The organism is Kribbella sp. CA-245084 (assembly GCF_050942355.1).
Taxonomy (GTDB): Bacteria; Actinomycetota; Actinomycetes; order Propionibacteriales; family Kribbellaceae; genus Kribbella.
The window spans coordinates 3,727,266-3,782,846 of the sequence record NZ_CP192053.1; the positions used below are offsets into that span (position 1 = coordinate 3,727,266).

At 69.1% G+C, this 55,581-nt stretch carries 59 protein-coding genes and 3 riboswitches (2 of these 62 running past the window's edge); of the genes, 47 read left to right on the forward strand and 12 right to left on the reverse strand.

Translation table 11 applies throughout. From position 1 onward, the window contains the following. A protein-coding gene (locus ACQPYH_RS17885) for a TerC family protein (RefSeq protein ID WP_432892659.1) crosses the window boundary here: on the forward strand, positions 1–719 show its 3' portion. 310 nt of this gene lie to the left of the window's left edge; only the last 719 of its 1,029 coding nucleotides appear in the window; the start codon falls outside the window, past its left edge; the stop codon is at positions 717–719. A gap of 52 nt (positions 720–771) precedes the next feature. Here ACQPYH_RS17885 and ACQPYH_RS17890 read toward each other — a convergent pair whose 3' ends face one another. From ACQPYH_RS17890 to ACQPYH_RS17900, 3 genes are read right to left on the reverse strand one after another with little or no spacing between them, the layout of a single operon-like run. Then, complete coding sequence (locus tag ACQPYH_RS17890) at positions 772–1,638, reverse strand: NlpC/P60 family protein (RefSeq protein ID WP_432892661.1); 867 nt, start codon at positions 1,636–1,638, stop codon at positions 772–774. Next, entirely contained in the window at positions 1,635–2,699 is a 1,065-nt protein-coding gene (locus tag ACQPYH_RS17895) for a mandelate racemase/muconate lactonizing enzyme family protein (RefSeq protein ID WP_432892662.1), read from the reverse strand. The genes ACQPYH_RS17890 and ACQPYH_RS17895 overlap by 4 nt, the downstream gene beginning before the upstream one ends. Then, complete coding sequence (locus tag ACQPYH_RS17900) at positions 2,696–3,523, reverse strand: serine hydrolase (RefSeq protein ID WP_432892664.1); 828 nt, start codon at positions 3,521–3,523, stop codon at positions 2,696–2,698. The genes ACQPYH_RS17895 and ACQPYH_RS17900 overlap by 4 nt, the downstream gene beginning before the upstream one ends. Positions 3,524–3,680: 157 nt before the next feature. Between ACQPYH_RS17900 and ACQPYH_RS17905 the strand changes: the two genes are divergently transcribed. Genes ACQPYH_RS17905 through ACQPYH_RS17915 form a run of 3 tightly spaced genes read left to right on the forward strand, consistent with a single transcriptional unit; the run spans position 3,681 to position 6,246 of the window. Continuing rightward, positions 3,681–4,616, forward strand: coding sequence for a cobalamin biosynthesis protein (locus ACQPYH_RS17905; RefSeq protein ID WP_432892666.1), 936 nt, complete (start codon positions 3,681–3,683; stop codon positions 4,614–4,616). Continuing rightward, a complete protein-coding gene (locus tag ACQPYH_RS17910) occupies positions 4,607–5,287 on the forward strand; it encodes a histidine phosphatase family protein (protein ID WP_432892668.1) in 681 nt (226 codons plus the stop codon). Before ACQPYH_RS17905 ends, ACQPYH_RS17910 begins: the two co-directional genes overlap by 10 nt. After that, complete coding sequence (locus ACQPYH_RS17915) at positions 5,278–6,246, forward strand: DUF3500 domain-containing protein (protein ID WP_432892670.1); 969 nt, start codon at positions 5,278–5,280, stop codon at positions 6,244–6,246. Before ACQPYH_RS17910 ends, ACQPYH_RS17915 begins: the two co-directional genes overlap by 10 nt. A 1-nt stretch (position 6,247) precedes the next feature. On the opposite strand, the gene ACQPYH_RS17920 is transcribed toward ACQPYH_RS17915, so the two are convergent. Next, positions 6,248–7,513, reverse strand: a complete 1,266-nt coding sequence (locus ACQPYH_RS17920; RefSeq protein WP_432892672.1) for a vanadium-dependent haloperoxidase — start codon at positions 7,511–7,513, stop codon at positions 6,248–6,250. Positions 7,514–7,704: 191 nt separating this feature from the next. Then, positions 7,705–7,828: riboswitch (cobalamin riboswitch) on the forward strand. A gap of 33 nt (positions 7,829–7,861) precedes the next feature. On the opposite strand from ACQPYH_RS17920, the gene cobN reads away from it, so the two are divergent. From cobN to ACQPYH_RS17985, 13 genes are all read left to right on the forward strand, one after another. Next, a complete protein-coding gene (cobN, locus tag ACQPYH_RS17925; protein ID WP_432892674.1) occupies positions 7,862–11,554 on the forward strand; it encodes a cobaltochelatase subunit CobN in 3,693 nt (1,230 codons plus the stop codon). Positions 11,555–11,566: 12 nt separating this feature from the next. Further along, complete coding sequence (gene surE, locus ACQPYH_RS17930) at positions 11,567–12,331, forward strand: 5'/3'-nucleotidase SurE (RefSeq protein WP_432892676.1); 765 nt, start codon at positions 11,567–11,569, stop codon at positions 12,329–12,331. Next, entirely contained in the window at positions 12,328–13,191 is an 864-nt protein-coding gene (locus ACQPYH_RS17935) for an alpha/beta fold hydrolase (RefSeq protein ID WP_432892678.1), read from the forward strand. The genes surE and ACQPYH_RS17935 overlap by 4 nt, the downstream gene beginning before the upstream one ends. 65 nt (positions 13,192–13,256) lie before the next feature. Then, entirely contained in the window at positions 13,257–14,624 is a 1,368-nt protein-coding gene (locus tag ACQPYH_RS17940; protein ID WP_432892680.1) for a hypothetical protein, read from the forward strand. 85 nt (positions 14,625–14,709) lie between these two features. Continuing rightward, positions 14,710–14,791, forward strand: a riboswitch (cobalamin riboswitch). Between the two features lie 88 nt (positions 14,792–14,879). Continuing rightward, entirely contained in the window at positions 14,880–17,033 is a 2,154-nt protein-coding gene (locus ACQPYH_RS17945) for a magnesium chelatase subunit D family protein (RefSeq protein ID WP_432892682.1), read from the forward strand. 1 nt (position 17,034) lies between these two features. Continuing rightward, positions 17,035–17,649 carry a cob(I)yrinic acid a,c-diamide adenosyltransferase gene (cobO, locus tag ACQPYH_RS17950; RefSeq protein ID WP_432892684.1) on the forward strand — a complete coding sequence of 205 codons (615 nt, stop codon included), beginning with the start codon at positions 17,035–17,037 and terminating at the stop codon, positions 17,647–17,649. After that, on the forward strand, positions 17,646–19,103 hold the full coding sequence (locus ACQPYH_RS17955; RefSeq protein ID WP_432892686.1) for a cobyrinate a,c-diamide synthase: 1,458 nt from the start codon (positions 17,646–17,648) through the stop codon (positions 19,101–19,103). The genes cobO and ACQPYH_RS17955 overlap by 4 nt, the downstream gene beginning before the upstream one ends. Continuing rightward, positions 19,100–20,452: a 5,6-dimethylbenzimidazole synthase gene (gene bluB, locus ACQPYH_RS17960; protein WP_432892688.1), complete on the forward strand. Its 1,353-nt coding sequence runs from the start codon at positions 19,100–19,102 to the stop codon at positions 20,450–20,452. The genes ACQPYH_RS17955 and bluB overlap by 4 nt, the downstream gene beginning before the upstream one ends. After that, positions 20,449–21,051: a hypothetical protein gene (locus ACQPYH_RS17965; RefSeq protein WP_432892690.1), complete on the forward strand. Its 603-nt coding sequence runs from the start codon at positions 20,449–20,451 to the stop codon at positions 21,049–21,051. The genes bluB and ACQPYH_RS17965 overlap by 4 nt, the downstream gene beginning before the upstream one ends. A 111-nt stretch (positions 21,052–21,162) precedes the next feature. Then, entirely contained in the window at positions 21,163–22,290 is a 1,128-nt protein-coding gene (locus ACQPYH_RS17970; RefSeq protein WP_432892692.1) for a LolA family protein, read from the forward strand. Positions 22,291–22,298: 8 nt separating this feature from the next. Further along, a complete protein-coding gene (locus ACQPYH_RS17975) occupies positions 22,299–23,234 on the forward strand; it encodes an ATP-binding cassette domain-containing protein (RefSeq protein WP_432892694.1) in 936 nt (311 codons plus the stop codon). After that, positions 23,221–24,090 carry an ABC transporter permease gene (locus ACQPYH_RS17980; RefSeq protein WP_432892696.1) on the forward strand — a complete coding sequence of 290 codons (870 nt, stop codon included), beginning with the start codon at positions 23,221–23,223 and terminating at the stop codon, positions 24,088–24,090. Before ACQPYH_RS17975 ends, ACQPYH_RS17980 begins: the two co-directional genes overlap by 14 nt. 5 nt (positions 24,091–24,095) lie before the next feature. Further along, a complete protein-coding gene (locus ACQPYH_RS17985; RefSeq protein WP_432892698.1) occupies positions 24,096–24,926 on the forward strand; it encodes a putative RNA methyltransferase in 831 nt (276 codons plus the stop codon). A gap of 42 nt (positions 24,927–24,968) precedes the next feature. On the opposite strand, the gene ACQPYH_RS17990 is transcribed toward ACQPYH_RS17985, so the two are convergent. Continuing rightward, complete coding sequence (locus tag ACQPYH_RS17990) at positions 24,969–25,637, reverse strand: FMN-dependent NADH-azoreductase (RefSeq protein WP_432892700.1); 669 nt, start codon at positions 25,635–25,637, stop codon at positions 24,969–24,971. Between the two features lie 125 nt (positions 25,638–25,762). On the opposite strand from ACQPYH_RS17990, the gene ACQPYH_RS17995 reads away from it, so the two are divergent. Next, positions 25,763–26,311, forward strand: coding sequence for a MarR family winged helix-turn-helix transcriptional regulator (locus ACQPYH_RS17995; RefSeq protein WP_432892702.1), 549 nt, complete (start codon positions 25,763–25,765; stop codon positions 26,309–26,311). Here the strand turns inward: ACQPYH_RS17995 and ACQPYH_RS18000 are convergent. Both ACQPYH_RS18000 and ACQPYH_RS18005 read right to left on the reverse strand, forming a co-directional pair. Further along, entirely contained in the window at positions 26,308–26,958 is a 651-nt protein-coding gene (locus ACQPYH_RS18000; protein WP_432892704.1) for a response regulator, read from the reverse strand. The genes ACQPYH_RS17995 and ACQPYH_RS18000 overlap by 4 nt on opposite strands. Position 26,959: 1 nt before the next feature. Beyond that, positions 26,960–28,240: a sensor histidine kinase gene (locus ACQPYH_RS18005; protein ID WP_432892706.1), complete on the reverse strand. Its 1,281-nt coding sequence runs from the start codon at positions 28,238–28,240 to the stop codon at positions 26,960–26,962. A gap of 373 nt (positions 28,241–28,613) precedes the next feature. Here ACQPYH_RS18005 and ACQPYH_RS18010 point away from each other — a divergent pair, with 373 nt between their 5' ends. From ACQPYH_RS18010 to ACQPYH_RS18070, 13 genes are all read left to right on the forward strand, one after another. Further along, positions 28,614–29,633, forward strand: coding sequence for an ABC transporter substrate-binding protein (locus tag ACQPYH_RS18010; RefSeq protein WP_432892708.1), 1,020 nt, complete (start codon positions 28,614–28,616; stop codon positions 29,631–29,633). Between the two features lie 15 nt (positions 29,634–29,648). Then, positions 29,649–30,428, forward strand: coding sequence for an ABC transporter ATP-binding protein (locus ACQPYH_RS18015; RefSeq protein WP_432892710.1), 780 nt, complete (start codon positions 29,649–29,651; stop codon positions 30,426–30,428). Beyond that, positions 30,425–31,204 carry an ABC transporter permease gene (locus ACQPYH_RS18020; protein WP_432892712.1) on the forward strand — a complete coding sequence of 260 codons (780 nt, stop codon included), beginning with the start codon at positions 30,425–30,427 and terminating at the stop codon, positions 31,202–31,204. The genes ACQPYH_RS18015 and ACQPYH_RS18020 overlap by 4 nt, the downstream gene beginning before the upstream one ends. 115 nt (positions 31,205–31,319) lie before the next feature. Further along, entirely contained in the window at positions 31,320–32,408 is a 1,089-nt protein-coding gene (locus ACQPYH_RS18025; RefSeq protein ID WP_432892714.1) for an Ldh family oxidoreductase, read from the forward strand. Then, a complete protein-coding gene (locus ACQPYH_RS18030) occupies positions 32,408–32,803 on the forward strand; it encodes a RidA family protein (protein WP_432892716.1) in 396 nt (131 codons plus the stop codon). The genes ACQPYH_RS18025 and ACQPYH_RS18030 overlap by 1 nt, the downstream gene beginning before the upstream one ends. Before the next feature lie 39 nt (positions 32,804–32,842). Next, positions 32,843–33,676 (forward strand): fumarylacetoacetate hydrolase family protein, encoded by an 834-nt coding sequence (locus ACQPYH_RS18035; protein WP_432892718.1) that lies wholly within the window; start codon positions 32,843–32,845, stop codon positions 33,674–33,676. Further along, positions 33,673–34,371 (forward strand): GntR family transcriptional regulator, encoded by a 699-nt coding sequence (locus ACQPYH_RS18040; RefSeq protein WP_432892720.1) that lies wholly within the window; start codon positions 33,673–33,675, stop codon positions 34,369–34,371. The genes ACQPYH_RS18035 and ACQPYH_RS18040 overlap by 4 nt, the downstream gene beginning before the upstream one ends. Further along, the gene (locus tag ACQPYH_RS18045; RefSeq protein WP_432892722.1) at positions 34,368–35,090 is read left to right on the forward strand and encodes an SDR family NAD(P)-dependent oxidoreductase; all 723 of its coding nucleotides are present in this window, start codon (positions 34,368–34,370) and stop codon (positions 35,088–35,090) included. Before ACQPYH_RS18040 ends, ACQPYH_RS18045 begins: the two co-directional genes overlap by 4 nt. A 16-nt stretch (positions 35,091–35,106) precedes the next feature. Then, positions 35,107–36,666: an FAD-dependent monooxygenase gene (locus tag ACQPYH_RS18050; RefSeq protein ID WP_432892723.1), complete on the forward strand. Its 1,560-nt coding sequence runs from the start codon at positions 35,107–35,109 to the stop codon at positions 36,664–36,666. Beyond that, positions 36,663–37,055 carry a cupin domain-containing protein gene (locus ACQPYH_RS18055; RefSeq protein WP_432892725.1) on the forward strand — a complete coding sequence of 131 codons (393 nt, stop codon included), beginning with the start codon at positions 36,663–36,665 and terminating at the stop codon, positions 37,053–37,055. The genes ACQPYH_RS18050 and ACQPYH_RS18055 overlap by 4 nt, the downstream gene beginning before the upstream one ends. A 1-nt stretch (position 37,056) precedes the next feature. Further along, the gene (locus tag ACQPYH_RS18060; protein WP_432892727.1) at positions 37,057–37,956 is read left to right on the forward strand and encodes an amidohydrolase family protein; all 900 of its coding nucleotides are present in this window, start codon (positions 37,057–37,059) and stop codon (positions 37,954–37,956) included. A gap of 61 nt (positions 37,957–38,017) precedes the next feature. Then, the gene (locus ACQPYH_RS18065) at positions 38,018–38,956 is read left to right on the forward strand and encodes a quinone oxidoreductase family protein (RefSeq protein ID WP_432892728.1); all 939 of its coding nucleotides are present in this window, start codon (positions 38,018–38,020) and stop codon (positions 38,954–38,956) included. Positions 38,957–39,091: 135 nt separating this feature from the next. After that, positions 39,092–39,784, forward strand: a complete 693-nt coding sequence (locus ACQPYH_RS18070; RefSeq protein WP_130450597.1) for a GntR family transcriptional regulator — start codon at positions 39,092–39,094, stop codon at positions 39,782–39,784. Here the strand turns inward: ACQPYH_RS18070 and ACQPYH_RS18075 are convergent. Both ACQPYH_RS18075 and ACQPYH_RS18080 read right to left on the reverse strand, forming a co-directional pair. Further along, a complete protein-coding gene (locus ACQPYH_RS18075) occupies positions 39,747–40,487 on the reverse strand; it encodes a PIG-L deacetylase family protein (RefSeq protein WP_432892729.1) in 741 nt (246 codons plus the stop codon). The genes ACQPYH_RS18070 and ACQPYH_RS18075 overlap by 38 nt on opposite strands. Before the next feature lie 7 nt (positions 40,488–40,494). Then, complete coding sequence (locus ACQPYH_RS18080) at positions 40,495–40,959, reverse strand: PPOX class F420-dependent oxidoreductase (protein WP_432892730.1); 465 nt, start codon at positions 40,957–40,959, stop codon at positions 40,495–40,497. Between the two features lie 89 nt (positions 40,960–41,048). Between ACQPYH_RS18080 and ACQPYH_RS18085 the strand changes: the two genes are divergently transcribed. Both ACQPYH_RS18085 and ACQPYH_RS18090 read left to right on the forward strand, forming a co-directional pair. Further along, positions 41,049–41,864, forward strand: coding sequence for a hypothetical protein (locus ACQPYH_RS18085; protein ID WP_432892732.1), 816 nt, complete (start codon positions 41,049–41,051; stop codon positions 41,862–41,864). Continuing rightward, complete coding sequence (locus ACQPYH_RS18090; RefSeq protein WP_432892734.1) at positions 41,864–43,468, forward strand: DNA polymerase Y family protein; 1,605 nt, start codon at positions 41,864–41,866, stop codon at positions 43,466–43,468. Before ACQPYH_RS18085 ends, ACQPYH_RS18090 begins: the two co-directional genes overlap by 1 nt. On the opposite strand, the gene ACQPYH_RS18095 is transcribed toward ACQPYH_RS18090, so the two are convergent. Beyond that, positions 43,469–44,077 carry an N-acetyltransferase family protein gene (locus ACQPYH_RS18095; RefSeq protein ID WP_432892735.1) on the reverse strand — a complete coding sequence of 203 codons (609 nt, stop codon included), beginning with the start codon at positions 44,075–44,077 and terminating at the stop codon, positions 43,469–43,471. A 56-nt stretch (positions 44,078–44,133) separates the two neighbouring features. Here ACQPYH_RS18095 and ACQPYH_RS18100 point away from each other — a divergent pair, with 56 nt between their 5' ends. Genes ACQPYH_RS18100 through ACQPYH_RS18110 form a run of 3 tightly spaced genes read left to right on the forward strand, consistent with a single transcriptional unit; the run spans position 44,134 to position 46,178 of the window. Beyond that, positions 44,134–44,520, forward strand: coding sequence for a VOC family protein (locus tag ACQPYH_RS18100; protein WP_432892736.1), 387 nt, complete (start codon positions 44,134–44,136; stop codon positions 44,518–44,520). Further along, positions 44,517–45,359 (forward strand): DUF2268 domain-containing putative Zn-dependent protease, encoded by an 843-nt coding sequence (locus ACQPYH_RS18105; RefSeq protein ID WP_432892738.1) that lies wholly within the window; start codon positions 44,517–44,519, stop codon positions 45,357–45,359. Before ACQPYH_RS18100 ends, ACQPYH_RS18105 begins: the two co-directional genes overlap by 4 nt. A 54-nt stretch (positions 45,360–45,413) precedes the next feature. After that, positions 45,414–46,178: a class I SAM-dependent methyltransferase gene (locus ACQPYH_RS18110; RefSeq protein WP_432892739.1), complete on the forward strand. Its 765-nt coding sequence runs from the start codon at positions 45,414–45,416 to the stop codon at positions 46,176–46,178. Here the strand turns inward: ACQPYH_RS18110 and ACQPYH_RS18115 are convergent. Both ACQPYH_RS18115 and ACQPYH_RS18120 read right to left on the reverse strand, forming a co-directional pair. Next, positions 46,153–47,349: an RNA polymerase sigma factor gene (locus tag ACQPYH_RS18115; RefSeq protein WP_432892740.1), complete on the reverse strand. Its 1,197-nt coding sequence runs from the start codon at positions 47,347–47,349 to the stop codon at positions 46,153–46,155. The two genes, ACQPYH_RS18110 and ACQPYH_RS18115, sit on opposite strands and share 26 nt — an antisense overlap. After that, on the reverse strand, positions 47,346–47,714 hold the full coding sequence (locus ACQPYH_RS18120) for a YciI family protein (protein ID WP_432892742.1): 369 nt from the start codon (positions 47,712–47,714) through the stop codon (positions 47,346–47,348). The genes ACQPYH_RS18115 and ACQPYH_RS18120 overlap by 4 nt, the downstream gene beginning before the upstream one ends. Positions 47,715–47,912: 198 nt before the next feature. Between ACQPYH_RS18120 and ACQPYH_RS18125 the strand changes: the two genes are divergently transcribed. The 11 genes from ACQPYH_RS18125 to gcvP form a co-directional block, all read left to right on the forward strand. Then, positions 47,913–48,509 (forward strand): CDP-alcohol phosphatidyltransferase family protein, encoded by a 597-nt coding sequence (locus ACQPYH_RS18125; RefSeq protein WP_130450578.1) that lies wholly within the window; start codon positions 47,913–47,915, stop codon positions 48,507–48,509. A gap of 4 nt (positions 48,510–48,513) precedes the next feature. Continuing rightward, complete coding sequence (locus ACQPYH_RS18130) at positions 48,514–49,362, forward strand: DUF881 domain-containing protein (RefSeq protein WP_432892743.1); 849 nt, start codon at positions 48,514–48,516, stop codon at positions 49,360–49,362. Beyond that, positions 49,359–49,691, forward strand: coding sequence for a small basic family protein (locus tag ACQPYH_RS18135; protein ID WP_012920789.1), 333 nt, complete (start codon positions 49,359–49,361; stop codon positions 49,689–49,691). The genes ACQPYH_RS18130 and ACQPYH_RS18135 overlap by 4 nt, the downstream gene beginning before the upstream one ends. 1 nt (position 49,692) lies before the next feature. After that, entirely contained in the window at positions 49,693–50,619 is a 927-nt protein-coding gene (locus ACQPYH_RS18140) for a DUF881 domain-containing protein (RefSeq protein ID WP_432892745.1), read from the forward strand. Between the two features lie 30 nt (positions 50,620–50,649). After that, positions 50,650–51,033, forward strand: coding sequence for a glycine cleavage system protein GcvH (gene gcvH, locus ACQPYH_RS18145; RefSeq protein WP_432892746.1), 384 nt, complete (start codon positions 50,650–50,652; stop codon positions 51,031–51,033). Between the two features lie 127 nt (positions 51,034–51,160). Beyond that, entirely contained in the window at positions 51,161–51,697 is a 537-nt protein-coding gene (locus tag ACQPYH_RS18150; protein WP_130450572.1) for an FHA domain-containing protein, read from the forward strand. After that, positions 51,684–52,397 (forward strand): transcriptional regulator FtsR, encoded by a 714-nt coding sequence (gene ftsR / locus ACQPYH_RS18155; RefSeq protein ID WP_130450570.1) that lies wholly within the window; start codon positions 51,684–51,686, stop codon positions 52,395–52,397. Before ACQPYH_RS18150 ends, ftsR begins: the two co-directional genes overlap by 14 nt. A gap of 214 nt (positions 52,398–52,611) precedes the next feature. After that, the gene (locus tag ACQPYH_RS18160) at positions 52,612–53,103 is read left to right on the forward strand and encodes a bifunctional nuclease family protein (protein WP_350863442.1); all 492 of its coding nucleotides are present in this window, start codon (positions 52,612–52,614) and stop codon (positions 53,101–53,103) included. Positions 53,104–53,422: 319 nt separating this feature from the next. Continuing rightward, positions 53,423–53,929, forward strand: coding sequence for a MerR family transcriptional regulator (locus ACQPYH_RS18165; RefSeq protein WP_233714804.1), 507 nt, complete (start codon positions 53,423–53,425; stop codon positions 53,927–53,929). Between the two features lie 14 nt (positions 53,930–53,943). After that, positions 53,944–54,837 (forward strand): dihydrodipicolinate synthase family protein, encoded by an 894-nt coding sequence (locus ACQPYH_RS18170; protein ID WP_432892749.1) that lies wholly within the window; start codon positions 53,944–53,946, stop codon positions 54,835–54,837. Between the two features lie 15 nt (positions 54,838–54,852). Beyond that, a riboswitch (glycine riboswitch) is annotated at positions 54,853–54,942 on the forward strand. Positions 54,943–55,012: 70 nt separating this feature from the next. Further along, positions 55,013–55,581, forward strand: partial view of an aminomethyl-transferring glycine dehydrogenase gene (gcvP, locus tag ACQPYH_RS18175; protein WP_432892751.1) — the start only. Its footprint extends 2,263 nt past the window's final position; only the first 569 of its 2,832 coding nucleotides appear in the window; its start codon is at positions 55,013–55,015; its stop codon lies off the right edge, out of view.

Here is a 55,581-nt window from a genome sequence, read left to right on the forward strand (position 1 = left end):
TGCTGGTCGGCATCATCCTGGCGCTGGTGTTCCGCGGCATCTTCATCGCGATCGGCGCGGCCGCGATCAACGAGTTCTCCTGGGTCTTCTATATCTTCGGCGCGTTCCTGGTCTACACCGCGATCCACCTGGCCAAGCAGGGTGAGAACGACGATGACGACTTCAAGGAGAACGCGGTCATCCGGTTCGCGAAGAAGCGGCTGAACGCCACCGACGAGTACAACGGCGTCAAGCTGACGCTGAAGAAGAATGGCAAGCGGCTCGTCACCCCGATGGCGATCGTGATCATTGCCCTCGGCACCACCGACCTGCTGTTCGCGCTCGACTCGATCCCGGCGATCTACGGCCTGACCCAGGAGCCGTTCCTGGTCTTCACCGCGAACGTCTTCGCGCTGATGGGTCTTCGGCAGCTGTACTTCCTGCTCGGCGACCTGCTGAAGCGCCTGGTGTACCTGTCGCTCGGTCTGTCGGTGGTGCTCGCGTTCATCGGCGTGAAGCTGGTCCTGCACGCGATGCACGTGAATGAGCTGCCGTTCATCAACGGCGGTCACCACATCGGCTGGGCCCCGGAGATCCCGATCTGGTTCTCCCTCGGCTTCATCATCGTGACGCTCGGCATCACCACAATCCTGAGCCTCCGCAAGTCCCGCACCCTCAAGACGGAGGAGCTGGCCGAGGAGCCCGCGGAGCAGCCGGAGCTGCACCACAAGGAGTCCTGACAACCCAACCTCGCTCCGAACCACCTAGGTGGTTCGGAGCGAGGTTTTGTGGTTAGAAGCGGGCTGCTGTGACCAGGGTTGCGCGGCGGTCGTCGGTTAGGGCGCCTTGTTCTAGGCGTTTGCCGGTTTCTGAGGCGTGGAGCATGCCGGTGGGGGAGACGAAGCCGACGTGGTGGATCTGTTTGCCGGGGCGGCCGAAGAAGTACAGGTCGCCGGGCTGGGCCTCGTCTATGGGGATGTTCGGCAGGGTGTCGGCCTGGTCGTGGGCGTCGCGGGGGGTCCGCATGCCGAGGACCCGGCTCACCGTGTGGATCAGGCCGGAGCAGTCGAGCCCATGCGCCGACGTACCGCCCCACAGGTACTCGAGGCCGAGGAACAGCTCACCCAGCCGCAGGCGGTCCTCAGGTCCCGACGGCTCCAGCACGGACCGCAGTGCGTCGTCCGCGATCCAGCCGGACCCACCGTCGGGCGTTGCCACCCGGGTGTATCCGTCGGCGTGCTCCACCGACGACAGCACGGTCGCGAACGACAGCTCCGCAAGCGGGCTACCACCAGGCTCGGCCAGCAGCGACGCGGTCGGTACGTCGATCGCCACCGGGTCGGTCGCGCTCTGCGGCAGTTCACCCAGGTGACTCGACGGGATCCAGCCCGGGTACCCCAGCTCGTCCTGGGAGGACGGCTGCCACGGTGCGAGGATCTCGGACCAGCCGTCGCGCTCCGTGCGCACCAGCACCGGTTCGGCGAACAACAGTTGGGTCAGAGTCCGGCCGTGCAGTCCCAGCCGGGTCTCGGTGTCCATCGACTTGGCCCAGCCGGCCACGTCGGGTTGTGCGGCGGTCGCCGGTGCGTCGATGTCACGCGGCGCGTCCGGCGCGGTCCAGACCGTGCTGATCGGGACCTTGGTAGCGGCTAACTTCATGCGGTCAAGCCTGTCACGCCGAGTCCAGGAGCAGAAGGCAGGTGGATCAGCGAGCCGTCGTACCGGATCCCGCCGGTCACCGGCGCCTCACGCAGCCACCAGGCGGCGTCCAGGTCGTTCACGGTCGTCGTCGGGTACGCCGAAACCAGCGCGGCCGCCGCACCGACGCCGACGTGGCTCTCCATCATGCAGCCGACGATCGCGCCCAGTCCGTGCTCCCGAGCCAACTCGAGCAGCGTCCGTGCCGGTGCCAGCCCGCCGCACTTCGCGAGCTTCACGTTCACCAGATCGGCCGCGCCCTGGCGGATCACGGCGACCAGATCGCGTACGCCGTACACGGACTCGTCGGCAAGGATCGGCGTACTGACCCTGTCGGTTACCCACGCCATCCCGTCGAGGTCCGCCGCGGCGACCGGCTGCTCGACCAGCTCGATCGCGCACCCGGCGTCCTCGAGCGCCCGGATCACCCTGACCGCGTCGCGGCGCGTCCAACCCTGGTTGGCGTCCAGCCGCAACCGCGGCTCCGGCCCGAGCGCTTCGCGGACGCGCTGGACCCGCTCGACGTCGCCGACCGCGTCCGTACCGACCTTGATCTTGAGTACGTCGAACCCGTCCGCGACCCGATCCCGCCCCGCGGTCGCCAACGCCGACGCATCGCCGACCGACAACGTCACATCGGTCCGTACGACGTCAACCGTCGACCCGAGGAATCCGTGCAGCGTCTGCCCGCGCCGCCGCGCCGCGAGGTCGTGCAGCGCGACATCGACCGCGTCCTTAGCGCCGAAGTTGCCGACGGCCGCACCCTGTACCCGACGCAGCGCCTCGGTCAGATCGTCCGGACCGAGCCCGTCCAGCGCGGTCGTGATCGGGCCTTCGATACATGCCTGCGACCCAGCGAGTGAGTCGCCTGTCACCTTCCACACCTGCGGCGCCTCGCCCCAGCCGCTCAGTTCGCCGTCGCTCACCTCGACCAGGAGCGACTCGACGTGCGTCGCCGTACGCAACGCGGTGATGAACGGCGTATGCAGTGGCGCAGACACCCGATGGGTCGTGATCTTCACCGCACCGCTCCGAGGTCGTGCCTGCTGTTCCAAGCTTCCAGCGCGATCGCGGCGATCAACTTCTGCGCGTCGGCATCCGGCAAGTCGGACGTAGTGCAGACCACCAGCACGAACGGATCTGCGTCGTCAGGCCGCACGATCCCGCCATCGTGCCGGATGCGCGTGTCCCAGCCGTTCTTGTGCTCGACCCGCGTACCGGTCGGCAGCAGCGCCGGGATCTCGCCGTTCCACTGGTTCCCCGCGAGCAGGTCGCGCAGGTAGTCGCCGGAGGCGCCTTTCTGGTTGCCGACCGCAACGAGTACGCCGGCGAGTCCGGCCGGGCTCATCAGGTTGCTGATGCCGGCGCGCTGGGCAGGACCGTCGTCGATGCCGCGCTGGATCTTCGACGCGGGGGAGGACGAGCCGGGCAGGGTCGCTTCGCTCAGTACGGCGTGGGCCGCGGGGATCCCGACCTGTTCGAGCACGAGGTCTGTCGCCAGGTTGCTCGAGCGGGTGATCATCTCGGTCGCGAGCCAGCCGAGCGGCACCTCGGTGCCCAGCTTCTCCCAGGTCGCGGGCGCCTCGTCCTCGTCCGCGTCGACCGCGAACCGGCCGCTGCCTGCCGACGCAAAGTCGTTGTGCACGGCGACCGGCTGGTCGAGCGCCAGCTCACCGGCCTCGACCTTGCGCATCATCGCCATCGCCACCGGCAGCTTCATCGTGCTGGCCGAGTAGTGCGCCCGCTCCGCCTCGTGTTCGAACACCGGCACGCCGTCCAGCCGGCCGAGCCACACCCCGAACTCCCCGCTCCCGTCGACCCCATGGAGCAGCTCCGCGATTCCCATGCCGTCACCCAATCACAAACCAAGACCTGGCAGACTGCTGAGGGTGCGCCCCACGAACACCGCCCCTCGCTCCGCTCGGGGCGGGGGAGGAGACGGAGCCCCGCGTCAGTCAAGGCGTGTCGCGCAGCGACGTGGTGCTCGGCGGACCGATCCGGGAGTGACGAGGGCGCTGGGGATCATTCTCGGCTTCGCCGCCGACCGGATGCTCGGCGATCCGCGCCGCCTCCACCCGGTCGCCGGCTTTGGCCAGACCGCGGCCCGCCTCGAGCGACAGCTGTACGCCGACTCGCGCGCGGCCGGCGCTGCGCACACCACGATCCTCGTCGGCACCACCACCGCGCTGGGCCTCGCAGTCGAGCGAGTGACCCGCAACCATCCGATCCTCCACGCAGCAGCCACCGCCGCCGCGACCTGGACCGTGCTGGGTGCGCGCAGCCTCGAACGCGAAGCGGAGACGATGGCTGCGCTTCTCGAGGACAAGGACATCCCGGCCGCCCGTGACCGCCTCGGCCATCTGTGTGCCCGCGACGCCACCGACCTGGAGGCGGACGAGCTGGCCCGCGCAACGGTGGAGTCGATCGCCGAGAACACCTCGGACGCCTGCGTCGCACCGCTCATCTGGGGCGGAGTCCTCGGTATCCCAGGCCTCCTCGGCTACCGAGCGGCGAACACCCTGGACGCGATGGTCGGCTACAGGTCGCCGAAGTACCAGAACTTCGGATGGGCGGCGGCGCGCTTGGACGACGTACTGAACCTGGTGCCGGCGCGGGTCTGCGCGCTCCTCACCGGGCTCGCCGCCGGGCGGCCGCGCGAGGCGACAGCTGTCTGGATGCGCGACGCCGCCAAGCATCCAAGTCCGAACGCCGGCCCCGTCGAGGCGGCCTTCGCCGGTGCGCTCGGCCTCACGCTCGGCGGAACCAACGACTACGGCAGCTACCAGGAAGACCGTGGCACGCTGGGCGACGGGCCCGCGCCGACGGTCGCTGACGTCCGGAGGACGGCCGCGCTGGCCCGCCGGGTCGGGGTGGCTGCGGCAGCCGTAGCCGCCATGACCGCCATGACCGCCATGCGGAAGGGAAAGCGATGGGGTTGAGTCATCGGCCGGCGCGGATTGTTCTGATCCGGCATGGCGAGTCCGAGGCGAATCTGGACAAGACGGTCTACGAGCGGATCCCAGATCACGCCGTACCGCTGACGCCGCACGGGCACGAGCAGGCGGTGAAGGCGGGCAAAGACCTGCGGGAGCTGTTCGAGAACGAGCCGGTTCGCGTGTACGTCTCGCCGTACCTGCGCGCCCGGCAGACCCTCGAGTCGCTCGGGCTGGATGACCTGATCGAGATGCCGCGCGAGGAGCCGCGGCTGCGCGAGCAGGACTGGGCCAACCTGCAGGACACCGCGGACATCGAGCGGCAGGAGAAGCTGCGGGACTCGTTCGGGCACTTCTTCTACCGGTTCACGCAGGGCGAGTCGGGTGCCGACGTGTACGACCGGGTGTCGACGTTCCTGGAGACGATGCACCGCGACTTCGAGAACCCGGACGCGCCGCGGAACGTGCTGCTGGTCTCGCACGGGCTGACGATGCGGTTGTTCTGCACACGCTGGTTCCACTGGTCGGTCCGGTTCTTCGAGTCGCTGCGCAATCCGGGCAACGCGGAAACACGCGTCCTGCTGCGGCAACCCGATTTCCGGTACAAGCTGGACCGGCCGTTCGAGCAGTGGACGCCTTACGAACCGACGGAACGGGAGCGATCGGCATGGTTGTAGCGCAGACGCGGGACACGGTCCTCGAACTGCTGGCGAGCCTCACGCCGGCCCAGCTCGAGAAGATCCGTGCTCCGTTCGACACACCGGACCACCAGCAATGGACGTATCTGCCGGGCGCGGTGCCCGGACTCGCCTTGACCGAGCTCACGCCGACCCAGCAGAAGCTGGTCGAGCGGCTGGTCGCGACCGGGTGCAGCGACCGGGGCGCGGCCGATATCTGGGCGGTCCTCGACGCGGAGGTCGTCGTACGCGGGCTGCCGGACCTGCCGGCGTCGGGGGAGTGGGAGGGCTCGATCGTCGGCGACCGGTACTTCCTCCGGGTGCTCGGCGACCCGAACGGGACCGACCCGTGGGCGTGGCGGCTCAACGGTCACCACCTCGCTCTGCACGTCACGCTCGTCGAAGGCGCGATCGCGTTCACCCCGCAGTTCATCGGGTCGAACCCGGCCGAGGTCCGCAGCGGTCCGAAGGCCGGGCGACGCTTCCTGGCCGCCGAGCAGGACCTGGGCTTCCAGCTCCTGCACGCGCTCGAGCCGGGCCAGCTGACCACAGCACTGGTCTCCGACGAAGCGCCGGACGACATCCTGACCCGCCACGACCCGGTCGCCGACGCGTCGCTGCTGCACCGCGGCCTGTCGTACGGCGACATGAACGAGGACCAGCGCCAGATCCTCAGCCTCCTCATCGGCCAGTACGTCGGACGCGCGGCCGGCCCGATCGGCCTGCAGACCTGGCAGGACATCACCGAGCACGGCATCGAGCAGCTGACGTTCGCGTGGGCCGGGGAGACCGAGCCGGGGATCGGGCACCGGCACTACTACTCGATCGCCGGCCCGAGCTTCCTGGCCGAGTACGACAACACCCAGGACAACGCCAACCACATCCACTCCGTCTGGCGCGACCTCCGCAACGACTGGGGCACCGACCTCCTGGCGGCCCACTACGGGATGCACCGCTGAATCAGGACCGAGGCAGGAACTCGTGGCTCGCGGTCCACGTGGCGACCCGGTGCCCGAGCTGGTTACCGTCGTTCATTGCGTGCCGGAAATGCAGCCCGAGCCAGATGCGGGCGTTCTTCGTCTCGGTGTCCAACGCGGTGGCTGTGGCATAGTGCCGGGTCGTCGAGGTCACCGGAGAAGAGACGTTCAGGTCGATCGAACGGGCACCGAAGAGACGGCTGAAGATCTCCGTCGAGGCCCCGGTGAGGCAGGCATGCCCGCTGGTGTACTCGGGATACGGCGGCGTGGCGACCAATGGTGTCCAGGCGGGATCAGGTGCGGTTGCGCGGTTACCGTCGGTGTCCGCCAACCGGATCGCGGTAATCGGCCGCCAGAACGCGTAGTCATACTTCGCCCGCCAGCAGGCGATCAATGCGTCGGCCTCACTGGTGCCGAGCAGAGCGAATGCCCGTGCGGTCCGGACGATGTCCATCCCACTCCGGGACACGCGCTCGCGAAGTGCCGCGTTGTACTGCCCCGACGCCGGCCCGTTCCAGAACAGGGCGGTCTCGGTCTGGGCTGCGGTCCGGGACGTCCCGTCCTTGGCGCCCATTGCCTTCACCTCGGCGAAGTCGCGGGCGTAGGCCTTCGAGGTGATCGGGTCGGGACCGCTGAGCCGGACCTGCTTGGGAGATCTGAGGGCGAGTGGCCGGACGAATCCCAGCCAGGGAGCGAGCATCGGCGCGAACGCGTCCGGGGTCGGGCGCCACACGCCCGGTGCCGGTGTGACGTCGAGGGTGATGTTGGCACCGCGCCCGTCATTTGCTCGTGCTGCGATCAGCGATGACGCTGCGGCCTCGCCAACGGCCTGCCCGCGATCCTTCGCCCTGCTGTCGGGGATGCTGCCCAGCGACGCTGCATAGTCGGCGGCGAGGTTCTGGGCCGAGGTGGGGAAGTAGTAGTTCAGCACGCGGTACGCCGCCGTCGCCGCTGCGGCCTCGGTCGACGCTCGGCCGCGAGCCCGAGGCTGCCGCAGGTACGGCTGGTAACGACCCTCGATCGTCACCACGGCGTCGTACACGGCGATCGAGACGAAGCCGAAATAGAGCGTGGACACGGGAACTGGGGTGGCGTTCTCGGTCAGAATGGTCCGGGCCGCGATCGCGTTCCAGGTGATGACGACAGCGGGATCAGCGGGCTGGGTCGCGGTGGCCGGCGGAACTGCGATGACCGAGGCGGCGAGTCCGGCAGCCACGACGGCCGAGAATGCCGGGAGTGTGATGCGCACTGGTATCTCCTTCAGTCGAAGTCGAGCGACTTGCGCTGAAGCAACGGGTGCGCTGCAGGAGGGCGCCAGCGGGTCCAAGCCCTTCCTTCCGTGCTAACACCGCCCCCTGGCCCGGTCAAGCATCAAACGTTGGTCTCGCTGCGGCGGGACCGGTGCCTGGCGTGGGAGGAACTCCACACCCGGTACGCCGCGACTGTCAGCTAGAGTCACGATCGTCATCGACGGCATCAGCAGGAACCCGGTGTGAGTCCGGGGCGGTCCCGCCACTGTGACCCGTAAGGGGAGTCAGGAACTGCCGCCGTCGTACCTCCGTTCGGGGCGTGGATACCCCGGGGAAGGAACGCCTTCGTGCTCCTTTTGCTCTCCACCGCCGACACCGACCTGCTCGCGGCCGCCGAGGCGGACGCCGGCTGGAAGGTCGCGAACCCTGCCCGCCTCGAGCTCGCCGAGCTCGGACCGCTGCTCGACACCGCCGAGATCGTCGTCGTCCGGCTCCTCGGCGGTCGCCGGGCGTGGGAAGAGGGGCTCGACGCGGTCCTCGCGTCCGGCAAGCCGGCTGTCGTGGTCAGCGGTGAGGCAGCGCCCGACGCCGAGCTGATGTCGTTGTCGACCGTGCCCGCCGGTGCGGTCACAGAGGCGCTCGCGTACCTGCGCGAGGGTGGCGCGGACAACCTCCGCAACCTGGCCGGCTTCCTGCGGGACACGCTGCTGCTGACCGGCGACGAGTTCGAGCCGCCGCGCGCACTCCCGGCGTACGGACTACGGGGTACGTACGTCGAGGACGAGCGACCCGTCGTCGGGATCGTGTACTACCGCGCGCACGAGATCTCGGGCAACACAGCGTTCGTCGACGCGCTCGCAGAGGCAGTCGTCGAGGCGGGAGCTCAACCTCTTCCGGTGTACTGCGGCACGCTGCGCGGGCTCGACCCGGCCGAGAACGTCGGGCTGTTCGAGCTGCTGCGTAAGTGCGACGTACTCGTGACGACGCTGCTCGCGGCGGGCGGGGCGGTGGCGGCGAACGCCAGTGCAGGTGGTGCGGACGATGCGTGGGACGCCGGCGCGCTGGCGTCGCTCGACATCCCGTTGATCCAAGGGCTCGCGCTGACGTCGACTCGCGAGCAGTGGGTGGAGAGTGACGCTGCGATCAGTCCGCTGGATGCGGCGACGCAGGTGGCGATCCCGGAGTTCGACGGGCGGCTGATCACAATCCCGTTCTCGTTCAAGTCGTACGACGCCGACGGGCTGGCGCGCTACGTGCCGGACGTCGAGCGGTGTGCGCGGCTGGCCGGGATCGCGGTGGCGCATGCCCGGCTGCGGCACGTGCCGGCGGCGGAGAAGCGGATCGCGCTGGTGTTGTCGTCGTACCCGACGAAGCATGCGCGGATCGGGAACGCGGTCGGTCTGGATACGCCTGCGTCGGCTGTTGTCCTGCTCGGTCAGCTGGAAGCGGCCGGGTACGACCTGGGCGGGCTCGACCTCAGTGAGTTGCAGGGCGCGGACGGGGCCGACGGGCTGATTCATCGCTTGATCGCGACCGGCGGGCACGACGTCGACTGGCTGACCGACGAGCAGCTGGCCAACGCTGTCGCCAAGGTCCCGCTGTCCACCTACGCCACCTGGTTCGGTCGCACTCCCGAGTCGTTGCAGGCGGCAATGATCGACGCCTGGGGCGAGGCGCCCGGCGAGTTGTACGTCGACACCTCGGGCGACGAGCCGGCGATCGCGCTGGCCGCCTTGCGGTTCGGGAATGTCGTGCTGATGATCCAGCCGCCACGGGGCTTCGGCGAGAACCCGGTCGCGATCTACCACGATCCCGACATGGCACCGTCGCACCATTACCTGGCGGCGTACCGCTGGCTGGAGGCGTCGCGGGATGAGGGCGGATTCGGCGCGCAGGCCGTCGTACATCTGGGGAAGCACGGGACGCTGGAATGGCTGCCGGGCAAGGGAATCGGGATGGCGGCCGACAGCGCGCCGGACGCGGTGCTCGGGAACTTGCCGATGGTCTATCCGTTCATCGTCAACGACCCGGGGGAGGGCACGCAGGCGAAGCGGCGGGCGCACGCGACGGTCGTCGACCACCTGGTGCCGCCGATGGCGCGGGCCGAGACGTACGGCGACATGGCGAAGCTGGAGTACTTGCTGGACGAGTACGCGACCGTGTCCGCGCTGGATCCGGAGAAGGTGCCGACGCTGCGCGCGCAGATCTGGACGTTGATCCAGGCGGCGCAGCTGCACCACGATCTGCACACTGACGAGCGTCCTCAGGACGACGACTTCGACGAGTTCGTGCTGCATCTCGACGGATATCTGTGCGAGATCAAGGACGTGCAGATCCGGGACGGGCTGCACATCCTTGGCGGGGCACCTGCGGGTGAGGCGCGGGTGAACTTGGTGCTCGCGATCCTGCGGGCGCGGCAGTTGTGGGGTGGTTCGTACTCGATCCCGGGGCTGCGGACCGCGCTGGGATCGGCCTTCGGGGTGGATGAAGCCGAGCTGCTGGCCAACCCGGGTGCGGCCGCTGACCTCGCCGATCTGGCGACGCTTGCCGACCTGCCGGCGGTGAGCGGCGCCGACGGTGTCGACCTGCTCGAGGCGGTGGCGCGGAAGCTTGTGGTCGGGATGGAGACGATGAGCTGGGATCCGACGAAGGTCCCGGTCGTGGTTGCCGAGGTGCTGGCCCGGGACTCTGCAGACGTGGCGCAGTCGTTGACGTTCGCCGCTGAGGAGGTTGTGCCGCGCCTTGCACGCACAGGTGATGAGGTGGCGAACGTGCTGCGGGCGCTCGACGGGCGGTTCGTGGAGGCAGGTCCGTCGGGGTCGCCGACTCGTGGGCTCGTCAACGTCCTGCCGACGGGACGCAACTTCTACGCCGTCGATCCGAAGGCGATCCCGAGCCGGAACGCTTGGGACGTCGGCGTCGCGCTCGCTGACTCGCTGCTCGCGAGGCACCAGGCCGAGACGGGGGAGTATCCGCGGTCGGTCGGGTTGACGATCTGGGGTACGTCGGCGATGCGTACGCAGGGTGATGACCTTGCCGAGGTGCTGTGGCTGCTCGGGTGCCGCCCGGTGTGGGACGAGGCGTCACGGCGGGTGACGAGCTTCGAGGTGGTCGGGCTGGAGGAGCTCGGCCGGCCGCGGATCGATGTGACGATCCGGATCTCCGGCTTCTTCCGGGACGCGTTCCCGCATGTGGTCACGCTGCTCGACGAGGCCGTGCGTACCGTCGCCGCCCTCGACGAGTCGCCCGAGGACAACTTCCTCAAGGCCCATGTCGACGCGGACGTTGCTGCGGGCAACGAAGTTAGGCAGTCGACCGCCCGCGTCTTCGGCTCCAAGCCCGGCTCGTACGGCGCCGGGCTGCTGCCGCTCGTCGACGCGCGCAACTGGCGCACCGATGCCGAGCTGGCCGAGGTGTACGCCGTCTGGGGCGGGTACGCGTACGGCAAGGACCTCGACGGCGCGGAGGCTCGCGGTTCGATGGAACGCGCGTACGCCCGGATCCAGGTCGCGGCGAAGAACGCGGACACCCGTGAGCACGACATCATGGACTCCGACGACTACTTCCAGTATCACGGCGGCATGATCGCGATGGTCCGCCACCTCACCGGCTCCAACCCGAAGGCGTACGTCGGCGACTCCGCCGTACCCGCGCAGGTGAAGACCCGGACGCTCGAGGAAGAAGCGAAGCGGGTCTTCCGGGCCCGGGTGGTGAACCCGCGGTGGATGTCCGCGATGCGGCGGCACGGGTACAAGGGCGCGTTCGAGATGGCGGCGACCGTCGACTACCTCTTCGGGTACGACGCGACCGCGGGCGTCGTCGACGACTGGATGTACGAGACGCTGACAACGGAGTACGTCAAGGACCCGGAGATGGCGGAGTTCTTCCGCAAGTCGAACCCGTGGGCGCGGCACGGCATCGCGGAACGCCTGCTGGAGGCGGCTCAGCGCGGGCTGTGGGCGGAGCCGTCGGCCGAGGCGCTGGAGACGCTGCGGAGCGCAGTACTTGAGACGGAGGGTGACATCGAGGATCGCGGCTGATTGGGTGGAGGCATGCCCGCTGAGCAGCTACGAGTCCTGATCACCAACGACGACGGCTATCTCGCACCGGGGATCCGGGCGCTCGCGCCGGCGATCGCCGAGCTCGGGTACGACGTGGTCGTGGTCGCGCCGTTGCTCGACGAGAGCGGTGTCGGCTCCGCACGGGCCGGGATGGTCGGACGGCCGATCCGGACCGAGTCCGACGTCGAGAACGGCGTCACGTTCACCGGGATCGAGGGGACGCCGGCGCTCGCGGTGACGCTGGCCAACGTCGGGGCGTTCGGGCGGGCTCCGGACCTGGTGCTGTCCGGGATCAATCGCGGGCACAACATCGGCGTACCGATCTTCCACTCCGGGACGGTGGCCGCGGCGCTGACGGCGGCCGGGCAGGGTACGTCGGCGGTTGCCGTGAGCATCGACTCCGAGGACCCGGGACACTGGCCGACCGCCGCGACGATCGCTGGCGAGGCCCTCGGCTGGATCGTCGACGAGCCGGCCGGGACGGTGCTGACCATCAACGTCCCCGACCGCCCGCTCGACCAGCTGTCCGGTGTACGGCACGCCTCCCTGGCCCCGATCAAGCGCTCCCGCATCGTCGGCGCGACCGCCCCGACCGGCGAGCCGATGATCGAACTCGAACCCCCACTCGCCAACCCGCTCCCCGACTCCGACGAGGCCCTCCTTGCAGCCGGCTTCGTCACCGTCACCCCGATCGTCGGCATCCGCGAAGTAAAAGACGACACCGCCGCCACAGCCCTGGCAAAGCGCCTGCGGTGAAGCTGTTCGTCGCCTCGTACGGCGAGGTCGACGCGCCGCCGCTGCTGTTCATCCACGGGCACGGTGGCGGCTACCACTACCAGCGGTGCCAGGCCGATCTCCTCGCCGAGGACCTGCGGCTGATCGCGCCGGACCAGCGCGGCGTCCTCCGGTCCGGCCCGTTGCCGCCCGGCGAGCCGGTCAACCTCGACGTACTCCTGGCAGATTTCGAGGAACTGCGTGCGGACCTCGGGATCGAGCGCTGGGCGATCCTCGGGCACTCGGCCGGCGGCAACTACGCCGTCGAGTACGCGATCCGGCACCCCGCGGCCGTGAGCGCGGTCATCTTCGACTGCCCCTGCTGGGACTTCGACGCCAACGACCGCCACCGGCTGCCGATCTTCGCTCGCCTCTTCGACGAGCTAGGTGATACCGAGCGTGCGGCCAGGTGCCGTGCCCTAGCCGCACTCCCGCGCCGGTTGACCGCGGACGACAAGACCTACGAGCTCGCGTTCGCCCTCGGCGACCGCTTCCAGGACCTGTCCTTCCACGAACCGTCCCGCCGCCCCGACTTCATCCGCCTGGGCGAAGAGGCCGGCTTCTCCGACGAGATGTGGGCCTACGGCAACAGCCACCTGACCACCCTCCCGGAGCTCTACTCGTCGAAGCTCGCCCGCCTCGCCGACATCACCCAGCCAACCCTCCTCATCGAGGGCATCAACGACCTGGCTACCGACCCCACCTCGGTCCAAGCCTACCGCCACAACGCCCCAAACCCCCGCGTCGCCACCTTCACGCACTCCGGCCACTTCCCCCACTTCGAAGAGCCTGCCCGGTACGCCGAGTTGGTCCGCTCCTTCGTCCTGGAGACAAGCGTTTGACCGTCTTCGGGGGATAACTTCGGGGGGTTTCGGCGCATCTCAGTTGGTGTCCTAAGGGGGCCACCATGGAAGCTGCCAGCTCGATCCCGAGGCCGATTCGAACTGTTCTCGCAGTGGTTGCTGTCGCTGCGGTTGTGGGGGGAGCCGTCAATGTCCCGGCGGCTGCGCAGCGGAGCGACTCCATCCAGTTGGTGTCGGTCACGCCGGCCGCGATTGGCGGGGACGGATCGTCGTACTCGGGGACCGAGAAAGGGCTGGGGGTGTCGGCTCATGGGCGGTATGTCGTGTTCTCGTCGTACGCCGATGATCTGGTGGCGGGTGACACGAATGGGCAGCGGGATGTGTTTGTGCGGGATGTGGTGACCCGGCGTACGACGCGGGTGTCAGTTGGCGCGGGTGGTGTGCAGGGGAACGGGGAGAGTCGGGAGGGGTCGATCTCGGCTGATGGGCGGTACGTCGTCTTCAACTCGTGCGCGACGAATCTGGTGCCGGGTGACACGAATGGCGGCGGCGATATCTTCCTGCGCGACCTGAGGACCGGGCGCACGACGCGGGTCTCCGTCGGGCTGAACGGGCAGGCGGATCTGGACTCGTGGGAGCCGGAGATCTCGGCTGACGGGCGGCATGTGGCGTTCACGTCGAGTGCTACCAATCTCGTCGTTGGTGACACCAACAACACGCAGGATGTCTTCGTTCGCGACCTCGTGACGCGGCGGACTGAACGGGTCTCGGTGACGGCTGACGGGCAGCAGCTCGACGTGTACTCGAGCTCACCGGCGATCTCCGGCGACGGACGCCGCGTGGCGTTCGTGACACCGGCCCAGCTGGAGCCGGTGCCTCCGCCGCCGCCTCACTCCGACACCCTGCTCTACGTCCGCGACCGCGCTGCGAAGACGACACGTGCGGAGTCGATCGGTGTGCCGTTCGACTCACGGGCCTTCAGCGTCGAGAGCATCTATCCCACCTTTTCCAGCGACGGCCGGTATCTGTCCTTCACCCTGGTCAGCTGGCTCGGGATCGGCATCGACTCGATCCCGAACGTCTGGCTGCGTGACCTGCGGACGAACAGGCTGGAGCTCATGTCGGCCGACGCGCAAGGCCGGCCGTCGACCGCGGTCGGGCCGGTCTTCCGCAGCGGCGTCTCCGCCGACGGAAGGTACGTGACCTTCGGAACACCCGGCCGTCTGACGGCCGCGGACACCGGCGACCTGAGCGACGTCTTCCGCCGCGACCGCAAGACCGGCGCACTGGTCTGGATCACCAAGGCGCAGGACCAGACCGACCCCTTCGGCGGCCGCTGGGGCAGCGTAGGCCCAGCCATCTCCACAGACGGCCAACACGTCGCCTTCGACTCCGACGACAAACAGTTGGCCCCTGGCGGCGGCACCTCCGGCCTCGACACCTACCTCTGGAACGCCGCGCGTCCCATGTAGTCAGCGCGGTCCCGCCGGCGGCGTGTGAGCCTGGTCGCTGGCGGGGCGGGCCGGGTGTGCCATGATCGGCGCGACGAGTGTGGAGGAACACCGGTGACCGGCTTCGGCCGGGAGTCCGGGGCGGTCCCGCCACTGTGACCGGGTGAAGTTGCCCGGAAGCCAGGACATCCGCGGTCGTCCGCCGGGTCGCGATGTGGGCCGGTGTACCAGGCGTGGCGGGCGTGGATACCCGCTCGACGAAGGGATCCACCGCCGATGCGGTCTGCTTCAGCTTCCACCGGGTTTCCGTTCACCGCTGTGGTCGGGATGGAGGACCTTCAGCTCGCGCTGATCCTGGCCGCGATCTCGCCCGCGATCGGCGGGGTGCTGATCCGGGGCGAGAAGGGTACGGCGAAGTCGACCGCGGTCCGGGCGCTGACCGAGATCCTGCCGCCGGTGGACGTCGTACCCGGGTGCCGCTTCTCGTGTGACCCCGATCGGCCGGATGCGGATTGTCCTGATGGGCCGCATACGGGTGAGGGGACTGTCCGGGCGGCGCGGTTGGTGGAGTTGCCGGTGGGGGCGACCGAGGATCGCGTGCTCGGGTCGCTGCACCTGGAGAAAGCGCTCGCGGAGGGTGTCACGGCGTACGAGCCTGGTCTGCTGGCTGCTGCACATCGGGGGCTGCTGTACGTCGATGAGGTCAACCTGCTGCACGACCACCTGGTCGACGTACTGCTTGATGCTGCCGCGATGGGGCGTGCGACGGTCGAGCGTGACGGGGTATCGGTGACGCACCCGGCCCGGTTTGTGCTCGTCGGGACGATGAACCCGGAAGAAGGCGAACTGCGGCCGCAGTTGCTCGACCGATTCGGTCTGACCGTGGATGTGGTTGCCAGCCGGGATCCTGCCGTGCGGGTCGAGGTGATGCGGGCGCGACTCGGGTACGAGGCGGATCCTCCTGCCTTCATCGCGCGGTACGACGGGCGCCAGCGCGAGCTTGCCGAGCGGATCGTGAAGGCGCGCGACCTGCTCACCGAGGTGATCTTGACCGACGCGGCGCTCCGGCAGATCGCGGAGATCTGCGCGTCGTTCGACGTCGACGGGATGCGCGCCGACCTGGTCACCGCGCGTACGGCGGTCGCCCACGCGGCCTGGTCCGGCCGCACCGTCGTCGAGGTGGAGGACGTTCGAGCGGCCGCCAAACTCGCCCTCCCACACCGCAAGCGCCGCAACCCGTTCGACGCCCCGGGCCTCGACGACCAGCAGCTCGAAGAAGCAATCAACAACAGCACCCCGCCTGAGGACCCGGACGACGACCCGCCCGGTCCTGGCGGACCGGGCGGGTCGGATGGGCCTGCACCCAGCGGTGCGGACGCCGCGAGCGGTACGGATGACGCGAGCGGCGCGGATGACGCCGGGCCGGCGGGCGAGCCGTCCGCCGGCGACTGGGGCGACTCGGCCTACCGGGGTCCGGCGGATGGTTGTCCCAACGACCGAGCTCCGTCGCCCGAGCGCGACGTCGCTGGATCGGCCGGCCGCAGGCCCGGCTCGGCGGGCGATGTGTCGGCGGATGCCGACTCTGACGGAGTGGCGCCGGTCGGCGAAGTAGTTGGGAGTTCGGCGCCTTATAAGGCTCGGTTGTTGAGTGTGCAGGGGGCGGGGGCTGGGGTTGCGGGGCGGCGATCTCGGGCGATTACTGAGGTTGGGCGAGTGGTGGGGGACCGGGCTCGGGTTGGGCGGGAGTCGGGGCGGGTGCACCTGTTGGGGACGATGCGCAGCGCCGCGCCGTACCAGCGTGCCCGTGGACGATCTGGTCCGGGGCTCGCAGTACGGCCGTCCGACGTGCGCCTCGCCGTACGGGAAGGGCGCGAAGGGAACCTCGTGCTGTTCTGCGTCGACGCGTCCGGATCGATGGGGACGAAGAAGCGGATGGGCGAGGTGAAGACCGCGATCGTCTCGCTGCTGCTCGACGCGTACCAGCGGCGCGACACCGTCGGCCTCGTCACGTTCGCCGGCGCCGCCGCGACGGTCGCGCTCCCGCCGACGGGAAGTGTCGAGACCGCCGTACGGCGACTTGAATCCCTCCCGACCGGTGGACGTACGCCGCTCGCCGAGGGCCTGCTGCAAGTGGCAGAGGTACTGCGCATCGCCGCGATCCGGGACCCGCGCCGCCGACCGCTCCTCGTACTCGTGACGGACGGCCGCGCCACCCACGGCGACAACGCATTCGCCCGCGCGCGACAGTCCGCCGGCTGGTTGGCCGAGCGCGGGATCGCCACCGTGGTCGTCGACTGCGAGCCCCACCGCGGCGTGCGGCTGGGTCTGGCGGGGGAGCTCGCGGCCGACCTCGGCGCGGAATACCTCGACCTCGGAGACGTTGCTGCTGGCAACCTTGTCCGGACGGTGACCGAGCGGAAGGTGGCCTGAGATGCCGAAGGGGCAGCCGGTCGCCGTACCCGAGGACGGCCTGACTACGCGCCAGCGCCGCAACCGTCCGCTGCTGATGGTGCACACCGGCGAGATGAAGGGCAAGTCGACCGCCGCGTTCGGGATGGCGTTGCGGGCGTGGAACCAGGGCTGGAACATCGGCGTGTTCCAGTTCGTCAAGAGCGCCAAGTGGAAGGTCGGCGAGGAGGGCGCGTTCAAGGCGCTCGGTCAGTTGCATGAGGCAACTGGCGAGGGTGGCCCGGTCGAGTGGCACAAGATGGGCGAGGGCTGGAGCTGGTCGCGCAAGGCCGGCAGCGAGGAGGACCACGCCGCCGACGCACTCGAAGGCTGGCGCGAGATCCAACGCAGGCTGGCCGCCGAGACGCATGACCTGTACGTCCTGGACGAGTTCACCTACCCGATGAAGTGGGGCTGGGTCGACGTGGACGAGGTCGTCGAGACGCTCGTCAACCGGCCCGGTCATCAGCACGTCGTGATCACCGGCCGCGACGCCCATCCGAATCTCCTCGAGGCCGCCGACCTCGCCGCCCAGATGACCAAGCTCAAGCACCCGATGGACGCCGGTCAGAAGGGTCAGAAGGGCATCGAGTGGTGAGCCTGATCCCGCGGGTGGTGGTCGCGGCTCCGTCCTCCGGCGCCGGCAAGACGACGGTCGCGGTCGGGCTGATGGCGGCGTTGCGGCAGGCCGGGCACGTCGTTGCCGGGTTCAAGGTCGGGCCGGACTACATCGACCCCGGGTTCCACGCCGTCGCGACCGGGCGGCCGGGGCGCAACCTTGACCCGATGCTGTCGGGGGAGGAGCGCGTCGAGCCGCTGTTCGCGCACGGGTCCGAAGGTGCGGACCTCGCCGTGGTCGAGGGCGTGATGGGCCTGTACGACGGTGCGCTGGGCACGGAAGGTTTCTCGTCGACGGCCCACGTCGCGAAGTTGCTGAAGGCACCGGTCGTCCTCGTGGTGGACGCATCCGCCGCGGGCCGGAGCGTCGGCGCCGTCGTCCAAGGTTTCGTTGCCTTCGACACCGAAGTACGGATCGTCGGGGTGATCCTCAACAAGGTCGGCTCGGACCGCCACGAGACCGAAGTACGCGCAGGCATCGCGCCGACCGGCGTACCCGTCCTGGGTGTCCTTCGCCGGGACCCTCGCCTGACCGTCCCCAGCCGGCACCTGGGCCTCGTGCCCGCCGCGGAACAACGCGAACAGGCCGAACAAGCAGTAGAAGCCGCCGCCGAGCTGGTCCACCAAGGCGTAGATCTAGAAGCCTTCGTAACCGCAGCCCGAGCCGCCACGCGCCACACGGCGACCCCTTGGGACCCGATCAACGAGCTCGCCAGCCTCAAGGCGCCGAGCGCCAGGTCGACCGGCCCCGGAGCTCCCGCTGAGCCCGCTGAGCCCGCTGAGCCCGGTGAGCCCGGTGAGCCCGGTGAGCCGGGCCAGCCCGGCCACCCGCCGCGGGTCCGGCGCCCAGTGGTTGCGGTTGCAGGTGGGCCTGTCTTCTCCTTCCGTTACACGGAGACCACGGAGCTCCTCACGGCCGCAGGCGCCGAGGTTGTGACCTTCGACCCACTGACCGACACGTTGCCGGAGGCAACCTCTGCCCTCTACCTCGGTGGTGGCTTCCCGGAGCTGCACGCAGAGGCGCTGTCGGCCAACACCAAGCTCCGCGAACAGGTCGCCGCCGAAGTAGCCGCCGGCCTTCCCGTGATCGCCGAGTGCGCCGGCCTCCTCTACCTCTGCCGCGAACTCGACGGCCACCCGATGACCGGCGTACTCCCGGCCACCGGCCGCATGACCAGCCGCCTCACGCTCGGCTACCGAACCGCCATCGCCGCGACCAGCACAGACTTCTTCGACGAAGGGCGACGCGTGCGCGGCCACGAGTTCCACCGCACCACGGTCGACCTCGACGCCGACGTACCCCCGGCCTGGCACCTCCCGACCGGCACAGAAGGCGTCGCACGCCCGCACGTCCACGCGTCGTACCTGCACCTCCACTGGACGGCCACCCCCGAGGTCGCAGCTCGTCTCGTGAAAGCCGCCCGGAAACGATGAACCTCGTCATAGGAGTAGGCCTCCGAGCAAACACGCCGTACGCCGAACTCCGCGCCCTGGTGGACAGCGCGCTGGAGGAAGCCGGCCCAGGCACGGTGCAACTGATCGTCACAGTCACCACCAAAGAAGCCCAACTGCACCGTCTCGCCGACGACCTGAACGCCGAACTCCGAGCCATCTCGCCCGCCGAGTTGGCCGAGCAGCCGGCGCCCAACCCGAGCCAGCACGTCGAACACCTGGCAGGTACGCCGAGCGTCGCCGAAGCCGCTGTCCTAGCCGCCGGCGCCGAACTCCTCGTCCCCAAACGCCGCTCCGCCAACGCGACCGCAGCCGTCGGCCGTCTCCCCGCACCCGGCTACCGACCGGCGGACCGCGACGTCGTCCGCCGCGTGATCGCCGAGCGCCGCGACGTACGACGAGGTTTCCTGAACCTCCCGATCGACAACGACCTCCTCACCAGAGTCCTCGAAGCAGCACACCGAGCGCCGAGTGTCGGACTGAGCCAGCCGTGGGACTTCCTGGTGATCCGAGACCGCGCGACCCGGCGGAAGGTGCACGACCTCGCCACCGCGCAGCGCGACGCGTTCGCCGCATCCCTCCCGGACGACCGCCGGGCGAAGTTCGACGGGCTGAAGATCGAGGCGATCCTCGACACCCCGGTCAACATCGCGGTGACTTGCGACCCCGGCCGCGGCGGACGGCACGTACTCGGGCGGCACGCGGATCCGCGGACGACCTGGTTCTCCGCCGCGATCGCGATCCAGAACCTCTGGCTGGCCGCCCGCGCCGAAGGACTGGGCGTCGGCTGGGTCTCGTTCTTCGAACCGGCCGAGGTCGCTAATGTCCTCGATCTGCCCGCACACATCGAGCTCGTCGGTTACCTCTGCATCGGGTACGTCGAGGAGTTCGCCGCCGCACCGGAGCTGGTGCGTTCGGGATGGGCGAAGCGCCGGCCGCTCGAGTGGGCGATCCACCACGAGGAATGGGGCCGCCGCGACGCGTCGATCGTCGACGACGCCATCTACGCCGGGCAGAACGCAGTACCGGCGACCGGACAACGCGTACGGGTGGTCGTGGGCGGTGACACCACAGATCTGCGTGAGGCAGATGCACTGGTCATTGACCTTCGAGACGAAAAGCCAAGAGCCGACTTCGGCGTGTTGTGGAGGCCCGCGCGGACGCCTGCAGAGGCCGTCGAGTTCGGTGTCGAGATCGCCCGCGACCTGGCCCTCCAAGGCATCGGCCAACTCGTCGTACAGATCGACGAATCCTCGGAGCGCGCCGAGGCATTGGCTCGCGGGCTGAAGGTCGGTGCGTCGGCCTGTGGTCTGACACACTCCTCCGCATGACAGCCGAACCGCCCATGTATGTGCCCGCGTTCTCGATGAAGCAGCGGGTGACGCTGATGGCGAACAAGTACGAGTTGATCGCCACCAACCCGGACGGAAGTGACGGCACGCTGCTGGCGTTCGCGCAGCAGAAGCGGATGGCGTTCAAGGAGCAGGTGACGTTCTACACCGACGACACCAAGACCCAGCCGGTGTTCTCGTTCAAGGCCCGCAAGACGATCGACCTGGGTTCCGGGTACGACGTGTTCGATGCGAACGGGCAGACGATCGGCTGGTTCAAGAAGGAGTTCGGCAAGAGCCTGCTCCGGTCCAGCTGGCAGCTGAGTGCTCCCGGCGTGGACTCGAGCGGCACCGAGCGGAACCCGACGATCGCGATCGTCCGCAGGGTGTGGGAGTTCGTGCCGTTCGTCGGCGAGATCCCGCTGCCGTTCATCTTCCACTTCGACTTCACCGCGGCCGGCTCCGGTCAGCCGGTGTTGTCGGTGGAGCGGAGGATCTCGGTTCGGGATCGCTACCGGATCACCGTCCAGGATCAGCGCCTGGACTTCCGCGTCGCGGCGGCGATGACGGTCGCCCTGGACGCGCTGCAGTCACGCTGAGTCGTCGGCGTACGACCTGGGTCGTACGCCGGACTCACTCTTTCGGGTGAACCTACCCTGAGACCACGGAGAGCACTTGGTTCCCATCGCACCGGATGCGAGGCTGTATTCATGGGCGTAGCACAGCGCAGTCGACGGTGGTTGGTTCCGGTGACGACGGTCGCGGTGGTGGCAGGTGTGGGGGCACTCGGGCCAGTGGTCGCGGATGCGTCTCCGAAGCTGCCGACCATCACCGCGCAGGATCTGCTGGCCAAGGTGCAGACCGCGAAGGTGGACGGCCTGAGCGGCACGGTCCGCTCGAACGCCGACCTCGGCCTGCCCTCGATCCCCGGAATGGCGCCCGGCAGCCGCGAGCTCACCGACCTGCTCGGCGGACAGCACACCGCGCGAGTCGCGTTCGCCAGCCCGGACAAGGCCAAGGTCTCACTGATCGACAACCAGGCCGAGCAGCTCTGGACCACCGACGGCAAGTCGGCGTGGGCGTATGACTCGTCCAAGCGTGAGGCCACGAAGCTGACACTGCCGGCGCACAAGACCACAAAGCCTGAGAAGGCCCTGCCGGAGTCCTACGACCCGCAGGCGGTCGCCAAGCAGTTCCTCGACGCGATCGACCCGACGACGGCTGTCCAGGTCAGCGGCACCGAGAAGGTCGCCGGCCGCGACGCCTACAAGCTTCGCCTGGTGCCGAAGACCGACAAGACCACCGTCGGTTCGGTGACCCTGGCGATCGACTCGAAGACCTGGGTCCCGCTGGACGTGACCGTGATGCCGCGGACCGGCAACGACCCGGCGGTCGAGCTCGGCTTCACCTCGGTGTCGTTCGACGTACCGTCGGCGAGTTCCTTCACCTTCACCCCGCCGAAGGGCGTGAAGGTCACCGACCAGAAGGCGCCGGCCACCCGCGAGCACCCGCGCAGCGTCCCGCCGGAGCTCGTCAAGCCGGTCAAGCCGGCCAAGCCCGGAGCGGCGCAGGCGGACAAGCCGACCATCATCGGCACAGGCTGGGACAGCGTCGCGATGATCCGCGGAGCCAACACCGCCGGCCTGGCGTCGAACCCGGCGGCCGGTCCGCTCGCCCAACTGCTGGGGAAGGCTCCGACCGTGCAGGGCTCGTGGGGCAAGGGCAAGGTGCTGACCACCAAGATGGTGAGTGCGCTGATCACCGACGACGGCAGGGTCTTCGTCGGCCTGGTCACCCCGGACACGCTGCAGGCCGCCGCAGCGAAGGCCCCCCGCTGAACACCGACATGGCGAGCGCTCCGGTCGTCACCCGCGGGCTGACCAAGCGTTTCCACGGCGGGCAGGTGGCGGTGGACGCGGTCGACCTCGAGGTGCCGGCCGGGAGTGTGTACGGCTTCCTCGGCCCGAACGGGTCGGGGAAGACGACGACGATCCGGATGCTGCTCGGCCTGATCGCGCCGACCTCCGGCGAGGTCGAGCTGCTCGGCGAGCCGATGCCGAAGGCACACCTGCGGGTCCTCCCGCGGGTCGGCGCGCTGGTCGAAGGGCCGGCGTTCTACCCGTTCTGGACCGGCCAGGCGAACCTGCTCCGCTTCGACGCAGCCGACCGCACCGCCGACCCGAAGACCCGCAAGGCCCGGGCCGGCGAGGCGCTGGAGCGCGTCGGTCTCTCGAACGCGGCCGGTAAGAAGGTCCGCGCGTACTCGTTGGGTATGCGCCAGCGGCTCGCGATCGCGGTCGCTCTGATGCAACGGCGCGAGCTGCTCGTGCTGGACGAGCCGACCAACGGTCTCGACCCGCAGGGCACCCGCGAGGTCCGGCATCTGATCCGCGACCTGGCCAGTGACGGGACGACGGTCTTCACGTCCACCCACCTGCTCGCCGAGGTCGAGCAGGTCTGCACGCACGCCGCGATCATGAATCGCGGCAAGCTGCTCAGGCAGTCCACGGTGGCAGATCTCCGTGCCGAGCTCCGCCCACGACTGGTCGTGCGTACGCCGGACCTCGGCGCCGCAGCCGACACGCTCCAAGGTCTGGGCGTGACCGAGCTGAAGACGACCGAGGAGACCGTCGAGGGCGATCCCGGCGAGCTGCCGATCGAGAAGTTCGCGGCTGCGCTGGTCGCGGCCGACGTACGCATCCACGGCTTCGGGCTGGAACGCCCGAGCCTGGAGGACACGTTCGTGGCACTCACCGGGGAGGGCTTCGATGTCGCCGAGTGAAGCGACCGCAGAGGTCACGGAGGTCACTGCCATCAGGCCGAGTGCCGGACGGCACGCTGTGGCGCTGTTCATCTCCGAGCTCAGGCTGGTCTTCGGCCGCGCCCGGACGCAGGTGGGTCTGGGGGTGCTGGCCGCGGTCCCGCTGCTCATCGGGATCGCGATCAAGCTCTCCGGGAACGACGGGGGCACCGAGGGGTTCATCGGCCAGGTCGCCGGCAACGGACTGTTCCTGATCGTCGCCAGCCTCGGCCTGTCGCTGCCGTTCTTCCTGCCGACTGCGGTGACTGTCATCTCGGGGGAGTCGCTGGCCGGCGAGGCCAGTCTCGGCACGCTGCGCAACCTGCTGACGGCACCGGCCGGCCGGTCCCGGCTGCTCGCTGCCAAGATGGTCGCGCTCACGGTCTTCTGCCTGGTCGCGACGATGACGATCTGGGTCTCCGGGCTGATCGTCGGCTTCATCCTGTTCCCGGTCGGCGACGTACTCCTGCTCTCCGGCTCGACCGTTTCCCTCGGCGAAGGGCTTCTCCGGGCACTCGCGATCGCACTGGTGATCTCGCTGTCATTGCTCGGGCTGGCCGCGATCGGCCTGTTCGTCTCGTCGCTGACCTCGACCCCGCTGGCGGCGATGGCGGCGACGTTCGGCACGTTCATCGTGCTCGGGATCATGACCGCGATCCCGCAGCTGCACGCGATCCACCCGTGGTTGCTGATGTACCGCTGGCAGTCGTTCGCCGACGTGCTCCGCGACCCGCCGTACTGGCACGACATCGGCCGCAACCTGCTCCTGCAGGCCGGGTACGTCGCCGTGTTCTACACCGCCGCCTGGGCACGGATCACGAGCCGCGACATAACCTAGGCCGAGTGAGAGCCGATCTCGTCACCGCGCTGCGCTGCCCGGTCTGTGCCGACGGGCTGCTGCTGGCCGACCGTACGGCGCGGTGTCCGCGCGGGCATTCGTACGACCTGGCGAAGCAGGGCTACCTGAATCTGTTGCCTGCGGCATCGAACGGCATCGAGGGCGATTCGGCCGCGATGGTCGGCGCCCGCACGGTCTTCCTCGGCACCGGGCATTACGCGGCAATCCGGGACGCGCTGATCCTGGCGTCCGGGCTCGGCGAGGAAGACCTGGTCGTGGAGGTCGGCGCAGGCACCGGCTACTACCTGGCCGGAGTCCTCGGCCTCGGTCCGCAACGTCGTGGGATCGCCCTGGACGTGTCGAAGTTCGCCGCCCGGCGCGCGGCGAAAGTGGATCCACGGATCGCGTCCGTGGTGTGCGACGCGTGGCAGGAACTGCCGCTCGTCGACGGGGCCGCCCAGCTGATGCTGAACGTGTTCGCGCCGCGCAACGCAGCGGAGATGGCCCGGGTCCTGGCGCCGGACGGCCGCCTGCTCGTCGTCACACCGAACCAGCAACATCTCGCCGAACTGGTCCACGTGCTCGGGATGGTCAGCGTGGACCAGGAGAAGGAACGGCGGCTGCAGGAGTCGCTGGCGGGGGAGTTCGACCGGGTCGGTAGTGAGGTCGTCGAGGAGACGATGCGGCTCGACAAGACGGCCGTGGAGCAGTTGGTGCTGATGACGCCGAGCGCGCGGCACGTGAACTACCGCGAGCTCCTGCAGCAGATCGCCGTACTGCGGGAGCCTGCGATCGCGACCTTGTCGGTCACGCTCTCGACCTGGCGGCCGCGGTGATGCCGGCTCGAGCTCGGCACCACTGACCGCATCAGCGGTTGATCAGGCCGCGTGGCCGATCAGTTCGCGGCCGACGACGGTGCCGTGGTTCTCGGCCTCGACGTGCGCCTCGGACTCCGAGACCTTGGAGGCGTCGATCAGCTCCTCCATCCCCGGGGTGACCGGGGCCAGGGTGAGCTCGGCGGCCGCGGTGCGGATGTTCATGCCGAACAGGTCGGCGAAGACGCGCTCGAGGTACGGCGTGGCGTGGTCCCAGCCGTGCTTCGGCGTACCCGGGGCGTAGCCGCCGCCACGGGCGATGGCGAAGATCGCGGGCCGGCCGGCGAGCGGCCGGGAGCCGAAGGCGAGGTCCCGGTCCATCAGCAGCAGGTCGATCCAGGTCTTCACGTTCTGCGCGATGCCGTAGTTGTAGAGCGGTACGGCGAGCAGGATCGCGTCGGCGTTCCGGGCCTCGGCCGCGAGGTCGGCGGCGATCGCCTGCGCCTCGGCGAGCGGCATCCGGTCGGAGTCGGCGACCGGCTCCTGACCCACCTGGGCGGCGGCCAGCGTCGGCCACACGGTCGCGGGCAGCGGGTGCTGTCCGAGGTCCCGCCGTACCACGACACCGTCCGGGTGCTCCGCCTTCCAGGCGGCCTCGGCGCTGTCCGCCAGCGCGCGGGACACCGAACCGTCCAGCCGGATGCTGGCGTCGACGCGTAGCAGGGTGCTCATAGGTTCTGTCTCCATCGAGTTGAGGGGGCGTGCTCGTGTTGAGCTGTATCGAAGATAATCTGTTGAGCAGAACATATTCAAGTCAGATCGTATTCCGGGTGGCGTACACCACGTACGATGGGGACATGTCCAGTACTTCGCCTGAGGTCGCGACCCGGGCAATCCGTGGGGTTGAGCCGTCGGGCGCCAGCGCCGCGCCGGTGGAGGCCGACCTCGGCTGGGCGCTGGGCGTCGTCTTCCGGCGGTACGCCAAGGCGTCCGCGGCAGCGCTCGAGGGTCTTCCCGGCGGCCCGCGCGGCTACCAGGTGCTCGCGACGACGAACTCCGAGGGCCCGAAGCGGCAGCTCGACCTGGCCGCCCAGCTCGGCGTCGACCGGACCGTGATGACCTATCTGCTCGACGACCTGGAGAAGGCGGGGCTCGTGCAGCGCCGGCCCGACCCGGCCGACCGTCGCGCGCGGCTGATCGCCCCGACCGACGAGGGCGTCGAGGCTCTGTGCGACCTGGAGCGCCGCCTGCGCAGCACCGAGGAGGAGGTGCTGGGCATCCTCGAGGAGTCGGAGCGCGCCAGCTTCCGGATGCTTCTACAGCGCGTGGCGATGAAGGCCAACGCGATCGACCCGCTGCACAACGCGTGCTCGCTGGCCGAAGCGGACGACCCCGCCAGCACCTAGTGCAGCGGCACGAAGCCTGACTCGTAGGCGCGGATGACCGCCTGGGTGCGGTCTCGCGCGTTGAGCTTCGACAGCACGTTGGCGACGTGGGTCTTGACCGTCTGCAGCCCGAGGATGAGCTCCGTGGCGATCTCGGCGTTCGACAGACCACGCGCCATCAACCGAAGCACCTCCTGCTCCCGCTCGGTCAGCTGGTACTCGTCCAGACCGCTCGGCGTCTGCGGTCCGACATGGGCCAGCGCCAACGCCCGGATCGCCTCCGGGAACAGCAGCGACTCGCTCCGCGCGACGGTCCGGATCGCCGCGATGATGTCGTCCGGGGGAGTGCGCTTCAGCAGGAACCCGGACGCGCCGGCGCGCAAAGCGTCGTACACGTAGTCGTCGTTCTCGAACGTGGTGACGACCAGTACGCGCGGCGCCGGGTCGAGGTTCTCCAGCAGCAGCCGGGTCGCCTGGATGCCGTCGACCGCAGGCATCCGGACATCCATCAGTACGACGTCGGCCCCGGTACGACGAACCAGCGGCAGGACCTCCGCGCCGTCACCGGCCTCGCCGACCACCGTGAGGTCGGGCTCGGCGTTGATGATCGCGCGCAGCCCGCTCCGGATCAGCGGCTCGTCGTCGACCACGACCACCGACAGGTTCATGTCATCCCTTCGTCATGCTGACCGGCAACCGGACCGCGAGGCGCCAGGTCTGCCCCTCGGTCTCCGCGACCGGGCCGGCGTCAACGGTGCCGCGCAGTACGGCGACTCTTTCACGGATGCCGGCCAGGCCGCGGCCGCCTCCGGACTGATCGGACTTGCCGTTCATCGGATTGGTGACCGCGAGCCGCAGTCCGGAAGTGTCCAACCGGATCGACAGGTCCACGGCCAGCTCACCGGCCGGACGACCGGCATGCCGGATCGCGTTCGTCAGGCCTTCCTGCACGATTCGGTACGCCTCTCGGGAGACCGCGGCCGGTAGCTGGTCCAGATCGCCTGACCGGTCGACCTCGATCGTGATGCCGCCGGCTCGGGTGGCCTCGACGAGACGGTCCAGACCGCCGAGCGTGGCCTGCGGCGTGGTCCGGGAGCCCTGCCGACGGTCGTCGCGCAGCAGGCCGAGCACGTGGTCGAGATCCGCGAGTGCTGCCCGGGCGGAGGTCTCCATCGCGGCCAGTGCGTTCTCGGCGAAGTCGGGGTCGCTGGCAAGCACTCGGCGCGCTGCTGCGGCCTGGATGGTGACGAGGCTGAGGGCGTGCCCGACGCTGTCGTGCAGTTCGCGGGCCAGACGGTTGCGCTCGGCAAGCGTTGCGGTCTGTTGCTCGAGCAGCTCGATCCGCTCCGCCGCGGTCGGTCCGAGGACGCGCGGCGCGAGGTACGCCAGCAGTGCGCCGACCGCGGCCGACAGCAGGAACAGTCCGGCGAGACTGCCGATCGCTGCCGCCGGCATCCAGAGGTCGGTCCAGTCGCCGCGGATGTCGTACGACCAGCCGGGCACGATGTCGCGCGATCCGGCCGAGCGGAACGGCGCGGCCAGCCAGATCGCGCCGACGCCGAACACGATCGTGCTGAGGATCCCGATCACTCCGCCGGCGACCAGGTGCAGGCAGAACCAGGCGACGGTCCGCCGGCGCTGCGGCCAGGTCCGGGCCGGACCGAGCGGCCGCTCGTCGAACCGCACCGCGAGCAGCGACTCGACCGCGATGCCCTCCACCTCGCGGACCGCGGGCAACAGGCCGAGCACGACCGGCGGCACCAGTCCCATCAGCACCCAGATGATGCCGGTGGCAACTTTCGGCAGGCCGAGGTCGGTGACCACCGCGCCGAGCGCGCTGTCGACCAGGATGAACGCCAGCACCAGCGCCGAGCCGAGCAGCAGGTACACCCAGCGCAGGTACGTCGACGTACGCCACAGGCTCCCGATCGCGTGTGCTACTGCTTTCACAGCTCCATCGTGTCAAAGCCGGGCCGGTGTCACCTCCCTCGGCGGAGTGAGTGCGGGGAAACCCCTGCGTCCCGTACCCGGAAGTGGCATGCCTCACCAAGAAGTTGAGGGTTTACGCAAATTTGACGCTGCACGGCCCGGTTGTGCCCTCGCGGGCGTCGCGATCTGCTGCTCAGGCAGGTACGGTCTGTGGTCGGGGCGGGTGCCCGTTCGGCTACGGACAGGTATGGGGAACGGCTCCAGGACGGGTGGCCAGCATGCTCTGCGAGGACCCGGCACGGCGGACGTTAAGTCCCCGTGAAGACCCCGCAGGCGGATTGACCACCTTTCCATATTTGATGTTTGATCAAATATCGGGACGAGAGAGGTCGATATGAGGTTGAGGCGTTCCGTCATCGCGCTGATGGCGGTCCTGGGGCTCGCCCTGGTCAGTGCATGTAATGGTGACGACAAAGGCAGTCAGGCCGACAACAGCCTGACGAAGGTCAACTACCTGACGTCGTTCAACACCTTCGGCCGTGAGGCGTACGCGTACGTCGCGCTGGACAAGGGGTACTTCAAGGACGCCGGCTTCGACGTCAAGATCACCCCGGGCAGCGGCACCGTCGACGTGATGAAGCTGGTGGCCGGTGGGCAGGCCGACTACGGCATCGGCGACTTCACCGCGATCGTGATCACCCTCGGCAAGCAGAAGCTGCCGGTCACCACGGTCGGCATGATCCACCAGCGGTCGCTGGCCGCCATCATGTCGCTCAAGGGTTACGGCATCGAGAAGCCGCAGGACCTGGTCGGCAAGACCATCGCCGACCAGCCGGGTTCCACCAACACGGTGATGTTCCCGGTCTACGCCAAGGCCGTGAACATCGACCCGAAGTCGGTCACGTTCCTCCCGTCGCCGCCGCCGGCGCTGCCGAAGCTGCTTGCCTCCGGCAAGGTCAAGGGCATCGGCCAGTTCGTGGTCGGCGAGCCGCTGATCAAGAAGGCCGACCCGAGCCACCGCGATCCCGTCACACTGGCCTACGGCGACGTGCTGCCGCAGCTGTACGGCAACGCGATCATCACCCGGTCGGACCTGGCCAAGGACCACCCGGACCAGGTGAAGAAGTTCACCGGCGCGCTGCTCAAGGGCCTGCAGGACACCGTCGACGACCCGGCCGGGTCCGCCGCGATCCTGAAGAAGTACGTGCCCGACACCGATCTCGCGGTTGCTACCAGCGAGCTGGAGATCATGAAGAAGTACACCAAGCCGGACACCTTCAAGGGTCCGCTCGGCGACGTCGACCTGGAGCGGGTCAAGACGATCATCAGCTTGCTGGAGCAGTCGAACGCGATGCCGAAGGGATCCGTCACCCCCGACGACGTCGTCACGATGAGCCTGGCTCCGAAGAGCTAGGGTGTCCGACCACTGATGATTCGCCTGGACGGCGTAGGGCAGGTCTTCGACGGACGCGAGGGCCGGGTGACAGCCCTCGAGAAGATCGACCTGCACGTCCGCGGCGGTGAGTTCGTCACGCTGATCGGCCGGTCCGGATGTGGCAAGTCCACTCTGCTCCGGCTGATCGCGGGACTGTTGCCGCCGACGTCCGGTTCGGTCCAGGTGGCGGAGGAACCCGTCACCGGACCGCGCCGGGACGTCTCGTTCATGTTCCAGCGTCCGGCCCTGCTGCCGTGGCGCTCGGTGCTGTCGAACGTGATGCTGCCGGTCGAGATCGACAAGGGCAGCGACCGCGGCAAGGCGGCGTACCGGGACCGGGCTCACCAACTGCTCGAGCTGGTCGGTCTGCAAGGTTTCGAACGGCGCCTGCCGCACGAGCTGTCCGGCGGCATGCAGCAGCGGGTGTCGCTGTGCCGGTCGTTGATCCGCGATCCGCAGGTGATGCTGATGGACGAGCCGTTCTCCGCACTCGACGCGCTCACCCGGACCGAGCTGTCCGAGGAGCTGCAGCGGATCAAGATGGAGCTGGCCACCACGATCGTGTTCGTCACGCACTCGATCGAGGAGGCCGTCGTCCTCGCGGACCGGGTCGTCGTACTGACGCCGCGGCCGGGGCGGATGCGCGAGATCGTCGACATCGACATCCCGCGGCCGCGCAGCCTCGCCCAGAACGCGTACGTCACCGAGGTGGCCACGATCAGCGCCCGCTTGCACGCGCTGCTCTCGGAGAAGGACAGCGAGGACCGGCGATGACCAAGCGTTCCTGGCTGACCGGTTCGCCGGCGGCCGCCGTCATCCTCCCGATCATCGGGCTGGCGGCGGCGATCGCGCTGTGGTGGCTCGCGACGGTCGTGTTCTCGATCGAGCCGTACCTGCTGCCGACGCCGTGGGACGTGGTGGTCAAGTTCTTCGACCAGCCCGGTGTCCTGCTGTCGGAGACCGGTACGTCGCTGCTCGAGACGATCGAGGGCTTCCTGCTCGCGATCGTCATCGGCGTACCGATCGCGCTGGTGATCGTCCGCTCGGTGGTCCTCGAGCGGCTGGTCTACCCGCTGCTGCTGATGGTGAACTCGATCCCCAAGGTCGCGATCGCGCCGCTGCTGGTGGTGTGGATGGGCTTCGGTCAGTGGCCGAAGATCGTGATGGTGCTGCTGATGTGCTTCTTCCCGATCGTGATCTCGACCGCGCAGGGGATGAAGTCGACGCCGACCGAGCTGGTCGAGCTGATGCGGTCGCTGGACGCGACGCGGGCGCAGGAGTTCTTCAAGCTCCGGCTGCGGTACGCGATGCCGCAGATCTTCACCGGGTTCAAGGTGGCGATCTCGCTGGCGGTGATCGGTGCCGTGATCGGCGAGTTCGTTGGCGCCACCAAGGGACTCGGGTACGTGATCCAGCAGTCCGGCGCCAGCGCCGACACCACGCTGGCGTTCGCAGCGATCATGCTCCTCAGCGTGATGAGCATCCTCTTGTTCTACGGCTTGGTGCTACTCGAGCACCTGCTGCTCCCATGGGCCCAGGAGAAGCGGTGACGGTATCAATGCCACGCCTCCGGCGCGGCAGGTCATCGGGCTTTGGCTCCCGTCCTTCCCTCGTCGCTCCGGTCGCTTCGCTCCCTACGCTCCTCAGTCCAGGACGGGAGGCCCGATGACCGCGCAAGCTTCCGACGCGGACAGACGCGTGCTGGTTCGGCCCGACTGGCTGCAGGCCACGGTTTCGTCGGTGTTCACCGCGGTCGGATTCGACCCGGCGGACGCGGGCAAGATCGCCACTGCGCTGGTCGAGGCGGATCTGCGCGGCGTGAGTTCGCACGGCGTGATGCTGGTTCCGATGTACGTCGAACGCCTGAACGCCGGCGGTGTGACCCGCGAGCGCGAGCTCGACATCCTGTACGACGCCGGCGCGGCGATGGTCGCGGACGCCCGCGGCGGGATGGGCCAACTGTCCAGCCCGCAGGCGATGGGGCACGCGATCGAGCGCGCCGGCCGGTACGGCATCGGGCTGGTCTCGGTCCGCAACGCGCACCACTTCGGCGCGGCCAGCCGCTGGGCCATGCAAGCCGGTCAGGCCGGGTGTATCGGTATCGCGATGTCGAACACCACCCCGCTGATGCCCGCTCCGGGCGGCGCCGAGCGGATCGTCGGCAACAACCCGCTCGCGATCGCGGTCCCGACCAAGGCCGGCGTGGAGATCGTGCTGGACATGGCGTTGTCGGCTGTTGCCCTGGGCAAGATCCGGCTGGCGGCCTCGGCCGGGCGGTCGATTCCCGACACCTGGGCGACCGATCCCTCGGGTACGCCGACCACGGACCCGGAGGAGGCCGTGCTCGGCATGCTGTTGCCGGCGGCCGGCCACAAGGGCTTCGGGCTGGCGCTGATGATCGACGTACTCACCGGTGTGCTGAGCGGCGGCGGCTGGGGCGACCAGGTCCGCCCGCTGTACCGCGAGCCGGACCGGCCGAACGACTGCGCGCACCTGTTCCTGGCGATCGACCCGGAGTTGATGGGCGGCGTGGAGAGTTTCCGCCTGCGCTCGTCCGGGCTGGCCGCGCGGGTCCGGGGGAGCGCGACGGCTCCCGGCGTGAGCCGGCTGCATCTGCCGGGTGAGATCGAGGCGGAGCGTGCGGCGTACCAGCGCCGGCACGGTGTGCTGATCGAGCGGTCCGGACTGGACGGGCTGCTGGAGGCGGCGCGCGCGGTCGGCGCCGTCGTACCGGCGGGAGGGGTGTTGAGCTGATGGGAAAGACACAGGTGTCGACGGAGGCGCTGCGGAGCCCGAACGGGGTGTTCTCGCAGGCCACGACGATCGAAGCGACCGGGCGGTTGGTCTTCGTTTCCGGGATGACCGCCCGGCGGCCGGACGGCGGGATCGTCGGGGTCGGGGACGTCCGGGAACAGACCAGGCAGGTGTGCGAGAACGTGAAGGCGGCGGTCGAGGCCGCCGGCGGCACGCTCGCGGATGTCTGCCGGGTGGATGTGTACGTGCGCAACATGGAGGACTTCGCCAAGATCCACGAGATCCGGGCGCAGTACTTCACCGAGCCGCTGCCGGCGTCGACGATGGTCGAGGTCAGCAAGCTCGCACATCCCGATTACCTGATCGAGATCAACGCGATCGCAGTGGTCGCATGACCGGGGGTGAAGCCATGCGCGGTGTCGAGTGGACCTGAGATGAAGTACGTGACGGTGGAGTACGCCGGGCGCGAGGTGCCCGGCGTACTCGACGGGGATTCGGTTCTGTTGCTATCGGCAACCGACCTGACCGAGGTGATCTCCGGATCGGCCGACGTGGTGGACAAGATCCCTTATGACGAGGGGATCCTGCGAGCACCGCTGCGGCGGTTCCGGCGGGACATCCTGTGTACCGGGTGGAACTACTGGGACCACTTCGAGGAGAGCAAGGGCAAGCGTGAGGGCCAGGACGTGGACCGGCCCAAGCACCCGACGTTCTTCACCAAGGGCCCGGACGTGGTGATCGGTCCGTACGACGACATCGCCTGGGATCCGGCGATCTCCGCCAAGTGGGATTACGAGGCCGAGGTCGCGCTGGTGATCGGCAAGACCGGCAAGAACATCGCTGTCGCCGACGCACTGGACCACGTCTGGGGCTACACGCTGGCGAACGACGTGTCGCAGCGGGACTTGCAGCGTGCGCACGGCGGTCAGTGGCTGAAGGGTAAGAGCATCGACGACACGATGCCGCTGGGTCCGTGGATCGTGACCGCCGACGAGGTGGGCGACCCGCAGGACATCCACCTGCAGTGCTTGGTGAACGGTGAGGTACGCCAGGACGCGTCCACGCGGCAGATGGCGTTCGACGTCGCCACGCTGATCAGTGAGCTCTCGTTCGGCATGACGCTGCGCCCGGGCGACCTGCTGCTGACCGGTACGCCGGCCGGCATCGGCAACGCCCGCGAGCCACAGGTGTTCCTCCAGGACGGCGACGTCGTCGTCACCCGCTCCGACAAACTCGGCGAGCTGCGCAACAGAGTGGCACGCGCATGAGCGGGCCCCTGGAACTGCTGCCAGGTAGCGGCAAGAGCGGCCGCCGTACCCTCGCCGAGCACGCGGCCGCCGAGCTGCACCAGCTGATCCTGTCCGGCGAGCTGCCGAGCGGTACGCCGCTGCGTCTCGTCGAGCTGGCCAGCCGGCTCGAGATGAGCCAGATGCCTGTGCGCGAGGGACTCCGTCGGCTGGAGGCGCTCGGGCTGGTCGAGATCATTCCGCACCGCGGCGCATGGGTCCGTGACCTGTCGTTGTCCGATCTGCGCGACACGCACGAGACCCGGCTGGCGTTGGAGAGCCTCGCCGTACGGGCGGCTGCGGCCCGGTTCACCGGTGACGATCTGACGAAGGCAGCGGCCGCGCTGGCCGAGCACCTCCGTCTGTCGCGTGCAGAGGACTCGGCGGGTGCCCGTGAGGCCCATGCGGACTTCCACTTCGCGATCTACCGGGCGAGCGGTTCACAGTGGTTGCCGCGAGCAATCGAGCCGGTGTGGCAGAACAGCGAGCGCTACCGGTTCGGCAGCCGGCTGACGGCGTTCCTGATCGAGAAGAGCCGGCAGGAGCACCAGGCGATCCTGGACGCTTGCGTCGCGCAGGACCCTGATGCGGCCGAGCAGGCGTTGCGCAGCCACCTGGCCGGCGCGTTCCAGCGGATCACCGAGACGATGACGTCGAAGCAGAAGGAGACGTCATGAAGGTGAGCTTCGACGCGACCGGTGAGGTCGTGGTGATCACAGGCGGCGCACGGGGCATCGGTGCGGCACTCGCACATGCCTTCAACGCCGCCGGCGGTACTGCGGTCGTCTTCGACGTCACGCCCCCGGCCGACGGTGTCGAGTACGTCGAGGTCGACGTGGCGGACCGGTCCGCCGTACAGGCTGCGGTTGCCGGTGTGCTGGAGCGGCACGGGCGGATCGACGGTCTGGTCGCCGGTGCGGCCGTGCAGCCGCGGTCGACCGTGCTGGAGATGGATGCGGCCGAGTGGACCCGCACGCTGCAGGTGAACCTCGACGGTGTGGTCTGGGCGTGTCAGGCCGTCGTACCGCAGATGGTGGAGCGGCAGTCCGGTTCGGTCGTGGTGTTCACGTCGGGGCTGGCGTCGACCGGGTACGCCGGTGCGTCGGCGTACGCGGCGAGCAAGGCGGCGCTGGTGGCGTTCGCCAAGTCGCTGGCGGCCGAGGTGGCCGGCGACCGGGTCCGGGTGAACGTGGTCGCGCCAGGGGTGATCGACACCGAACAGTTCCGTACTGCGAACGGCGGTGCGGACCGGGAGCACTGGCACGACACCATAGGTATCGGCGACACCGACGACGTGGTCGGGCCGTTGCTGTTCCTGCTGTCCGACGCGGCCGCGATGACCGGGTCGGTGCTGGCCCGGGAACGTGCCTTTGCCAAGCTCACGAGCTTTATTTAGTTGCCGGAGTGACAAGTTGACTGAACAGCTGCCCGTTGTCGTAGTGGGCGCCGGACCGATCGGTCTGACCGCGGCCCTCGGCCTGGAGCACTACGGCATCCCGTATGTGCTGCTGGAGGAGGACGCCACGCTCTCCTCCGACACCAAGGCCGGTACGACGCTCAGCCGGACCCTGGAGATCTGGAACCGGTACGGCGCGGTGGACCGCATCCTCGGCGCTGCCTTGCGGATCGACGAGATCGGTGACATCGACCGCGCGACGAACACCCCGCGGGCCTCGGTGCAGCTGGCCGAGCTGGCGAACGACACGCAGTTCCCGTTCGTCATCAACCTGCCGCAGCAGAAGATGGAGCCGCTCCTCGCGGCTGCCCTGTCCACGCCGGTACGGACGCAGCACCGGATGACGTCGTTCGACGTACGCGACGACCGCGTCGTACTGCAGGTCGAGACGCCGGACGGACCGCAGGAGCTCGAGGCGTCGTACCTGCTGGCCTGTGACGGTGGGCGTTCGCGGATCCGCGATGCGCTCGGTGTGAAGGTCGTGGGGGAGACCTTGCCCGAGCGGTACATGCTGATCGATGTCGTGGTGGATCTGGACGTCAACAACGCCAGGGACTACCCGTACCTCGCGTACTTCGCGGACAAGTCCGAGTGGATGGTCCTGATCCGGCAGCCCGACAACTGGCGGTTCCTGTTCCCGCTGGCGCCGGGTGCCGACGCACCGGACGACGAGGACCTGCTGGTGAAGGTGAAGCAGTTCATCGGCGAGGTCGACCGGATCGAGCTGCTGGGCTCGGTCGTCTACAACGTGCACCACCGGGTCGCGGAGCAGTGGACCAAGGACCGCAGGGTGTTCCTGATGGGCGATGCGGCCCACCTGATCACGCCGATGTGGGCGCTGGGTCTGAACACCGGTGCGCTGGACGCGTCGAACCTGCCGTGGCGGCTGGCCTGGGTACTCCGCGGCTGGGCGGATCCGTCGTTGCTGGACGGGTACGAGCAGGAGCAGCGTCCGGTGGCGATCGAGGGCTCGGGCGAGATGGCTGAGGCTGCGCGGAAGTACATGTCGTTCCAGCAGGGTGCTGTCACGGCGGGAACGAGTGACTGGGCAACGGCGTACACGCGGACTCTGCTCAGTGTGCGGCTGGATGTGGACGGCTCCGGTGACTGGTCGATGGTTGCCACCTCGGCCGAACCGCCTACAGTGCGCGCCGGTGACCGGGCACCCGACCTGGTGCTGCAGAGCCCGACCGGTCGTGTGACGATCCACGACCTGTGCCGGGACTCGTTCGTTGCCTTGTACTTCACAGATGTCCGGCGGCGCCCGGAGATCCCGGTGAACGGATCGCCCGCGCTGCAGCACTATGCGGTGTCCCGGTGGGACGCGCCGCACGACTCCGGTCTGCGGGACCGTGCGCTGTTCGACCCGGGAAGCGTTGCCACCAAGCGGTACGGCGTGCCGCCCGAGACCGTCGTACTGCTTCGTCCGGACGGGCATGTGGCTGCGGTGGCTCCGATGGGTACTGGTGTTGCTGAGGAGCTCTACAGCCGCATTACTGGTCGGGAGGTGCCATGACCGGTTTTGACCAGCCGCTGCGGGAGATCCTGCTGCAGACGGACGACCTGGAGTGGGTCGAGAAGTCGCTGGACGGCTTGTCCCACAAGATGCTGTGGCGGGACCCGGAGACCGAGGCCTCGATCGCACTGGTGCGTTTCGAGAAGGGCTCCGGCATTCCGTCCGAGCACAAGCACGCGTCGAACCAGTTCATGTTCTGCCTGTCCGGCCGGTACGTCTACCTGCCGACCGGGACCACGCTGACCAAGGGCAGCTTCTACTGGAACCCGAAGGGCGTGACGCACGGACCGACGCGGGCGGAGGAGACCTCTGTCCTGCTGGAGGTGTACGACGGGCCGCACTACCCGGAGCGGCCGGACTTCTACGACAACGACGAGGACGCCCGCTGACATGGCCGGTTGGGACGTCCACACCCACCTGATCCCGCCGACCGTACTGTCGGCGGCGCACCGCGGTGAGTTCGGGCTGTCCGTCGACAGCGGTTCGCTGGTGATCGACGGACAGCGACTGCCGCTGCGTCGGCTCGCCGACCCGGCCGCACTGCTGCACTGGATCACCGAGCAGTCGCTGGACGGCGCTGTCGTCTCCGTGCCGCCCGCGCTCTTCCGGTACGACGCCGGGGTCGAGTGGTCCGAGCTGGTGAACCAGGGGCTCCGGGAGCTCGCCACGCCACAACTGCGCGTCTTGGCGCATCTGCCGCTGCTGGACCCGGCAGCGCCGGAGGTGGCTGCCGGTCTGGCCGCTGAGGGCGTCTTCGGCGGGTTCGCAGTGGGTACGCCGAGCTATGCCGGGCTGGATCCGGTCTGGCGGGTGCTGGACGTGCTGGAGGCGTTCACGCTGATTCATCCCGGCAGCAGTGACGACAAGCGGCTTGATTCGTTCTACTTGTCGAACCTGTTGGGGAATCCGTACGAGACCGGGGTGGCCGCCGCTTCGCTCGTCTTCGCCGACGTGCCGGGGCGGTTTCCAGGGATCCGGTTCTGCTTGTGCCATGGGGGTGGTGTGACGGCGGCCGTTGCCGGCCGGTGGCAGCGCGGGATCGACACCGAACGGCCCGGGATCGAGCCGGTGTCGTTGCCGGTCGCGGAGGCGCTGCGCCGGTTCTACGTCGACGATCTGGTGCACGACGACGCCGTACTGGAACTGCTGACTTCGACGTTCGGTGCCGACCGGGTGCTGGCCGGGAGCGACTGGCCGTTCCCGATGGGCAGCGACGGGGTGTCCGCCGCGCGGTCCGCGACGGCCGAGGTGCTGACCCGGCCGCTGGCGAAGGAGGTCGCCGCGTGGTGAGACGGGTGTTCTGTCTGGTCGAGGTTGTGATCAGATATCAAATCGTGAACGGGGATGAGGCGTGAGTACACGGGGGACTGTCTTGCACAGTCATGGGCCGGGTGAGCAGCTGAAGGCCGAAGAGGTCGAGCTGGCAGCCGGTCCGGGTGAGACGTTGGTGGAGATGCGGCTGGCCGCCGTGTCTTCGCAGGACCGGTCGACGCTGGCCGGCAAGCAGCCGTCGGTGCCGTTCGTACCGGGCACCGAGGGAACGGGTGTGGTCGTCAGTTCGGATGCGGTCGAGGCGGGGACGGCTGTGCTCGTCCGCGGCGACGGTGTCGGTGTGACGAGAGCAGGTGTGTGGGGGCAGTACGCCGTCGTGCCGGATGTCGCCGTACATCGGCTGCCGTCGTCGTTGGAGCCGGGAGCGGCGCTGACGTTGCTGTCGCAGGCGTTGACTGCACACACCGCAGTACGGCGAGTGGCCGATGTACTGAAGGGCGAGACCGTTGTCGTCACCGGCGTAACCAGCATGCTCGGGCGGATGTGCGCTGCGATCGCACGGTCGGCCGGAGCGGAGCGGGTGATTGGTCTGGTGTCGATGGAGGCGATTGTTGATGCCACGACCGCACTGGTGGACCAGATCGTTCGCGTAGACGGACTGGGACAGGTTGGCCGGGAGCTGCAGTGGTGTGACGCGGCGATCGACACCATGGGCGGTCCGGTGACCGGCGGGGTGCTGGGGCACATCGCTCCGGGCGGGCGGATCGCAGTACTGGGTTATAAGGCCGGTGAGTTCACCACGATCGATCTTCACCAGTTGATCGGCCGCGACCTCCGGGTGTTGCCGGTGAACCTGCAGCGCACTGCTCTGGCACCGGATGCGGTCGGTCAGGCACTCGCAGATATCGCACCGGCTTCCTGGCGAGCGGAGTACGACGTGGTGCCCGCGGACCGGGCCGGTGACGTGCTGGATCGGCAGGCCGGGCGGGTGTTGCTGGATCTGACCGCGTTGCGCTGACACTCCTCGGCTGGCCTAGACCACTTGTCTTTGTTGGGCTCTGCGCTGAGCAATCCGTCGCCGAAAGCCCGCAGATACCCGAGCGGCGGCTACGGTACCTCCAGAGCTGAATAGGAGAGAGGCAGCCCGCTACTGATGATCCGACGACTCGAGCTCACGCCTGGGGGGCCTACCGGCCGTCGTACGCTCGCCGAGGAAGCCGCCGCCGAACTGCACGAACTGATCCTGTCCGGTGAGCTCCCCAGTGGTACGGCGCTGCGGCTCGAGGAGCTCGCCAAACGGCTGGACATGAGCCAGATGCCGATCCGGGAAGGGCTGCGCCGGATGGCTGCGCTCGGACTGGTGGAAATCGTCCCGCACAAGGGCGCCTGGGTCCGGGAGCTGTCGATGGAGGACCTGCGCGACACTCACGCGACCCGGTTGGCGCTGGAGTCTCTTGCGGTGCGTGCGGCCGCGACGCGGTTCTCCGACACGGACGCCTCGACCGCGCGGGACGCACTGGCCGAGCATGTCCGGTTGTCGAAGCTGGGTGACAACATCGCGTCCCGGCAGGCGCACACCGAGTTCCACTTCGCCATCTATCGGGCCGGCGGTTCGCGGTGGCTGCCGCGAGCGATCGAGCCGGTCTGGCAGAACAGCGAGCGCTACCGGTTCGGCTCCCGGCAGACCAAGGCCCGGATCGAGCAGACCCGGCGGGAGCACCAGGCGATCCTCGACGCGTGCGTGGCGCACGACGAGGCGGGCGCCGAGGCCGCGCTGCGCGAACACCTGGAAGGTGCGATGCAGCGCATCACCGAGACGATGGAGCGTCGCTCGGCCAAGCCGTGAGCTCTTCGAACCGGTCGTGCTGCCAGCCAGTTGCGTCGAAGACCGCGCGAAGCAGCAGGCCGTCGCTGCTCGCGCGGTGCACCCCGATGAGCTCTTCGAGCGGCTTGCTGCCCAAGCCTTCGTAGTACTCGTCCAGTGCTTGCCGCCTGCGCTGCTCGGACCCTCCACTCATCTCCTCGAGCGGTGTAGCGCATCCGGTGAGGTGGCCTGAGCCGATCTGCTCTCCTGGGGCTAGCTGCTGGACCAGTTGCTCACCTGCACGCACGTCTTGTGCTCTAACGCGTGCACCGAGCGTGCGGCAGGGGACGCGCTGGAGTGCTCGCTGGACTGCTTGTGAGATGGCGATGTGGTCCGGATGCCCGGTGAGCCCGTCCCGTCCGACGGTGAGGATGAGCTCCGGCTGGAGCTGGTGGACTGCCTTCTCGACCTCTGCGGCCAGCTCGGCCGGATCGGCGGCTGCCGGCGTCTGCGGGCCTTTGTGACCGCCGTCGTCGATCCACTGGTTCGCTGCGCCGAGCCAGTGCCACTCGTCGATCCCGAGCAGCGCGCAGGAGTTGGTGAGGTGGTCCGCGGCTCCGTGCATCCCGGCGGTGGCAACACGCAGTACGACGTGCCAGCCCTGCTCGTGCAGCACAGCGGTCGCGGCGCCGGTGGCGAACACCTCGTCGTCCGGATGTGCGTGGACGACGAGCGCCGTACGCATCAGCTGGTCAGTCGGCCAGGCGGGCCGGGAAGCCGCCGGTGGCGAGCGGACCCCAGCGCTCCGGGGTGATGCGGATCAGGCACTTGCCCTGCTGCACCATCGCCTCGCGGTACTCGTCCCAGTCCGGGTGCTCGCCGGAGATCGCACGGTAGTAGTCGACCAGCGGCTCCACCGCGTCCGGCAGCTCGATCACCTCGCCACTACCGTCCACCTGCACCCACGCGCCGCTCCACTCGTCCGACAGCACGAGCACACCGGCCTTACCGGTCCGCTTCACGTTGGTGCTCTTGGCCCGCTCCGGGTACGACGAGATGACGATGCGGCCCTCGGTGTCCACACCCCCGGACACCGGCGACGCCTGCGCCGTCCCGTCCGCCCGATACGTGATCAACAACATGTGATGACGAGGCCGCACAAACTCCAGCAACCCCTCGACGTCGACCTTGGTGTTGGTAGCAATAGTCCTCGGCATGGCCCCCACCCTATGCGCCAGCCTGGAGCTCCTGCGGGGGTGTGGACGACCGGATTGACATGTTCGAACAGGTGTTCGAACATGGATTCATGACGGGGATCGAAGCAGCGGCGAGTCGGGTCACGGCGCTCGACCAGGCACGGCTGCTCCTTGCCCAGGTCAAGGCTCGGAAGGCTGCTGAAGACGACGTTGAGGAGGGTGCCCGGCTGGCTCCTGTCACCGGCCGGGTGCCGTCGGTGGCGCGGGTGCAGCAGGCGTTGGATACGGCGGGGGTGGATCGGGAGCTGCCGACGCATCCGGCGGTGAGTGAGTTGCTGGCGGGGGCGAGCCTGCGCGGTGGCTCGGTGTACTCCGTGCGTGGCAGCGCTGCCCTGGTGATGGCGTTGATGGCCGGTCCGTCCGCGGAGGGCGCCTGGTGCGGCGTCGTCGGGGTGCCGTCGTTCGGTGCCGAGGCGGCGCGCGGGCTCGGGGTCGATCTGGAGCGGCTCGTGCTGGTCCCGGATCCGGGCCGCGAATGGCTCAGCGTCGTCGCCGCGTTGGTGGACGCGCTGACGGTGGTGGTCGTCCGGCCGCCCGGGGAGGTGACACCGGGGGAGGCGTCCCGGCTTGCCGCCCGGCTCCGGACCCGCGGCGCGATGCTGATCGCGTACGGGTCGTGGCCCGGCAGCGAGGCCCGGTTCGAGATCGAGAGCAACACCTGGACCGGTCTGGGTGACGGCGAGGGTCTGATCACCGCCCGCCGGGCAACGGTCGCGGTAAGCGGTCGACGGGCAGGCTTACGTGCCCGTCGTCATGAGCTCTGGCTTCCTGGCCCTGACGGTGCAGTCCGGCCCGCGGCGCCGGCGCGTGAGGAAGCTCCGGGCTGGCAGGAAGAGTGGGCTGACCAGATCGGCGCGGTGGGCTGATGGGCAGCCGCGGACTCACCCGCACGATGGTGATCTGGGTGCCCGACTGGCCGGTGACGGCGGCCGCGGTGGCGACCGGACGATCGCCGGACGAGCCGATCGTCGTGCTGGAGAAAGGAAAGGTGCTCGCTACCTCGGCGGCCGCGCGGGCCGAAGGGGTGCGGCGCGGGCAGCGGGCCCGGGACGCGCAGTCGCGGTGCCCGGAGCTGGTCGTGCTGAAGTACGACCCGGTGATCGACGCGCGCGCGTTCGACCCGGTGATCGCGTGCCTGGAGGCGATCACGCCGGGCGTGCAGGCGATCCGCCCAGGCATGTGCGCGTTGAAGGCACGCGGTCCGGCCCGGTTCTACGGCAGCGAGGAGCGGGCGGCGGAGAAGCTGCTCGACCGGCTGGAGACGTTCGACGTGCCGGGCAGCCGGGTCGGGATCGCCGACGGTCCGTTCGCCGCGGAGCAGGCGGCGCGGGCGAGCTCCGCGCGGACCAGGGTGCACGTGGTGCCGCCGGGCGGATCACCGGAGTTCCTCGCGCCGTTGTCGGTCGACCTGCTCGAGCAGCCGGAGCTCACGGATCTGCTGCGCCGGCTGGGGTTGCGGTCGCTGGGCGCGTTCGCCCAACTGTCCGGGACGGAGGTGCTGACCCGGTTCGGCCCCAGCGGCGCCTTCGCCCATCGGCTGGCGAGCGGATCCGACGATCGTCCGGTGACCGGCCGGGAGGTCCCGCCGGAGTTGACCCGGGCGCTCGACTTCGAGCCGTCCGTCGACCGGGTCGACCAGGTCGCGTTCGCGGTCCGTGCGATCGCCGACGAGATGATCGTCCGGCTGACCGAGCTCGGCCTGGTGTGTACGACGCTGCGGGTCGAGGTCGGCACCGAGTCCGGGCGGATCCACGAGCGGGAGTGGCTGCATCCACGCTGGTTCACCGCGACGGACGTGGTGGACCGCGTGCGTTGGCAGTTGCAGGGGAGCGGGACGGCGACCAGTGAGCTGACGTCGCCCGTCGTGCGGATCCGGTTGATCCCGGATCAGGCGGATCCGGTCGGCGCCCATGTCGACGGGTTGTGGGGCGGCGGGCCGGACGAGCGGATCCACCGGGCGTTGTCGCGGGTGCAGAGCATGCTCGGTCACGGCGCGGTCGTGTCGGTGGTGATCGGCGGCGGGCGAGGGTTCGCGGACCGGCAGACGCTGATCCCCTGGGGTGATCCGCCGGTGCCGGCACGGCCGCCGGACCAGCCGTGGCCCGGGGCGATCACCGGGGCCGAGCGCTGGCCGACGCCGGCGCCGACCACGATCTTCCCGGAGCCGATCCCCGCGAAGGTGTTCGCCGCGGACGGCGCCCAGGTCTCGGTCAGCGCCCGCGGCGAGCTGTCCGGCGTACCGGCCGCGTTCTCCTTGCTGTCCTCCGGCGGCTCCGGCGTTCAGGTTGCCGACAGCAACAAAATCCACCCGATCACGGCCTGGGCCGGCCCCTGGCTCAGCACCGAACGCTGGTGGGACCCCGCCACCGAGTCCCGCCAGGCCCGCTTCCAGTTCCAGACCGCCGACACCCGCGCCTGGCTCTTCACCCTCCACCAAACAACCTGGCAGGCCCAAGCCACCTACGACTGATTACGTGAAGTCGATCCGCATCACTGTGCGGCGGAGGGTGGGGTGGGTGAGTTGTTTGAAGCCGGCTTCCTCGAAGGCCTGGTGGGGGCCGACGTGGAGTTCGCCCCAGGTGATGGTTTTGCCGGGTTGGGTGAACATCGGGTAGGCCTCCAGTGCGCGGGCGCCGCGGCTGCGGGCGTACGGGATGGTCGCGCGGGCCAGGTGATACGTGAGGCCGCGGCCGCGGAAGCCTTTACGGACCGTTATGCACGTGACAGCCCAGACGCTCTCGTCGTCCTTGTCCTCGGAGCGGTCCGCCCACAGCACCCGCGACGTCCGCAGCTTCGGGTACGCCGTGCGCGGCTCGACAGCGACCCAGCCGGCCGGCTCGCCGTCGACGTACGCGACCAGTCCGGTCGTCGACGTCGCGTCCGGCACGCCGCACGCGGTCTGGTCCTGGAGTCGCGTCATCCGCTCGTCCAGTGTCGAGTCCCGCCAGATCCACCCGCGGATCTTGAACCGCTGGCATTGGCACAGCCCGGCGTCCGTCGTACCGAAGATCGTTTGCAGGTCTTCCCACGGCACCTCGTTCGCCGGTACGACGGTCAGCTGCGACTCATCGATCACCATGCCCAGCAGATTAACGCCGGTTCCGGACGACCCGCTTCCGGAACTAAATTGACCGCATGCATCGCAGCCGAGTCTCCACCTTCCTCATCGACGTACGGCGGGACGAGGTCGACGCGGCCACGACGTTCTGGTCCGAGGCGCTCGGCGTACGGACGTCGTCGCCGGAGGGCGAGCCGCAGTTCATCAGCCTGCACAACGCGATCCCGGGGTATGTCGCCGCGATCCAGTCGGTCGACGACGAGCCGCGGTACCACCTCGACATCGAGACCGACGACGTCACCGCCGAGGTTGCGCGACTGACCGCCCTCGGCGCGGTGGAGATCGCCGACTGGCAGGGCTGTCACACCCTCAAAGCCCCCGGCGGCCATCTGTTCTGTGTCATCCCGGTGCACAGCGATCAGGAGTACTTCGAGCAGCGCGCGACCGTTTGGGGAAATGAATGAGCGTGACAGTGCGGGATCTGGTGCCCGCGTTCATCGACTTCTGGGCGAGTGCGGACAGGCCCTGGGACGAGTACATCGAGAAGCACCCGGAGGTCCTCAACGATCTGACCAGGTCCGGCCGGACGCTGCAGGAAGCGCAACGGGAGAAGGCGTTCGCGGCGTACGAACAGTTCGCGGACCGGATCCAGGCCAACGCGCCGCACGCCACCCGGTGGATCGAGCAGGCCGCCGGTCGCGTCGTACCGCTCCTCGACGCCGGCCACATCGACATCGACGGGGTCGCGATGGTCGGGCTCGCCACCTCGAACGGCTGGGTCGCCGGCGGCACGCTGTACCTCGCGGTCGAGCTGATCCCCGACGAACGCGGCGCCGAGATCCTCGGCGCCCACGAGATCGCGCACGCGCTGCAGGCGCCGCTTCCCGAACAGCCCTGGCCGGACGAGGGGCCGCTCGGCGAGGACATCTACAGCGAAGGTTTCGCGACCGCGCTCACGGCCGAGCTGTTTCCGCAGTACACGCTCGCCGAGCACCTCTGGTTCGGACCCGGGTACGACGACTGGCTCGCGGACTGCCAACGCCAGGAAGTGGCCGCCCGCGCCGCGATCCTCGACAACCTCGACTCCGAGGACGACGACGTCATCCGCCGCTTCCTCACGCTCAGCGGCAAGTCCGAGTTCCCGCAGCGCATCGGGTACTACGTCGGCACGAGGCTGATCCAGGACCTCCGCCGCGAGCACGCCTGGCCCGATCTGGCCCGCTGGTCCACCGCCCGCGCCATGCATGAGCTCCGTGCCTGGCTGACGAACAACGACCCTGACGACGCCGGAGTTCCGCGCTAGGCCGGGAGCAGAATCGGCCGTCGGACAGGCAACGCCCGGACTAGGCTCCGAGGCATGACTGAGCTTGCGGCGACGTTCCAGCAGGAAGCAGTAGCGGAGGCCTATCAGCATCGGCCGCCGTATCCGGATGAGGTGTTCGACCGACTCCTGGCACTGATCACCGACGAACCGCGACGTGTGCTCGACATCGGCGCCGGCGAGGGCGCGATCGCCCGGCCGATCGCGCCGCGGGTCGAGCGCGTCGACGCGATCGACTTCTCCGCACCGATGGTCGAAGCCGGCAAGCAGCGCCCCGGCGGCGACCACCCGAACATCACCTGGCAGGTCAACCCGATCGAGACCGCCGAGCTCGACGGGCCGTACGCACTGGTGACCGCCGGCGCGAGTATCCACTGGTTGCCGTGGGAGGAGACGTTCGCGCGGATCGTCCCGCACCTGACCCCGAACGCCCAGCTCGTCGTCATCGAGCACGGTCCCGTCGACACGCCCTGGTGGGACGGCGTCGTCGAAGCGATCCAGCGGCACTCGCGCAAGAAGGACCACGACCCGAAGTACAGCGTCGTCGAGGCGATCCGCGATCGCGGCCTGCTCGAGCTCAACGGGACGGCCCGGACGGCGCCCGTCACCTATCACCAGAAGGTCGCCGACTACGTGGAGCAGTTCCACTCGACGTCGAGTCTGGCGCGGGATCTGATGACTCCCGAGGAGGCCGCCGACTTCGACGCGACCGTCGAGGAAGCGGTCCGCCCGTACGCGAAGGACGGCGTACTGGAGCTGAAGATCGAGGCCGAGCTCAGCTGGGGTCGGCCGAGAGCTTAGCGGCGCGCGCCTGCAGGTAGCGCTGTTCGGGAAGACTCTGCGTGAGCCGCGCGGCAAGCTCATAAGCCTGTCGGGCCGCAACCGCATCGCCCGACAGCTCCAGCAGATGAGCTCGCACCGCAGCCAGCCGATGGTGATCCTGCAATGCACCGTCCACGTCGTCGAGCAACGCCAGCCCGGCCGCCGGGCCGTGCACCATCGCGACCGCGACGATCCGGTTCAGCGTCACCATCGGGCCGGGCGCGGTCGACTCGAGAAGTTCGTAGAGCATCAGGATCTCGCGCCAGTCCGTGTCCTCGGCCCGCGCCGCCGAGTCGTGGACCGCGGCGATCGCGGCTTGCAACTGGTAGAGCCCGACCGGCGCTGACTGCAGCGTCGACGTGATCAACTCGGTGCCTTCGGCAACCGCCGCACCATCCCACAACGTCCGGTCCTGATCCGGCAACGGCACCAGAGCGCCGTCCGGTGTCGTACGCGCGGGCCGACGCGCGTCCGTCAGCAGCATCAACGCGAGCAGCCCGGCCACCTCGCCCTCCGACGGGAGCTGCGCCTGCAACTGCCGCGTCAGCCGGATCGCCTCCGTGCTCAGCTCGACCCGATGCAGCGACGTACCGGATGAGGCCGTGTAGCCCTCGTTGAAGATCAGATACAGCACATGCAGTACGGCGGCCAGCCGCTCGGGCTGCTCCGACGCCGGCGGCATCGCGAACCGCGCGCCCTGCAGCTTCGCCTTCGCCCGGCTGATCCGCTGCCCGATCGTTGCCTCCGGCACCAGAAACGCCCGGGCGATCTCGCCGGTGGTCAGCCCGCCGACCGCGCGCAACGTGAGCGCGACCTGCGACTGCGACGTCAGCGCCGGGTGGCAGCACAGCATCAGCAACGTCAGCGAGTCGTCGACCGACGACGCAGGCTCGGGCTCCGGCGCGACCCCGACCGCCTCCTCGCGCCGCGTCCGCGCCGCCTCGTTCCTCAGTACTTCGATCCGTCGCCGCGACGCGACCGTGATCAGCCAGCCGCGCGGATTCGCCGGAACGCCCTCACCCGGCCACTGCAACGACGCAGCCAGCAGAGCCTCCTGTACGGCGTCCTCGCACGCGTCGAAGTCGCCGTACCGCCGGACCAGCGCGGCCAGCACCTGCGGCGCCTGCTCCCGCAGCAGCTCCTCGATCACATGAACGCGCCGAGATCACGGACCGGACGGACCTCCACGACACTGAACGGAGCCTCCGGGATCTGCGCGACGATCTCCACCGCACGGTCCATCGAGTCGCAGTCCAGCAGGTAGAAGCCGGCCAGCTGCTCCTTGACCTCGGCGAACGGCCCGTCCGTCGTCAGCGGCTTCCCGTCGCGGATCAGCACCTGCTTGGTCAGCCCCGGGTCGTCCAGCGACTCCGACGCGACCAGCTCCCCGCGGGCCGCGAGCGCCTCGTGCAGGCCGGCGTACCCCGCCATGCCTTCCTGCTTCTGCTCGTCGGACAGCGAATCCCACACCGCCCGCGACTCCGGGTTCCCGTAGATCAGCACCAAGAACTTCATGATCAGCCCTCCCGTTCCAAGGATCACTCTCCGGTATCGATCGGGTCACCGGTTCGCACCACCCATAGCGGCAGCGGGGCAGGCGCGTTCTGGTATCAGGGGAAAGCCGGGGCATGCCCCGGCATGGCCGGACGTAAACCTGTCGGGGCGCCCCAGTAGAGTTACGTCGGGTATCAGGGTGAGAGAGGGAGGGGTCGCGTGCCGGACTTGGAAGTGTCCGACCGGGTTTTGACGATCCCGAACGCGCTCAGCTTCCTCAGGTTGCTGGGGGTGCCGCTGTTCCTGTGGCTGGTGCTCGGCCCGAAGGAGGACGGCTGGGCGCTGCTGGTGCTGGCGATCTCCGGTTTCACCGACTGGGCCGACGGCCAGATCGCCCGCCGGATGAACCAGACCAGCCGGCTGGGCCAGATGCTCGACCCGGTGGCCGACCGGCTGTACATTTTCGCGACCGTCGTCGGCCTGGCGTTGCGCGACATCATCCCGTGGTGGCTGGCGATCGCGCTGCCGCTGCGGGACCTGCTGCTGACGCTGACCCTGCCGGCCCTGCACCGCCGCGGCTTCAACGCGCTCCCGGTGCACTTCCTCGGCAAGTCCGCCACGTTCTGCCTGCTGTACGCGTTCCCGCTGCTCCTGCTCGGCGACGGCGACTCCACCCTCAACCTGCTCGCCCGCGTGTTCGGCTGGGCGTTCGCGATCTGGGGGACCGGTCTGTACTACTGGGCCGGCGCACTGTACTTCGCCCAGCTGCGGCACCTCGTCCAGACGGTGAAGCCGATCAAGGACGCGGCCGGGTAGAGCAGTGACACAGCAAGCCCCCCAGAAACCGGCGCAGAAGCCTCGGCGCGTCGACGCGTCGATGTCGCTGCTGAACAACCTGATGGCGCACCCGATCGACGAGGGGTACGCCGTCGCGGCCCGGACCCGCCCGAAGGACGGCGCCAAGGCGCTCCGCTCCCGGCACCGGATCATGCTCGTGGCGGCCACGGTCGTGCTCGGCTTCCTGCTCGCGGTCGCCGCCTCGCAGAACTACCGCAGCGCGCCGGAGGCCGAGAAGCAGCGCAGCGAACTGATCGACCGGATCAACCAGGCCGACAGCCGGCTGAACGGTCTGCGCAACCACCAGTCCGACCTCGCCGACGAGGTGCGCCGGTTACAGGCGAGCGGACTGAGCAACGACAGCACCGGCGCGGCGCTGCAGCAGAAGCTCGACGACCTGGAGCTGCAGACCGGTGCGATCTCGGTCACCGGCCCCGGGCTGAAGGCGGTCATCGACGATGCGAAGAACGCCGACTCCAAAGAGGGCCGGTTGCTCGACGTCGATCTGCAGCAGCTGGTCAACGGCCTGTGGACGTCCGGCGCGGAGGCGGTGTCGGTGAACGGTCACCGGATCACCTCGCTGACCGCGATCCGCGGCGCGGGCAGTGCGATCACGGTCGACTACAGCTCGCTGACCCCGCCGTACACGGTGCTCGCGATCGGGGACACCGCGACCATGCCGGCCCGGTTCGCGCAGAGCTCGGGCGGCCGCTGGGTGCAGTACCTGGTGAGCAACTTCGATGTCCGGATGACGATCACGACGGAGGACTCCTTGCTGGTGCCGGCCGATGCGACCATCGCGTTGCGCTACGCGAAAGTGGGATCGAGATGATCGCCGTACTCGGACTGGTGATCGGTGTCGTGATCGGTCTGCTGGTCGCCCCCGACGTGCCGGACTGGGCCCAGCCCTACCTGCCGATCGCGGTCGTGGCCGCGCTCGACGCGGTGTTCGGCGCGCTCCGGGCGTTCCTGGACGGGATCTTCGACGACAAGGTGTTCGTCGTGTCGTTCGTCTCGAACGTGCTGATCGCGGCCCTGATCGTCTACCTGGGTGACCAGCTCGGCGTCGGCTCGCAGCTGTCGACCGGCGTGGTCGTCGTGCTCGGCATCCGGATCTTCACCAACATGGCAGCCATCCGGCGCCACATCTTCCGGGCCTGACATGACCGACGACAAACCCGACAAGCCCGAGCAGCCGGCCAAGCCCGAGCAGCAGGCGAAGCCCGAGCCCAAGCCGAAGCCCGAGCCCGAGCCCGAGGCGAAGCCCGAGCCCGAGCCCGAGGCGAAGCCCGAGCCCAAGCCCGAGGTCGAGTCGCCGCAGCCGGCGACGCCGACCCCGATGCCCAAGCCGAAGACGCCCAACCTGGCGCTGCGGCGGCTCAAGGCCGGGTTCAAGCCGTCCCGCGGCCAGGCGATCGTGGCCGTCGTACTCGCGCTGGTCGCCTGCGTGGCCGTGGTCCAGGTCCGGGTGAACCGGGCCGACGACGGCTACCAGAACGCCCGCCGCGAGGACCTGATCGCGATCCTGGACGGCCTCGGCCAGAACACCCGCCGGCTGGAGAGCGAGATCGCCGACCTCGAGGAGCGGAAGAACTCGCTGTCCTCGAGCGCGGACAAGGCACAGACGGCGCGCGAGCAGGCCGAGGCCCAGGTCCGCACTCTCGGCATCCTGGCCGGTACGCTGCCCGCGACAGGTCCCGGTGTCCGGATCACGCTGAACGACCCGCAGGGCAAGATGACCTCGAGCAACCTGCTGGACGCGATCGAGGAGTTGCGCGACGCCGGTGCCGAGGCGATCCAGATCAACGGGCAGGTCCGGGTGGTCGCGAGCACCGACTTCGTGGACGATCCGCCGGGGATCCTGATCGACGGTCAGAAGGTCATCTCGCCGTACGTCATCGAGGCGATCGGCGAGTCGCACAACCTGGCCGAGGCGGCCAACTTCCCCGGCGGTCTGGTCAGCGAGGTGACCGGTCCGCAGGTGGGCGGAACGGCGGAGGTGAACGAGCTGCCGACGGTCCCGATCGCCGCCTTGCACGCGCCGGAGGAGCATAGTTACGCTCGCCCGGCGCCCAGCCCGACCAAGTAGCTGTTCTCCTTGAGTGAAAGAGGAACGAAGGTGTACCCCGAAGACCTGAAGTACACGGCCGAGCACGAGTGGCTGAAGGCCGGTAGCGACGGACCGGTGCGGGTCGGCATCACCGACTTCGCGCAGGACCAGCTCGGCGACATCGTGTACGTGCAGCTGCCCGACGTCGGCACCACGGTGCGGGCCGGCGACGCGTGTGGCGAGCTGGAGTCGACCAAGAGCGTGAGCGACCTGTTCGCCCCGGTGAACGGCACCGTGACCGCGGTGAACGAGGCGCTCGCCGACCAGCCCGACCTGGTGAACAGCGACCCGTACGGCGAGGGCTGGCTGCTCGACATCGAGGTCGAGGACGCGGCCGAGGTCGCCGCGCTGATGGACGCCGATGCCTATCAGGGACAGCTCGACCAGAGCTGATAGGTTTTGGGGCCTCAACCGCTGGTCGAGGGTTGAGGCCCTCTCATCTTGTTCCAGCACGTCACACTGTTCACACGGGGTCTATCGAAAACGTCGCCGGACACCCGGCGATCGGGAGGATCACAGCATGCCGTTCTGCAACCAGTGCGGGCACGAGAACTCCGAGGGCAGCCGGTTCTGCTCGCAGTGCGGAGCGATGCTGCCTGGCGCGGACCGCCCGGCGGCAGCACCGGCCACGCCTCAGCCGACGCCGGGCGTCACCGACACCGCGATGCTGACTCCGATCGGCGCCGAGCCGGAGCCGGAGCAGACCGGTGAGCCGCTGTCGGCCGACGACGAGGCCGCCGTCGGCGCACTGCCGGCCGGGTCGGCTCTGCTGATCGTCCAGCGCGGCCCGAACGCGGGCAGCCGGTTCCTGCTCGACGTCGACGTCGTCACCGCGGGCCGCCACCCCGACAGCGACATCTTCCTCGACGACGTCACCGTGTCCCGCCGGCACGCGGAGTTCCGCCGCGATCCGTACGGCGTGAAGGTCCGCGACGTCGGCAGCCTCAACGGCACGTACGTGAACCGCGACCGGATCGACGAGGTCCAGCTGAGCAACGGCGACGAGGTTCAGATCGGCAAGTACCGGCTGGTGTACTACGCCAGTGGCCAGGCCTGATCCGAGCGCCGCTGATTCCACGGCCGGAGGGCCGGCGGACGGTCGCGGCATCGGCCAGGTGCTGCAGCTGCTGCAGGCCGAGTTCGCCGATGTCACGATCTCCAAGATCCGGTTCCTCGAGGCCGAGGGACTGGTGACGCCTGCCCGGACGGCGTCGGGGTACCGCAAGTTCAGTGCCGCCGACGTCGAGCGGCTGCGCTACGTGCTGACCGCGCAACGCGACCAGTACCTGCCGCTGAAGGTGATCAAGGAACATCTCGGCGCGATCGACCGCGGTCTGCGTCCGGCCGCCGCGGGTCCGCCGGTCGCGCCGAGCTCGTTGCCGCAGACCCCCGGCCAGCCGGTCGCGGACGATTTCGGTGCCTCGGGCACCGAGCTGCGGTTGACCCGCAGCGAGCTCCAGGCCGCCGCCGGTGTCTCGTCGGAGCTGCTCGGTGAGCTGGAGAGCCACGGCCTGGTGGTGGCCAGCGGCAACCACTACGGCGGCGACGCGATCGTGATCGCCCAGGTCGCCGCGGAGCTGGCCGGGTACGGGCTCGAGCCCCGGCACCTGCGCGCGTTCCGTACGGCGGCCGATCGGGAGGTCGGCCTGATCGAGCAGGTCACCGGCCCGCGGCGTACCGAACAGACCGGCGAGCTGGCCGCCCTGACCGTCCGGTTGCATACCGCACTGGTCCGTTCCCGGTTGCCGCGTCCGTAGCGAACCGCGGGGGCCAAGGGCGTGCCTCCCGATCCCACGCCTACTGCGCGGCACTCGGCACGGCACCTCGCCGCGCGGGTGCAAAGGGAACGATGCTCCGCATCGACCCCTTCGCCCCCGCGCGCCGATGCACCGCACCGAGCACCTGCTCGCTACGGCGTGGGATCGGGAGGCACGCCCTCATCGGGGCTTCCCCTCGGAGTAGGCTGAAGGTGTGCGCGAAGTCGACGTGGTCGGAGTCCGGGTTGAGATGCCCTCGAGTCAGCCGATCGTGCTGCTGAAAGAGGTCGGCGGAGAGCGGTATCTGCCGATCTGGATCGGGGCCGCCGAGGCCAGTGCGATCGCGTTCGCCCAGCAGGGCATGGAACCGCCCAGGCCGCTGACCCACGACCTGTTCGCCGAGACCATCCGGGTGCTCGGGCACACACTCAGCCAGGTCCGGATCGTGAACCTGAACGACGGGGTGTTCGAGGCGATCCTGGTCTTCGACGACAAGACCGAGATCTCCGCGCGGCCGTCGGACTCGATCGCCCTCGCGCTGCGGACCGGTACGCCGGTGTTCTGCGCGGAGGAGATCCTGGCCGAGGCCGGGATCCCGGTCCCGGAGAGTGAGACGGCCGACGACGAGGTGGTGGAGGAAGAGGAGGTCGAGCGGTTCCGCGAGTTCCTCGATCAGGTGACTCCGGAGGACTTCGACAAGAGTTGATCCACCCGCGCGTTTGGGCTCGGGTGGTACAAGAGCGGCTTGGTAACGATTCGTACGGCGGTCGCGACACGCTCCCGGCTCGATGCGGTTGTCGTTGACCCGCTCCGGACGGCGGCTTACCGTGAAGGAGTCGTGGGGTGCTGTCACTCCACGGAGATGGCTCGTTCCAGTCGGTATCCAGGGAGGCTCAGGCGTGACACGCACCGGCGACACGGATCTGACGGCGCAGTCGACGTCCGACGCGCACGCCGAGGCTGTGGCAGCTGCTACGGCCACCGCCGGCGTACAGGGTCTGTTGTTCGACGACGACCTGCGACCGATGCCGGAGGATGTCGGGTTCCGCGGTCCGACGGCCTGCGCCGCGGCCGGGATCACCTACCGGCAGCTCGACTACTGGGCGCGGACGGGTCTGGTCTCGCCGTCGGTTCGCCCGGCGACCGGCTCCGGGACGCAGCGGTTGTACGGTTTCCGTGATGTTCTGTTGCTGAAGGTGATCAAGCGGCTGCTCGACGCCGGGATCTCGCTGCAGCAGATCCGGACCGCGATCGCGCACCTGAGCAAGCGCGGCTTCGACGACCTGACCCAGATCACGCTGATGAGCGACGGCGCGTCGGTGTACATGTGCTCGTCGCCCGACGAGGTGATCGACCTGCTGGCCGGCGGCCAGGGCGTGTTCGGTATCGCGCTCGGCGGCGTCTGGCGTGAGGTCGAGGGCTCGCTCTCCGAGCTGCCCACCGAGCGTGCCGACGGTCACGACGAAGGCGACTCCGACGGCCACGCCGGCGACGAGCTCGCCGCCCGCCGTCGCGCCCGGATGACAGGCTGACATAGTTCTGTCTTGTGCGCCCACTCACTGCTGACTCGCTCCGCGGTGTGTGGGCGACCTTGTTGCTGCCCCTGAATGCGGACGACTCGATCGACTTCGCTCGGCTCGAGTCCCAACTCGCCGTACTCGCGTCCTCCGAAGTGGACGGGCTGTACGCCCACGGGACGGCGGGGGAGTTGCAGACGCTGACCGAGGACGAGTTCGACCGGATCAACTCGTTGCTTGCCGCGGCCGGTAAACCGTTCCAGCTCGGTGCCAGTCACCCGTCGGCGCAGGTGCAGCTGTCGCGGGTCGAGCGGGCGGCGAAGCTGGCGCCTGGAGCGATTCAGGTGATCGTCCCGGACTGGATTCCGCTCAACGACGTTGAGCTGCTGAGCTTCTTCCGGCGGCTGGCTGAGGTGGCGGGGGATGTGCCGCTGGTTCTCTACAACCCGCCGCATGCCAAGACCGCCGTCGGACCGCGGCAACTGCGTGAACTGGCCGAGGCGGTGCCCAGTCTGATCGGCTTGAAGACGGCCGGTGGCGACAAAGCGTGGTTCGACGAGGCGCTGAGGTCCGGGCTGGCGATCTTCGTGCCGGGGCACTTCCTGGCGAGTATGTCGTTACTCGGTGCGCACGGCAGCTACTCGAACGTCGCTGCGCTGTCGCCCAACGGCGCCGTACGGACGGCTCACGATCTGGATGTCGAGCGCCGGATCGCGGAGTTCTTCGCGGCGCACGTCGCGCCGCTGCAGAAGATCGGGCTGTCGAACCCGGCGCTGGACAAGTTCCTCGCCGCGGTCGGGAACTGGGCCGACGTCGGCACCCGGGTCCGCTGGCCGATGCAGTCGGCGTCCGCGGAGCAGGTCGAGGCGGCGAAGCCCGCCGCCCGGCGACTCCTGCCCGAACTGTTCCAAGATTCCTGGTAGCCTCGTTTCAGCCGTACACAGCACTCGGGAGAGACCCGTGTCATCGGGCGCCGAAGGGGCAATTCCTCCCCGGAACCTCTCAGGCCCATGGACCGAGTGCCACAGGCGACTCTGAAGCACGTTCGTGTGACAGAGGGGGAGGCGACCGGAAGCATTGTCAGCAACGGAGCCTCTGATGACCGAACTGTCCGCAATCTTTGCCGACCGCCACATCGGGCCACGCCCGGACGAGGTCGCGCGCATGGTGCAGCTGCTCGGGTACGCCGACGTCGACGCACTGGTCGATGCCGCCGTGCCGGACTCGATCCGCTCTGCCGAGCCGCTCCGGCTGCCTGAGCCGGCCTCCGAGGTCGATGCGCTGACCGAGCTCCGTCAGCTCGCGGCCCGCAACAACGTCGCGACCTCGATGATCGGCCAGGGGTACTACGGCACCTTCACGCCGTCGGTGATCGTGCGGCGACTGGTCGAGAACCCGGCCTGGTACACCGCCTACACGCCGTACCAGCCGGAGATCTCCCAGGGCCGCCTCGAGGCGCTGCTGAACTTCCAGACCGTCGTCTCCGACCTGACCGGTCTGCCAACGGCGAACGCGTCGCTGCTCGATGAGGGCACCGCGGCCGCCGAGGCGATGACGCTGGCCCATCGCTCGAACAAGAAGAGCAAGTCCGACCGCTTCCTGGTCGACGCCGACTGCTTCGCCCAGACGATCGCCGTCGTACAGACCCGGGCCGAGGCGCTCGGCAT

Coding starts and splice junctions, on each gene's coding strand:
- ACQPYH_RS18085 (WP_432892732.1), top strand. CDS start 41,049: ATGACGGGGATCGAAGCAGCGGCGAGTCGGGTCACGGCGCTCGACCAG.
- ACQPYH_RS18135 (WP_012920789.1), top strand. CDS start 49,359: ATGATCGCCGTACTCGGACTGGTGATCGGTGTCGTGATCGGTCTGCTG.
- ACQPYH_RS17940 (WP_432892680.1), top strand. CDS start 13,257: ATGGAAGCTGCCAGCTCGATCCCGAGGCCGATTCGAACTGTTCTCGCA.
- ACQPYH_RS18030 (WP_432892716.1), top strand. CDS start 32,408: ATGGGAAAGACACAGGTGTCGACGGAGGCGCTGCGGAGCCCGAACGGG.
- ACQPYH_RS18095 (WP_432892735.1), bottom strand. CDS start 44,077: ATGGTGATCGATGAGTCGCAGCTGACCGTCGTACCGGCGAACGAGGTG.
- ACQPYH_RS18140 (WP_432892745.1), top strand. CDS start 49,693: ATGACCGACGACAAACCCGACAAGCCCGAGCAGCCGGCCAAGCCCGAG.
- ACQPYH_RS18025 (WP_432892714.1), top strand. CDS start 31,320: ATGACCGCGCAAGCTTCCGACGCGGACAGACGCGTGCTGGTTCGGCCC.
- bluB (WP_432892688.1), top strand. CDS start 19,100: ATGAACCTCGTCATAGGAGTAGGCCTCCGAGCAAACACGCCGTACGCC.
- ACQPYH_RS18010 (WP_432892708.1), top strand. CDS start 28,614: ATGAGGTTGAGGCGTTCCGTCATCGCGCTGATGGCGGTCCTGGGGCTC.
- ACQPYH_RS17990 (WP_432892700.1), bottom strand. CDS start 25,637: ATGAGCACCCTGCTACGCGTCGACGCCAGCATCCGGCTGGACGGTTCG.
- ACQPYH_RS18015 (WP_432892710.1), top strand. CDS start 29,649: ATGATTCGCCTGGACGGCGTAGGGCAGGTCTTCGACGGACGCGAGGGC.
- ACQPYH_RS18090 (WP_432892734.1), top strand. CDS start 41,864: ATGGGCAGCCGCGGACTCACCCGCACGATGGTGATCTGGGTGCCCGAC.
- ACQPYH_RS18165 (WP_233714804.1), top strand. CDS start 53,423: ATGCCGGAGGATGTCGGGTTCCGCGGTCCGACGGCCTGCGCCGCGGCC.
- ACQPYH_RS18150 (WP_130450572.1), top strand. CDS start 51,161: ATGCCGTTCTGCAACCAGTGCGGGCACGAGAACTCCGAGGGCAGCCGG.
- ACQPYH_RS18080 (WP_432892730.1), bottom strand. CDS start 40,959: ATGCCGAGGACTATTGCTACCAACACCAAGGTCGACGTCGAGGGGTTG.
- ACQPYH_RS18040 (WP_432892720.1), top strand. CDS start 33,673: ATGAGCGGGCCCCTGGAACTGCTGCCAGGTAGCGGCAAGAGCGGCCGC.
- ACQPYH_RS18045 (WP_432892722.1), top strand. CDS start 34,368: ATGAAGGTGAGCTTCGACGCGACCGGTGAGGTCGTGGTGATCACAGGC.
- ACQPYH_RS18055 (WP_432892725.1), top strand. CDS start 36,663: ATGACCGGTTTTGACCAGCCGCTGCGGGAGATCCTGCTGCAGACGGAC.
- ACQPYH_RS18000 (WP_432892704.1), bottom strand. CDS start 26,958: ATGAACCTGTCGGTGGTCGTGGTCGACGACGAGCCGCTGATCCGGAGC.
- ACQPYH_RS17970 (WP_432892692.1), top strand. CDS start 21,163: ATGGGCGTAGCACAGCGCAGTCGACGGTGGTTGGTTCCGGTGACGACG.
- ACQPYH_RS18060 (WP_432892727.1), top strand. CDS start 37,057: ATGGCCGGTTGGGACGTCCACACCCACCTGATCCCGCCGACCGTACTG.
- ACQPYH_RS17975 (WP_432892694.1), top strand. CDS start 22,299: ATGGCGAGCGCTCCGGTCGTCACCCGCGGGCTGACCAAGCGTTTCCAC.
- ACQPYH_RS18105 (WP_432892738.1), top strand. CDS start 44,517: ATGAGCGTGACAGTGCGGGATCTGGTGCCCGCGTTCATCGACTTCTGG.
- ACQPYH_RS18070 (WP_130450597.1), top strand. CDS start 39,092: ATGATCCGACGACTCGAGCTCACGCCTGGGGGGCCTACCGGCCGTCGT.
- ACQPYH_RS18035 (WP_432892718.1), top strand. CDS start 32,843: ATGAAGTACGTGACGGTGGAGTACGCCGGGCGCGAGGTGCCCGGCGTA.
- ACQPYH_RS17890 (WP_432892661.1), bottom strand. CDS start 1,638: ATGAAGTTAGCCGCTACCAAGGTCCCGATCAGCACGGTCTGGACCGCG.
- ACQPYH_RS17915 (WP_432892670.1), top strand. CDS start 5,278: ATGGTTGTAGCGCAGACGCGGGACACGGTCCTCGAACTGCTGGCGAGC.
- ACQPYH_RS18120 (WP_432892742.1), bottom strand. CDS start 47,714: ATGAAGTTCTTGGTGCTGATCTACGGGAACCCGGAGTCGCGGGCGGTG.
- ACQPYH_RS18075 (WP_432892729.1), bottom strand. CDS start 40,487: ATGCGTACGGCGCTCGTCGTCCACGCACATCCGGACGACGAGGTGTTC.
- ACQPYH_RS17910 (WP_432892668.1), top strand. CDS start 4,607: ATGGGGTTGAGTCATCGGCCGGCGCGGATTGTTCTGATCCGGCATGGC.
- ACQPYH_RS17900 (WP_432892664.1), bottom strand. CDS start 3,523: ATGGGAATCGCGGAGCTGCTCCATGGGGTCGACGGGAGCGGGGAGTTC.
- surE (WP_432892676.1), top strand. CDS start 11,567: ATGCCCGCTGAGCAGCTACGAGTCCTGATCACCAACGACGACGGCTAT.
- ACQPYH_RS17980 (WP_432892696.1), top strand. CDS start 23,221: ATGTCGCCGAGTGAAGCGACCGCAGAGGTCACGGAGGTCACTGCCATC.
- ACQPYH_RS18100 (WP_432892736.1), top strand. CDS start 44,134: ATGCATCGCAGCCGAGTCTCCACCTTCCTCATCGACGTACGGCGGGAC.
- ACQPYH_RS17995 (WP_432892702.1), top strand. CDS start 25,763: ATGTCCAGTACTTCGCCTGAGGTCGCGACCCGGGCAATCCGTGGGGTT.
- ACQPYH_RS17945 (WP_432892682.1), top strand. CDS start 14,880: ATGCGGTCTGCTTCAGCTTCCACCGGGTTTCCGTTCACCGCTGTGGTC.
- ACQPYH_RS18110 (WP_432892739.1), top strand. CDS start 45,414: ATGACTGAGCTTGCGGCGACGTTCCAGCAGGAAGCAGTAGCGGAGGCC.
- ACQPYH_RS17965 (WP_432892690.1), top strand. CDS start 20,449: ATGACAGCCGAACCGCCCATGTATGTGCCCGCGTTCTCGATGAAGCAG.
- ACQPYH_RS18020 (WP_432892712.1), top strand. CDS start 30,425: ATGACCAAGCGTTCCTGGCTGACCGGTTCGCCGGCGGCCGCCGTCATC.
- cobO (WP_432892684.1), top strand. CDS start 17,035: ATGCCGAAGGGGCAGCCGGTCGCCGTACCCGAGGACGGCCTGACTACG.